Annotated in this window: 36 protein-coding genes and 1 pseudogene; 17 read left to right on the plus strand and 20 right to left on the minus strand. The window is 60.2% G+C overall.

Annotated features, from left to right (window positions below):
* Positions 1–217, plus strand: a pseudogene (locus QN377_RS15795) (LysR family transcriptional regulator); the annotation flags it as partial.
* 113 nt (positions 218–330) lie between these two features.
* On the opposite strand, the gene QN377_RS15800 reads toward QN377_RS15795, so the two are convergent.
* The 3 genes from QN377_RS15800 to QN377_RS15810 form a co-directional block, all read right to left on the minus strand.
* Positions 331–2322, minus strand: a complete 1992-nt coding sequence (locus tag QN377_RS15800) for a pyrroloquinoline quinone-dependent dehydrogenase (RefSeq protein ID WP_095019474.1) — start codon at positions 2320–2322, stop codon at positions 331–333.
* Entirely contained in the window at positions 2319–2693 is a 375-nt protein-coding gene (locus QN377_RS15805; RefSeq protein WP_094999883.1) for a hypothetical protein, read from the minus strand. The genes QN377_RS15800 and QN377_RS15805 overlap by 4 nt, the downstream gene beginning before the upstream one ends.
* A gap of 198 nt (positions 2694–2891) precedes the next feature.
* The gene (locus QN377_RS15810; RefSeq protein ID WP_095019475.1) at positions 2892–4151 is read right to left on the minus strand and encodes a cation:proton antiporter; all 1260 of its coding nucleotides are present in this window, start codon (positions 4149–4151) and stop codon (positions 2892–2894) included.
* 199 nt (positions 4152–4350) lie between these two features.
* Here QN377_RS15810 and QN377_RS15815 point away from each other — a divergent pair, with 199 nt between their 5' ends.
* Together QN377_RS15815 and QN377_RS15820 are read left to right on the plus strand one after the other, a co-directional pair.
* Positions 4351–5184, plus strand: coding sequence for a DMT family transporter (locus QN377_RS15815; RefSeq protein WP_095019476.1), 834 nt, complete (start codon positions 4351–4353; stop codon positions 5182–5184).
* A gap of 13 nt (positions 5185–5197) precedes the next feature.
* Positions 5198–5584 carry an MAPEG family protein gene (locus QN377_RS15820; protein ID WP_095019477.1) on the plus strand — a complete coding sequence of 129 codons (387 nt, stop codon included), beginning with the start codon at positions 5198–5200 and terminating at the stop codon, positions 5582–5584.
* Positions 5585–5696: 112 nt separating this feature from the next.
* On the opposite strand, the gene QN377_RS15825 is transcribed toward QN377_RS15820, so the two are convergent.
* Positions 5697–6851: a murein transglycosylase A gene (locus QN377_RS15825; RefSeq protein WP_095019478.1), complete on the minus strand. Its 1155-nt coding sequence runs from the start codon at positions 6849–6851 to the stop codon at positions 5697–5699.
* 128 nt (positions 6852–6979) lie between these two features.
* Between QN377_RS15825 and QN377_RS15830 the strand changes: the two genes are divergently transcribed.
* The gene (locus tag QN377_RS15830; RefSeq protein ID WP_094999887.1) at positions 6980–7429 is read left to right on the plus strand and encodes a c-type cytochrome; all 450 of its coding nucleotides are present in this window, start codon (positions 6980–6982) and stop codon (positions 7427–7429) included.
* Positions 7430–7549: 120 nt separating this feature from the next.
* On the opposite strand, the gene QN377_RS15835 is transcribed toward QN377_RS15830, so the two are convergent.
* From QN377_RS15835 to QN377_RS15845, 3 genes are all read right to left on the minus strand, one after another.
* Complete coding sequence (locus QN377_RS15835; RefSeq protein ID WP_094999888.1) at positions 7550–7945, minus strand: DUF1090 domain-containing protein; 396 nt, start codon at positions 7943–7945, stop codon at positions 7550–7552.
* A gap of 187 nt (positions 7946–8132) precedes the next feature.
* The gene (gene metK, locus QN377_RS15840; RefSeq protein ID WP_095019479.1) at positions 8133–9323 is read right to left on the minus strand and encodes a methionine adenosyltransferase; all 1191 of its coding nucleotides are present in this window, start codon (positions 9321–9323) and stop codon (positions 8133–8135) included.
* A gap of 19 nt (positions 9324–9342) precedes the next feature.
* Positions 9343–10338, minus strand: coding sequence for an ArsR/SmtB family transcription factor (locus QN377_RS15845; RefSeq protein WP_094999890.1), 996 nt, complete (start codon positions 10336–10338; stop codon positions 9343–9345).
* A 260-nt stretch (positions 10339–10598) separates the two neighbouring features.
* On the opposite strand from QN377_RS15845, the gene tkt reads away from it, so the two are divergent.
* The 5 genes from tkt to fba all read left to right on the plus strand — a co-directional run bounded on the left by tkt (position 10599) and on the right by fba (position 16458).
* Positions 10599–12596: a transketolase gene (tkt, locus tag QN377_RS15850; protein WP_094999891.1), complete on the plus strand. Its 1998-nt coding sequence runs from the start codon at positions 10599–10601 to the stop codon at positions 12594–12596.
* 126 nt (positions 12597–12722) lie between these two features.
* Entirely contained in the window at positions 12723–13778 is a 1056-nt protein-coding gene (epd, locus tag QN377_RS15855) for an erythrose-4-phosphate dehydrogenase (protein WP_095019480.1), read from the plus strand.
* A gap of 26 nt (positions 13779–13804) precedes the next feature.
* Positions 13805–14968, plus strand: a complete 1164-nt coding sequence (locus tag QN377_RS15860) for a phosphoglycerate kinase (RefSeq protein WP_094999893.1) — start codon at positions 13805–13807, stop codon at positions 14966–14968.
* 32 nt (positions 14969–15000) lie between these two features.
* Positions 15001–15219, plus strand: coding sequence for a hypothetical protein (locus QN377_RS15865; protein ID WP_094999894.1), 219 nt, complete (start codon positions 15001–15003; stop codon positions 15217–15219).
* A 174-nt stretch (positions 15220–15393) separates the two neighbouring features.
* Positions 15394–16458, plus strand: a complete 1065-nt coding sequence (fba, locus tag QN377_RS15870; RefSeq protein WP_004419605.1) for a class II fructose-bisphosphate aldolase — start codon at positions 15394–15396, stop codon at positions 16456–16458.
* Positions 16459–16551: 93 nt separating this feature from the next.
* On the opposite strand, the gene QN377_RS15875 is transcribed toward fba, so the two are convergent.
* The 7 genes from QN377_RS15875 to QN377_RS15905 all read right to left on the minus strand — a co-directional run bounded on the left by QN377_RS15875 (position 16552) and on the right by QN377_RS15905 (position 24840).
* Complete coding sequence (locus QN377_RS15875; protein ID WP_094999895.1) at positions 16552–16725, minus strand: hypothetical protein; 174 nt, start codon at positions 16723–16725, stop codon at positions 16552–16554.
* On the minus strand, positions 16722–17834 hold the full coding sequence (locus QN377_RS15880; protein WP_095019481.1) for a PepSY-associated TM helix domain-containing protein: 1113 nt from the start codon (positions 17832–17834) through the stop codon (positions 16722–16724). Before QN377_RS15880 ends, QN377_RS15875 begins: the two co-directional genes overlap by 4 nt.
* A 140-nt stretch (positions 17835–17974) precedes the next feature.
* On the minus strand, positions 17975–20410 hold the full coding sequence (locus QN377_RS15885; RefSeq protein WP_095019482.1) for a TonB-dependent siderophore receptor: 2436 nt from the start codon (positions 20408–20410) through the stop codon (positions 17975–17977).
* A gap of 90 nt (positions 20411–20500) precedes the next feature.
* Positions 20501–21478, minus strand: a complete 978-nt coding sequence (locus QN377_RS15890) for a FecR domain-containing protein (protein ID WP_094999898.1) — start codon at positions 21476–21478, stop codon at positions 20501–20503.
* Positions 21475–21999, minus strand: a complete 525-nt coding sequence (locus QN377_RS15895; protein WP_165446525.1) for an RNA polymerase sigma factor — start codon at positions 21997–21999, stop codon at positions 21475–21477. The genes QN377_RS15890 and QN377_RS15895 overlap by 4 nt, the downstream gene beginning before the upstream one ends.
* A 199-nt stretch (positions 22000–22198) precedes the next feature.
* Complete coding sequence (locus QN377_RS15900; protein WP_094999899.1) at positions 22199–22909, minus strand: PolC-type DNA polymerase III; 711 nt, start codon at positions 22907–22909, stop codon at positions 22199–22201.
* Positions 22906–24840 carry a putative nucleotidyltransferase substrate binding domain-containing protein gene (locus tag QN377_RS15905; RefSeq protein ID WP_094999900.1) on the minus strand — a complete coding sequence of 645 codons (1935 nt, stop codon included), beginning with the start codon at positions 24838–24840 and terminating at the stop codon, positions 22906–22908. Before QN377_RS15905 ends, QN377_RS15900 begins: the two co-directional genes overlap by 4 nt.
* A 294-nt stretch (positions 24841–25134) precedes the next feature.
* On the opposite strand from QN377_RS15905, the gene QN377_RS15910 reads away from it, so the two are divergent.
* Positions 25135–25575, plus strand: coding sequence for a response regulator (locus tag QN377_RS15910; RefSeq protein ID WP_095019483.1), 441 nt, complete (start codon positions 25135–25137; stop codon positions 25573–25575).
* A gap of 64 nt (positions 25576–25639) precedes the next feature.
* Here the strand turns inward: QN377_RS15910 and QN377_RS15915 are convergent, their stop codons facing one another.
* Positions 25640–27817, minus strand: coding sequence for a malate synthase G (locus tag QN377_RS15915; protein ID WP_094999902.1), 2178 nt, complete (start codon positions 27815–27817; stop codon positions 25640–25642).
* Between the two features lie 427 nt (positions 27818–28244).
* Between QN377_RS15915 and QN377_RS15920 the strand changes: the two genes are divergently transcribed.
* On the plus strand, positions 28245–28763 hold the full coding sequence (locus tag QN377_RS15920) for a glycine cleavage system protein R (protein ID WP_016782481.1): 519 nt from the start codon (positions 28245–28247) through the stop codon (positions 28761–28763).
* Between the two features lie 10 nt (positions 28764–28773).
* Here the strand turns inward: QN377_RS15920 and rarD are convergent, their stop codons facing one another.
* The 5 genes from rarD to QN377_RS15945 all read right to left on the minus strand — a co-directional run bounded on the left by rarD (position 28774) and on the right by QN377_RS15945 (position 34637).
* Positions 28774–29661 (minus strand): EamA family transporter RarD, encoded by an 888-nt coding sequence (gene rarD, locus QN377_RS15925; protein WP_094999903.1) that lies wholly within the window; start codon positions 29659–29661, stop codon positions 28774–28776.
* A gap of 236 nt (positions 29662–29897) precedes the next feature.
* Positions 29898–30872: a serine/threonine protein kinase gene (locus tag QN377_RS15930; RefSeq protein ID WP_094999904.1), complete on the minus strand. Its 975-nt coding sequence runs from the start codon at positions 30870–30872 to the stop codon at positions 29898–29900.
* A gap of 178 nt (positions 30873–31050) precedes the next feature.
* A complete protein-coding gene (locus QN377_RS15935) occupies positions 31051–32952 on the minus strand; it encodes a PhoX family protein (protein WP_094999905.1) in 1902 nt (633 codons plus the stop codon).
* Between the two features lie 122 nt (positions 32953–33074).
* Positions 33075–33839, minus strand: a complete 765-nt coding sequence (locus tag QN377_RS15940) for a TOBE domain-containing protein (RefSeq protein ID WP_095019484.1) — start codon at positions 33837–33839, stop codon at positions 33075–33077.
* A 57-nt stretch (positions 33840–33896) separates the two neighbouring features.
* Complete coding sequence (locus tag QN377_RS15945; protein ID WP_095019485.1) at positions 33897–34637, minus strand: ComF family protein; 741 nt, start codon at positions 34635–34637, stop codon at positions 33897–33899.
* A gap of 87 nt (positions 34638–34724) precedes the next feature.
* Between QN377_RS15945 and bioB the strand changes: the two genes are divergently transcribed.
* The 6 genes from bioB to QN377_RS15975 all read left to right on the plus strand — a co-directional run bounded on the left by bioB (position 34725) and on the right by QN377_RS15975 (position 41364).
* Positions 34725–35780: a biotin synthase BioB gene (gene bioB / locus QN377_RS15950; RefSeq protein ID WP_094999908.1), complete on the plus strand. Its 1056-nt coding sequence runs from the start codon at positions 34725–34727 to the stop codon at positions 35778–35780.
* A gap of 134 nt (positions 35781–35914) precedes the next feature.
* The gene (gene bioF, locus QN377_RS15955; protein ID WP_095019486.1) at positions 35915–37087 is read left to right on the plus strand and encodes an 8-amino-7-oxononanoate synthase; all 1173 of its coding nucleotides are present in this window, start codon (positions 35915–35917) and stop codon (positions 37085–37087) included.
* On the plus strand, positions 37080–37811 hold the full coding sequence (locus tag QN377_RS15960) for an alpha/beta fold hydrolase (protein ID WP_094999910.1): 732 nt from the start codon (positions 37080–37082) through the stop codon (positions 37809–37811). The genes bioF and QN377_RS15960 overlap by 8 nt, the downstream gene beginning before the upstream one ends.
* Positions 37804–38616: a malonyl-ACP O-methyltransferase BioC gene (gene bioC, locus QN377_RS15965; RefSeq protein WP_095019487.1), complete on the plus strand. Its 813-nt coding sequence runs from the start codon at positions 37804–37806 to the stop codon at positions 38614–38616. Before QN377_RS15960 ends, bioC begins: the two co-directional genes overlap by 8 nt.
* Entirely contained in the window at positions 38613–39293 is a 681-nt protein-coding gene (gene bioD, locus QN377_RS15970) for a dethiobiotin synthase (protein WP_094999912.1), read from the plus strand. The genes bioC and bioD overlap by 4 nt, the downstream gene beginning before the upstream one ends.
* A 265-nt stretch (positions 39294–39558) precedes the next feature.
* Positions 39559–41364: a phenylacyl-CoA dehydrogenase gene (locus tag QN377_RS15975; RefSeq protein ID WP_094999913.1), complete on the plus strand. Its 1806-nt coding sequence runs from the start codon at positions 39559–39561 to the stop codon at positions 41362–41364.
* Positions 41365–41475 lie beyond the last annotated feature (111 nt).

The raw sequence follows: 41475 nt of genomic DNA on the forward strand, positions 1-41475 counted from the left end.
AGATGTGTATAAGAGACAGGGGTTGGCGGTGATCGATCCATTTACGGCGCTGGGGGCGTCGCGGGCGAGTACCGTGATCCGGCCTCTGAGCCCCGCACTACCGATTACGCTGTATGCGCTGACCCGGGCCGATGAGGCCCCGGTACATACGCTGGAAGGGTTGCTGCAACTGTTCGCAGAGCGTGCCAGCGAACAGTTGCAGCGGTTGGCGGGTTGATAACGCGATTTAACAGTGTGGGAGCGGGCTTGCTCGCGATAATGGCCGCGCGATTTGTCTGAGTGAACACCGCGCTACCATCGCGAGCAAGCCCGCTCCCACAGGGTGGGGGGTTACTTCGGCAAGGCGTACACCACCACCTGATCACCTACCTGATCTTTCAAGATCGAGTTGCCCCCCGCTACAAACGCCACATACTGACGGCCCTTGTATTCATAGATCGCGGGGTTGGCCACGGCAGGGGCCATAACGATATCCGACCACAATTCCTTGCCGTCATCCAGGGAGTAGGCGCGCACCTTGGCATCCATCGAGGCACCGATAAACACCACGCCACCGGCCGTTACTGCCGGGCCACCAATGGTCGGTGAGCCCATGCTTTCAGGCATGTACCAGCCCCACTGCTGCACGGCACCCATCGGCCGACGCCATTTCACGTCACCGGTGTTCATGTTGATTGCCACGATTTCACCGAAAGGCGGTGCCCAGCACGGCATGCCTGCCCAGTTTTGCGCGTTCAGCAAACTCATGCCGTAAGGCGCGCCGATCTGTGGGTAGAAGCCGTTTTCGTTGCCGGAGTCTTTAGGCTGCTTGTCGTAGGAAGCTCGATCCCACAGCTTGATCATCTGCACGATGTGCGAGGTGTTGACGATCGCCACCTGGCTCACCGGGTCAAACGCTACACCGCCCCATTGCACCCCACCGGCGCTGTCCGGGTAAGCCAGGACGCCGTTGCCTTTGGTCGAAGGCGGTGAGTACATGCCGTTGTATTCCAGGCCATCCCACATTTTGCTGCACTGGCCGAAACCGACGATATCGGCGATTTTCCAGATGGCTGGTTTTTTCGACTGATCCAGCAGCGGCGCAGGTTTGGTCGGGAACGGTTGGGTTGGCGAATACACCTCGCCGTCAGCGTCACCCTTGGGCACCGGGCGTTCTTCTATCGGCCATACGTCTTCGCCGGTACGGCGGTCGACGGTGAACAGGAAGCCCATCTTGGTCGCTTGCACCAGCGCGGCGACAGGCTTGCCATCGACGGTGATATCCATCAGCGTTGGCGCCGAGTTGATGTCGTAGTCCCACAAGTCATGGTGAACCCACTGACGAGACCAGACGACCTTGCCGGTATTGATATCCAGCGCAGTGGTGGAGGTTCCCAGAGGAATCGGTTTGGTCCGGTTGCCGCCCCAGTAGTTGGGTGACGGTGAGGACACGGGGATGTACAGCAAGCCCAGAGCCGGGTCATAAGACATCGCGGTCCAGATGTTGGCGGTACCGGTTTTGCCAGCTTCTTCATCCGGGATCGGCTTGAATTCCCATTCCAACTCACCGGTGCGAGCATTGAGGGCAAACAGCGAGCCCGGTGATTCAACTTCGTATTCCCAGTCTTTGCCGGCCCAGCCCACGATCAGCTTGTCGCCAATAACGGTGGGGGGTTGCAGCTGGGAAAGTGGCCACTTGGCGTTGACCTTGTTCCACTGGTTGACGTCCACCACGCCATTTTTACCGAAGCCTTCGCAGGGTTTGCCGGTATCGGCATCCACCGCGTACAGCTGTGCGGTCATATTGCCCAGGTACACGACCTTCTGGCAGGCCACGCCCGCTTGCGGGTTTTTTTCCTGCCAGTAGGCCACACCGCGTGATTTAAGCGCGGGCTGGGTTTCGGCCACCAGGGGCGATTTAGTGTCGTAGGTCCACTTCTCTTTGCCGGTCTCGGGCTCAAGGGCAATGATCCGGTAGAACGGCGTGCCGACGTAGAGTGTGTCATTGGCGAAAATGGGCGTGGCGGACCACACCGACGGCGGAATTTTGCCGGTGCCGGTGGACATGTCGCCGGTGAAGTACTGCCAGACTTTGGTCAGTTTACCGACGTTGTCCTTGTTGATCTGGGTGAGGGGCGAGTACTTCTGCGAGCTGAGCTGGCCGTGGAAGCTGTCCCATTCCTTGCCGCTGGGGATCGGGATTCTGGCGTCTTCGGCAGAGATGCTCGACGGTGCCAGCAACGGTGGCGGTACGGTGTAGGTGTCCTGGGCGTAAGCGTTGGATACCCCGGCGAGCAGGCACAGCGCCGGTGCTGTCAAAATGTGCTTCTTGATCCCGTTCATATCGCGCTCCTTGCTGGCTTGGGGCCAAAGGTTTCAATGACAACACCCACGGCGTAGACCAGCAGGGCAATCACTGTCCACCAACCATGCAGCAGGCTGGCGGCAAAAATGGTGCCGATCGCACCGGCCCAGCCCAGAAACAGGACGAAGTTGCGCAAGCCTCCTGCCCCGGTCTTGAGCAGCAGTACGCCCAGGACAAACAGCACCAGTTCGGCAAACATAGTGGTCATTGCCCCGCCGGAACCCGTCACACCGGACAATGGCATAAAGAACCGCCCTGCCGTAATGGCCAGGGCAGCCAGAGCCGCGATGATCATGATATGGGCACCCAGTTGGCGCCTGGGCGGTGCGTAGGCTGCAGAAGTACTCATCCCTTTCTCCTTAGCGATTCATGCCCGAGGGCATCACGGAAAGTGAGTGTAGCCAAGGCGGAGGAAATCGCCGGGAGGATGCAAGCGGCAGCAATCTTTGTGGGAGCGGGCTTGCTCGCTATACAGGCGGCTCGGTCTCTTTGACAGACCGAGTAGATGCCATCGCGGGCAAGCCCGCTCCCACAGGAAATGTGAGTGTCAGTGCGCCTGCTCAGCCTCTATCGGCGCATCCTTGGTCACATGCTTGACCAGTTTGCCGATGGTCAGGCCCTGGAACAGGATCGAGGACAGCACCACGATATAAGTGATACTCAGGATCAGGTCGCGCTCCGGGCCCAGCGGCAAGGCCAGGGCCAGCGCCACCGAAACACCACCGCGCAAGCCGCCCCAGGTGAGGATCCGGATAGTGCCGCGCGGCACGGTGCGCCAGCGGCGCAGCAAGACAATGGCCGGGGCCACAGTCAGCAGGCGCGACAGCAAAATGGCCACGGCCAAACCGCTGGCAGCCAGCAAATGCAGCCACGAGAACGGCAGCAGCAACAGTTCCATGCCGATCAGCGCAAACAGCAGCGCATTGAGCATGTCATCCAGCAGCTCCCAAAAACCGTCCATGTAGCGACGGGTCATCTCGTTCATGGCCTTGTTGCGGCCCAGGTTGCCGATGATCAAACCGGCGACCACCATCGCAATCGGCGCCGATACATGCAGCTCACTGGCCATGGCCGAGCCGCCAATCACCAGGGCCAGGGTCAGCATCACTTCGATCTGGTATTGCTCGATGCTCTTGATCATGCGGTACACCAGGTAACCGATCAGGCCGCCGAACACCACGCCGCCAATGGCTTCGTGGGCGAACAGCATGGCCGTGGCGCTCAGGCTAGGTGTTTCGCCCAGTTGCACGATGCCCAACAGCACGGTGAACACCACAACGGCGGTGCCGTCATTGAACAGCGACTCACCGACGATGGTGGTTTTCAGTGGCTTGGAGGCATTGGCCGTACGCAGCACGCCGAGCACGGCAATCGGATCGGTGGGGGAGATCAGTGCACCAAACAGCAGGCAGTACAGGAAGCTGATATGCCAGCCGAACAGGCCGAAAATCCAGTACGCGAGGCTGCCGATCACCGTAGTGGCGATCAATACGCCGACCGTGGCCAGCAAACCAATGGGCCAGCGATAGCTGCGCACGTCGTTGAAATTCACATGCAGGGCGCCGGCAAACAGCAGGAACGACAGCATCCAGTTCATCAGCAGGTCGCCGAAGTCGATCTGGCCGATCAGCTCTTGCACGCGCTCTTCCAGCCCGGGGTAACCGAGAAAGCTCAAGCCTTGCAACAGCAGGGAAAACATCAGGGCGGTGACCATCACGCCAATCGTCGGCGGCAGGCCGATAAAGCGGAAGTTCACATAAGTCAGTAGTGAGGTCAGGCAGATAAACGCAGCAACAAGCTCAAGCATCCGGGATCCTGTGGTGGCGAGAGTGAATGGAAATCCGATGGGTTCGGGTCATGTTTGGATGCAAAAACGGGCGTCAGGGGCACATCCCGGGGGTGTGGCAAGCGGACGCGAAGTGCGAGGTCATTGACCACAATGCTGCACTGAGGTTGCATGGTGGCGCTTGCGGCAGTCGCAGGTTGATAACAATAAGGAGTCTGCGGTGCTGGCAACGGTGTTGGTGTTGGTCGCGGCGGTATTGCACGCGATCTGGAACACCCTGATCAAGTTCAGCGGTGAGCGTTTGCTGGTGATCGCCTGCATGGACACGGTGGCGCTGGTGGTGGTGGCGGCGCTGGTGGGGTTTGCACAATGGCCACCGGCGGATATCTGGCCGTGGATCCTGGCGTCGGTATTTTTCGAGCTGGTGTATCGGGTGCTGCTGATCCGCGCCTATCGGGTGGGGGATCTGGGTCTGGTGTACCCGCTGATGCGCGGGCTTTCGCCGCTGGTGGTGCTGGCGCTGACCCTGACCTTTGCCGGAGAAGTGCTGACCGGGCAGCAGATTATCGGTATTTTGCTGATTCCTTGCGGCATGGCCTGCCTGCTGTGGCAGGGCGGTGGCGGTGATCGTCTGCCCTGGTCGATGCTGCCGGTCGTGGCGCTGATCGGCGTGTGTATCGGTTGCTATACCTTCCTGGATGGCCAGGCAATCCGGCGCTGGTCGCACCCGCTGGATTACCTGGTGTGGGTCACGCTGCTCAGCGCCTGGCCGTTTCCGTTGCTGGCGGTTACCCGCAAGCGTGCCGCGTTTGCGCTGTTCTGGCGTACACAATGGCGATTGGGCGTGGCGGTGGGGGTTTGCGTGCTGGCCAGCTATGCGCTGGTGCTGTGGGCCATGCAACTGGGCTCGATTGCCGAGGCGGCGGCGCTGCGTGAGGTCAGTGTGATTCTGGTGGTGCTGTTCGGTATGCGTTACCTCAAAGAACCTTTCGGCGGACCGAGGCTCTTAGCCTGTGGGCTGGTGCTGATCGGCATGCTCGTGATGAAACTCTAAAAAGGAAATTCCAATGACGGTTGCTTTCTGGTGTGTGCTGATTGCCTTCTGTTTGACCTATGTGTGTACCGCCTTTGCCAAGTTCAGTGACGGCAAGTTCGGGCCCAGGCAAAACCATGATCCGCGTACGTTTCTTGACGGCCTGCAAGGGTTTGCCAAGCGTGCCCACAGTGCCCAGCTCAACAGCTTTGAAGTGACCCCGGCTTTTGCCGCGGCGGTGATCATTGCCGATATCGTCGGCAACGCCCAGCCGGTGACCATTGACGTGCTGGCGGTGCTGTTTATTACCAGTCGCATGCTCTACATCATCTGCTACCTGGCTGACTGGGCGATGCTGCGTTCCATCGTGTGGTTTATCGGCATGGGGCTGGTGGTCAGCTTCTTTTTTGTGTCGATGTAACGCAATCACCACTCTGCCTGTGGGAGCGGGCTTGCTCGCGATGTCGGCGATGCGGTTTACCTGATGCGCCGCAGTGATGCCATCGCGAGCAGGCTCGCTCCCACAAGGGCAGTTACAACGGCAACGCCGCCCCTTTAGGCCACAGCAGCCAGATATTGCCCTTCTGTTTCATGTCACCTGCAATTTGCCCTGCCTCGGGGCCCGTACCGACAAAGAAGTCGGCCCGCACTTCGCCGGCAATGGCGCCGCCGGTGTCCTGGGCGGCAACCGGGCGCACGATGGGCTGGCCGTCGGCCTGGGTGGTCGATAACCACAACAGGCTGCCCAGCGGGATTACCTTGCGGTCCACTGCCACGCTGTAACCGGCCGTCAGCGGCACGTTCAGCGAGCCGCGCGGGCCTTCGTTGCTGTCGGCGTTCTGGGTGAAAAATACATAGCTCGGGTTGCTGGCAAGCATCTCGTGGACACGCTGCGGGTTGGCCATGGCCCAGGCGTGAATGGTGCCCATGGTCACGTCTTCTTTTTTCAGCTCGCCTTGCTCGACCAGCCAGCGGCCAATCGGTTTGTACGGGTGGCCGTTCTGGTCGGCATAGCCAATGCGCAGTTGACGGCCATTGTCGAGCTGGACCCGGCCAGAGCCCTGGATCTGCAGGAATTGCAGATCCATCGGATCGGTCAGCCACGCCAGTACCGGAGCATTCAGGCCGTTGCTGTTGATGGTTTCGGCTGTGTCATAAGGCTTCAGTACACGGCCTTCGAGGCGACCGCGCAGGCGTTTGCCTTTGAGCTCGGGGTAAATGCTGTCCAGGTTGACCACGATCAGATCAGACGGTACGCCGTAGATCGGCACATTGGCCGCCTGGGTGGGCTTGAGGCTGCCCGGGTAAACGGGTTCGTAGTAACCGGTGATCAGGCCGTCGCTGCTGCCTTCGGCCGAACGCAAGCTGTAGACGTCGAGGTGGGTTTGCAGGAAATTGCTGATTTCAGCCACGCTGGGGCTGGCAGGCAGGGCCGCAGCGTCGCTGCATACCGGACCCCAGTTGGCGTCGGCCTTGAGACGGGTGCAGGCGCTGCGCCATGAAGCGAAGCCGCTTTGCAGGTCATTGCCTGTCACTTCCGGCAGCGCACTCCAGTCGGCTTTGCTGTAGGTCGTGTGAGGTTCAGGTTTTGCGGCATTTTTGTCCGCATCCTTGTCGGTGCCGTTGCACCCGGCCAGGAGCATGACAACGGGCAGCGCCCAGGCCAGTGGTTTGAAAAATATGTTCATTGACGCTGTTCCTTAACGGCTGCCGAGGTCTGATGGCCTTCAAGGCAACCCGTATATTTAATAAGGGTATTGGTCTTTACGGGTGACACGAGGATACTGGCGGCCGATTTCCGTGACCTGAAGCCACCATGATTCTTAAACGATTGACTGTTGTAGTGCTGGCCTGCCTGACGCTGACGGCGTGTGGCGGGGTTGATCCCGATTCGCCGCTAGGCCAGCGTAAAGCGATTTTCAAGCAAATGCTAAAGACCAGTGAAGATCTGGGCGGAATGTTGCGGGGTCGAATTCCGTTCGATGGTCCGCGCTTTACCGCAGGCGCTATCAAGTTGGATGCGTTGGCTTACGAGCCGTGGAAGCATTTCCCTCAAGTAAAGGAGAGCGATCAAACCAGCGCTACTGATGACGTCTGGCAAAAGCAGGCACGTTTTCAGGAGTTGGCGCGGCAGTTGGAGGCTGCTACGGGTGAGCTGGTTATCGCCAGCCAGGTGCAACCCTACAAGGCCAGTAACCTGATGCCTGCGGTGCAGAAGGTCGAAGACACCTGCAGTGCGTGCCACAAGGCATTCAGGAATCACTGAGTAAAGTTGAGCCGGTACCCACCTGCTGTGGGAGCGGGCTTGCTCGCGATGCAGGCGACGCGATCTGTCAGGCAGACCGCAGCGATCCCATCGCGAGCAAGCCCGCTCCTACAGGGCGTATTACTTGTCCAGCTGATCCAGCGCTTCCTGCAACTCTTTGCGCGATTCGGCCAGCTTGTTTTTGCGCTTGTCGATTTTTTCCGGGTCGCCTTTCTTCATGGCCTTGTCCAGATCTGCCTGGCGCTTGCTGACTTCGTGCTTGGCTTCCAGCACCTTGTTTTCGCGTTCCTTGCGCAGGCCCGCGTCGGTGCAATGGGCTTCAACTTCGCTCAGGGCTTTTTCCAGGCCTGCTACCTGGTTGCTGTTGCCGTGGGCGCGCGCTTGCTCAAGTTGCAGGGTGATGGCCTGCTTCTTGGCAGCACAGCCGGTCAGTTCAGGCGCTGTGTCGGCGGCCATCAGCGGGGCAGCCAACAGGCCGCAGACAGTAAACAGGGCGAGCGGTGAAAGTAATTTCATAAATAGCTCCATGACCAAAGATGACAATTAAATAAGGTCGAAAGCACGCTGCACAAGCGTCGTTCGGCGGTTCGAAACCGTGGATGTTAGCAGCATCCGTACGCAAGCAATCCGTTGCGCGATGCCCGCCAGCAGCAAAAAGCCCCGAACAGTCGCCTGTCCGGGGCTTTTGGTGCAGCAGGCTTAATTACAAACCAGCGGCAGTACGCAGTTCTTCAGCGCGGTCGGTACGCTCCCACGTGAACGTGGTGAAGGTATCGTCGCCAACCGTTTTGGTCTGCGGGATACGGCCGAAGTGACCGTATGCTGCAGTTTCCTGGTACATCGGGTGCAGCAGATCAAGCATCTTGGTGATGGCGTATGGACGCAAGTCGAACACCTCACGGACCAGCTTGATGATCTTGTCGTCGGAAATTTTGCCAGTGCCGAAAGTATTCAACGAAATCGAAGTCGGTTGAGCGACGCCGATTGCGTAGGAAACCTGGATCTCGCAACGCTCAGCCAGGCCGGCAGCCACGATGTTCTTGGCCACGTAACGACCGGCGTAGGCCGCCGAACGGTCAACCTTGGATGGATCTTTACCCGAGAACGCGCCGCCGCCGTGACGGGCCATGCCGCCGTAGGTGTCAACGATGATCTTGCGACCGGTCAGGCCGCAGTCGCCAACCGGGCCACCGATGATGAACTGGCCAGTAGGGTTGATGTGGAACTGGGTGTCTTTGTGCAACAGATCAGCAGGCAGCACGTGCTTGACGATCAGCTCCATGACGCCTTCGCGCAGGTCTTTGTGCGACACTTCCGGGTTGTGCTGGGTCGACAGCACGATGGCGTCGATGGCCACAACCTTTCCGCCTTCGTAACGGCAAGTGACCTGGGACTTGGCGTCCGGGCGCAGCCACGGCAGCAGGCCGGATTTGCGGGCTTCTGCCTGGCGCTGTACCAACTGGTGAGAGAAGGTGATCGGTGCCGGCATCAGCACGTCGGTTTCGTTGCTGGCGTAGCCGAACATCAGGCCCTGGTCGCCGGCGCCCTGATCTTCAGGCTTGGCGCGGTCTACACCCTGGTTGATGTCAGGAGACTGCTTGCCGATGATGTTCATCACGCCGCAGGTAGCACCGTCGAAGCCGACGTCGGAGCTGGTGTAACCGATGTCGGTGATCACGTCACGAACGATCTGCTCCAGGTCAACCCAGGCCGAAGTGGTGACTTCGCCGGCGATGATTGCTACGCCGGTTTTCACCAGAGTCTCGCACGCCACACGGGCGAACTTGTCTTCAGCAATGATGGCGTCCAGCACCGCGTCAGAAATCTGGTCGGCGATTTTGTCCGGATGCCCTTCAGACACGGACTCGGAGGTGAAAAGGGAGTATTCGCTCATCTCGACGGTTTCCTAATATTTACCGATGGTGAGTGTCGCCAGCTGGCCGCTGAAAGTGGCGGACCTGAAGCTGGAAACCATTACGTAAGCCTACATAGAGGCTTTCCCCGGGAACGAGTCCCGCAGCGGTGGCCCAACGGGCCAGATCATCTTGTTCAAAACCCAGCCATAAATCACCGCAGGCCTCGCGGGCCCACGCCTGATTATGGCTGCACAACTCTGTTACCAGCAGGCTACCGCCCGGTTGCAGCAAGGTCGCCAGTTGCCTGAGTGCTTCGGCCGGTGCAGCGAAATGGTGCAAGACCATGTTCACGACCACGCAATCGACCTGGATCGGTGCTTCATGCAGCGCGTCGGCCAGGATCAGGCTGACGTTGTTCAGTGACTCGCGTTCACACAACTGGCGGGCCAGCTCCAGCATCACCGGGCTGTTGTCCAGCGCCGTGACCTGATGGAAACGACGGGCCAGGTCGGGCAAGAAGCTGCCATCGCCGGGGCCGACTTCCAGGGCTGTGGCCCCCGGGCCGAAGCTCAGTTTGTCGAGCAGGGTTAAAACACTGTCACGGTATTGCGGCAAGCCGGCGATCAAATCCTGTTGAGCGCGAAATTTCTCGGCTATGCGTGAGAAAAAGTCCTGACTGGCGGCTGCACGTTGGCCGTGTACGGCGCTGATGCGCGCCTGTACATCGGCGGGCAAGGCCAGGTTATCGACCTCTTCCAGCAGTGCTGCATGCAATTTGCCGCCCAGTTGTTCGGTATGGGGCAGGGCGCGGCGATAAAAAATCGCGTTGCCTTCGCGCCGGGTTGCAACCAGCCGTGCCTGGGACAGCACCTTGAGGTGGTGGCTCATGCCGGACTGCCCGGTGGCGAAGATCTGTGTCAGTTCCAGCACACCAAACGAATCATTGGCCAACGCGCGCAGCACATTGAGTCGCAGCGGATCGCCTCCAGCCTTGCACAGGGCGGAGAGCTCGTCGCAATCGTCATGGCGGATTGAAGGCACGCGTAAGTTCATGGGGCCGCAGTCTAGTTACCCGCTCAAGCCCCCGCAAGTTCAATATCAAAACTTTTTGATATTGGTCGATAAATGGCACGTTTGTCGGGTGGAATGTGCTTATTAACGAAATGAAATGTCCGATCCTTAACAGATTGCCTGCCTGAACAAAGGAAAAACGTTTCAGCTGACTATCTGTCATTGCCCCGAGGGGGTGGGTGAGGGAAAATGCTCGCCTTTTTTCCGTTTCGATTTAACTTCCAATACCCAGGAGAACAGCGATGCCCAGCCGTCGTGAGCGTGCCAACGCCATTCGTGCACTCAGCATGGATGCCGTGCAAAAAGCCAACAGCGGTCATCCAGGTGCCCCTATGGGTATGGCGGATATCGCCGAAGTACTGTGGCGCGATTATCTGAAGCACAACCCGAGCAATCCTTCGTTCGCTGACCGTGACCGCTTCGTGCTGTCCAACGGCCACGGTTCGATGCTGATCTACTCGTTGTTGCACCTGACCGGCTATGACCTGTCGATCGACGACCTGAAAAACTTCCGCCAGCTGCACAGCCGCACCCCGGGCCACCCGGAGCTGGGCTACACGCCGGGCGTTGAAACCACCACTGGCCCGTTGGGTCAGGGCCTGGCCAACGCTGTGGGCTTTGCCCTGGCCGAAAAAGTCATGGGCGCGCAGTTCAACCGTCCTGGCCATAACGTTGTCGATCACCACACCTACGTGTTCCTGGGTGATGGCTGCATGATGGAAGGCATTTCCCACGAAGTTGGCTCGCTGGCCGGCACCCTGGGCCTGAGCAAACTGATCGCTTTCTACGATGACAACGGCATCTCCATCGATGGCGAAGTTGAAGGCTGGTTTACCGACGATACGCCAAAGCGTTTCGAAGCCTACAACTGGCAAGTGATCCGTAACGTTGACGGTCACGACCCGGAAGAAATCAAGACCGCGATCGAAACCGCACGCAAAAGCGACCAGCCAACGCTGATCTGCTGCAAGACCACCATCGGTTTCGGTTCGCCGAACAAGCAGGGCAAAGAAGACTGCCACGGTGCTCCACTGGGCAACGATGAAATCGCCCTGACCCGCAAGGCCCTGAACTGGAACCACGGTCCATTTGAAATCCCGGCTGATATCTACGCCGAATGGGATGCCAAGGAAGTCGGTGCTGCGGTTGAGTCCGAGTGGGACAAGCGCTTCGCTGCCTACGCTGCCGAGTTCCCTGAGCTGGCCGCCGAGCTGTCCCGTCGCCTGAGCGGCAAGCTGCCAGCTGACTTCGATGCCAAGGCCAACGCCTACATCGCTGAAGTCGCGGCCAAAGGCGAAACCATCGCCAGCCGTAAAGCCAGCCAGAACGCGCTGAATGCCTTCGGCCCGTTGCTGCCTGAGCTGCTGGGCGGCTCCGCTGACCTGGCCGGCTCCAACCTGACCCTGTGGAAAGGTTGCAAAGGTGTTTCGGCTGAAGACGCCAGCGGCAACTACGTGTACTACGGTGTACGTGAGTTCGGCATGAGCGCCATCATGAACGGCGTTGCCCTGCACGGCGGCCTGGTGCCTTACGGTGCAACCTTCCTGATGTTCATGGAATACGCCCGCAACGCCATCCGCATGTCGGCCCTGATGAAACAGCGCGTGATCTATGTGTTCACCCACGACTCCATCGGTCTGGGCGAAGACGGCCCGACTCACCAGCCGATCGAACAGCTGACCAGCCTGCGTACTACGCCGAACCTGGACACCTGGCGCCCGGCCGATGCGGTGGAATCCGCAGCTGCCTGGAAATACGCCCTGGAGCGCAACGACGGCCCGTCCGCGTTGATCTTCTCGCGTCAGAACCTCAACCACCAGACCCGTGATGCCGGCCAGATTGCCGATATCAACCGTGGTGGCTACGTGCTCAAGGACTGCGCAGGCGAGCCTGAGCTGATCCTGATCTCGGCCGGTTCCGAAGTGGGCCTGGCTGTTCAGGCCTGGGAAAAACTGACCGAACAGGGCCGCAAGGTTCGTGTGGTGTCGATGCCATGCACCAGCGTGTACGAAGCTCAAGATGCGGGCTACAAGCAGTCGGTTCTGCCGCTGCAGGTGAGCGCCCGTATCGCCATCGAAGCCTCCCACGCTGACTACTGGTACAAGTACGTGGGCCTGGAAGGCCGCGTGATCGGCATGACCACCTACGGCGAGTCGGCGCCTGCGCCTGCCTTGTTCGAGGAGTTCGGCTTCACCCTGGAAAACATCCTGGGTCAGGCTGACGAGCTGCTGGAAGACTAAGTAACAAAGTGGCTGCCTTATTCGCGAGCAGGCTCGCTCCCACATGGGCTATGTAGATCCCTGTGGCAGCGAGCCTGCTCGCGAAATAGTAGTGGTGAAGGATTCACCTTGGTAATCGAGAACCCCATGCCTCAACCGCGTCCCTACAAAGTTGCACTCAACGGCTACGGCCGGATTGGTCGTTGTGTCTTGCGTGCGTTGTTCGAGCGAGGGGCTTCTGCCGGGTTTGAAATTGTTGCACTCAATGATTTGGCCGATATGGCCAGTCTCGAATATTTGACGCGCTTCGACTCCACCCATGGCCGGTTTCCCGGCGAGATACGGATCGAAGGCGACTGCCTGCATATCAATGGCGACTGCGTGAAAGTGTTCCGCAGTGCCACCCCCGAAGGGATCGACTGGGCCGCGCTGGGCATTGACCTGGTGCTGGAATGCTCCGGTGTCTACAACACCCGTGCCGACGGCCAGCGCTTTCTGGATGCCGGGGCTCCCGGCGTACTTTTTTCGCAACCGATGGCCAGCGACGCCGATGTCGACGCCACCATTGTCTACGGCGTCAACCAGCACAGCCTGACGGGCGAAGAGCGCCTGGTGTCCAACGCTTCCTGCACCACCAATTGCGGCGTACCGCTGTTGCGTCTGCTGGATCAGGCGCTTGGCCTGGAGTACGTGTCGATCACCACGATTCACTCGGCGATGAACGATCAGCCGGTCATCGATGCCTACCATCATGAAGACCTGCGACGTACTCGCTCGGCCTTTCAGTCGGTGATTCCGGTATCGACCGGCCTGGCCAAAGGCATTGAGCGCCTGTTGCCGGAACTTGCCGGCCGAATTCAGGCCAAAGCAGTACGGGTGCCGACCTTGAACGTGTCGTGCCTGGACATCACCCTGACCACGGCCCGGGATACCGATGCCGCAGAAGTGAACCGCCTGCTGCGCGAGGCTGCCACCAGCGGCCCGCTCAAAGGCTTGCTGGCCTACACCGAGCTGCCGCACGCCAGCTGTGATTTCAATCATGACCCTCATTCGGCCATTGTCGATGCCAGCCAAACCCGCGTTTCCGGCCCCCGGCTGGTGAACCTGCTGGCCTGGTTCGACAACGAATGGGGTTTTGCCAATCGAATGATCGATGTGGCAGAGCACTACTTGCACGTTACCCACCCAAAATCCGTTCTCTAACATTAGAAACTCAGGAATTGCGACCCATGACCGTGTTGAAGATGACCGACCTCGATCTGCAAGGTAAACGCGTACTGATCCGCGAAGACCTCAACGTCCCAGTCAAGGACGGTGTAGTCACCAGCGATGCGCGTATCCTCGCTTCGCTGCCGACCATCAAGCTGGCGTTGGAAAAAGGCGCGGCGGTTATGGTCTGCTCGCACCTGGGACGTCCGACTGAAGGCGAGTTCTCGGCTGAAAACAGCCTCAAGCCTGTAGCCGAGTACCTGAGCAAGGCCCTGGGCCGTGAAGTGCCGCTGGTCAGCGATTACCTCAATGGTGTCGACGTCAAAGCCGGCGACATCGTGCTGTTCGAGAACGTGCGCTTCAACAAGGGCGAAAAGAAAAACGCCGACGAACTGGCCAAGCAATACGCCGCCCTGTGCGACGTGTTTGTGATGGACGCTTTCGGCACCGCTCACCGCGCCGAAGGTTCGACCCACGGCGTGGCCAAGTTTGCCAAGGTTGCTGCGGCAGGCCCTCTGCTGGCTGCTGAACTGGAAGCACTGGGCAAGGCCCTGGGCGCCCCGGCCAAGCCAATGGCGGCCATTGTTGCTGGCTCCAAGGTGTCGACCAAGCTTGAAGTGCTCAACAGCCTGAGCCAGATCTGCGATCTGCTGATCGTGGGTGGCGGTATCGCCAACACTTTCCTGGCCGCTGCCGGTCACCCGGTGGGCAAGTCGCTGTACGAGCCCGACCTGCTGGAAACCGCTCGCGCCATCGCTGCCAAGGTCAACGTGCCCCTGCCTACCGACGTAGTCGTGGCCAAGGAGTTCGCTGAAAGTGCCGCTGCCACCGTCAAGCTGATTGCCGACGTGGCTGCTGACGACATGATCCTGGATATCGGCCCGCAAACTGCTGCGCATTTCGCCGAGCTGCTCAAGTCTTCGAAGACTATCCTGTGGAACGGTCCGGTTGGCGTGTTCGAGTTCGACCAGTTCGGCAACGGCACCAAGGTTCTGGCCCGGGCCATTGCCGACAGCGCAGCGTTCTCGATTGCGGGTGGCGGCGACACTCTGGCGGCGATCGACAAATACGGCATTGCTGATCAAATCTCCTACATCTCCACCGGCGGTGGTGCATTCCTGGAGTTCGTCGAAGGCAAGGTACTGCCTGCCGTTGAAATCCTGGAAAGCCGCGCCAAAGCCTGAAGGTGTTTCAGGCCCTGAAAGGAAGCATGGACATGGTCAAGTTGTTACCGCTGTTGATGATCGCGGGCTTTTTGGCCGGTTGCGCCGGCTCGAGCGAGTCGGTGCCCGAGGCTGCAACCCCTGAAGAGAGTGGTTGTTACCAGGCTGACTGGCAGGCGCAAAGCGTGCCGCTGGTCAATAAACGCTCAGGGCCCGAGGCGCTGGAAAAATACGAGTCGCCCAAGCCTTCACAAGAGCGCGGGTGCCCATGATTTGAAATGCGGCCCACCCAATGGGCCGCATAGCTATAGCTGAAGCTGTAACGTTTCAGCTAAATCGCATTGGCCATATCGGGGCAAACCCCCGATCTGCAATAACTTGAATAGCAGCCGCCGCTACGGCAGGCTTGCACGATTAACGACCCTTGTCCGGGAGAGACACACACAATGGCACTTATCAGCATGCGCCAGATGTTGGACCACGCCGCCGAATTCGGCTACGGCGTTCCAGCCTTCAACGTAAACAACCTTGAGCAGATGCGCGCCATTATGGAAGCCGCTGACAAGACCGACTCCCCGGTGATCGTTCAGGCCTCGGCCGGTGCGCGCAAGTACGCGGGTGCTCCTTTCCTGCGTCACCTGATCCTGGCTGCAATCGAAGAATTTCCGCATATCCCGGTGTGCATGCACCAGGACCACGGCACCAGCCCTGACGTGTGCCAGCGCTCGATCCAGCTGGGCTTCAGCTCGGTGATGATGGACGGCTCGCTGGGTGAAGACGGCAAGACCCCGACCGACTACGACTACAACGTTCGCGTGACTCAGCAAACCGTTGCCCTGGCGCACGCTTGCGGCGTATCGGTTGAAGGCGAGCTGGGCTGCCTGGGTTCGCTGGAAACCGGTATGGCTGGCGAAGAAGACGGCATCGGTGCAGAAGGCGTTCTGGATCACAGCCAGATGCTGACCGACCCGGAAGAAGCGGCTGACTTCGTCAAGCGCACCCAGGTAGATGCCCTGGCAATTGCCATCGGTACTTCCCACGGCGCTTACAAGTTCACCAAGCCACCGACTGGCGACGTACTGGCAATCGACCGTATCAAAGAGATCCACAAGCGCATTCCGAACACTCACCTGGTGATGCACGGTTCGTCCTCTGTTCCACAAGAGTGGCTGGCGATCATCAACGAGTTCGGCGGCGACATCAAAGAAACCTACGGTGTGCCGGTAGAAGAAATCGTTGAAGGCATCAAGCACGGCGTGCGCAAGGTCAACATCGACACCGACCTGCGTCTGGCATCGACTGGCGCGATGCGTCGCCTGATGGCAACCAACCCGAGCGAGTTTGACCCGCGCAAGTTCTTCGGCGCCACTGTAACGGCCATGCGTGACGTGTGTATTGCCCGTTACGAAGCCTTCGGTACTGCCGGTAATGCTTCGAAGATCAAGCCGATCTCCCTCGAAGCCATGTACCAGCGTTACCTCAAAGGTGAGCTGAACGCCAAGGTCAACTAAGACCGGCGCGTACTAAAAAGCCCGCAGCGATGCGGGCTTTTTTGTGGGTGTCAGTTGCAGCCCTCTCCCTCCGGGAGAGGGCTAGGGTGAGGGTCACTTGAGCAACCCGCGCACACTGATCCACACAGGAATACCCAAGCCAATCCAGCTCAATACATCCCACGCCTCGTCACCCAATAGCGCACTGAACAAGCCCATCACGCTGACCAGGCCAATCGCCAGCGGGATGGAAAACACTTTCCAGAAGTTCGACTGACGGGGCCTCATCGTGCGCTCTCCCTGGCCGCTCGGCGGCGCACCCACCACAGGTAGAGTCCGCTGCCGAGCACCACAATGGTCAGCACGTCGAGAGCCGCCCAGAGAATTTTCATCGGCATGCCGCCGTAATCGCCGAAGTGCAGCGGTTGCGACATGCCCATAGCGTCCATGTACCACGGGCGCCCGGCCACTGCGGTGACCTCCAGGGTACTGGCATCGATCAATACCGGGGTCAGCAGGTGAGAAGTCAGGTGCGTGCTGCCTTTCATAAAGACCGCGTAATGGTGCTCGCTGGAGAACCGTGTACCGGGGAAGGCGATAAAGTCCGGGCGCATGCCGGGCGCGGCTTTGGCTGCGATCTCCAGCAACTGGCTGGCCGGGGCAAGACGGGTCAGTGGCGGAGCATCGCGGTAGGGTTCGATCATGGCGCTGAGGCTGTCATTGCGCCATGCGGCAATGATCAGGTCAGCACAGGCACTGATAACGCCGGTCACCCCTACCACCAGGGCCCAGGTCAGGGTCACGGCGCCAATCAGGTTGTGCAGGTCGAGCCAGCGCAGGCGTTTGGATTTGTCGGTGCGCACGGTAGCGAATTCATGGCGGCGCATAAAAGGCAGGTACAGCACTGTGCCGGAGATGATGGCCAATACAAACAGCAGGCCCATAAACGCGAGTAGCAGCTTGCCGGGCAGCCCGGCGAACATGTCCACATGCAGGCGCAGCATGACCATCATGAGTCCGCCATTGGCTGACGGCACCTCTATGGCTTCGCCCGTGCGCGCATCGAGCATAAAGGTGTGGGAGGAATTGGGTTCGGTGCCGGCGGTGGGTGCCATGATGGTCAGGACGGCATTGGCTTCGTCTTCGTCCCAGCCGAAATACTGCATGACCTCGCCCGGGCGATGAGCTTCGGCGGCGCGCACCAGTTGTTGCAGGTCGAGGGTTGGGGTATCGGCAGGCAGGGTTTTGACCTGCGGCGCATCGCCTAGCAGATGGTCGATTTCATGATGAAAAATCAACGGCAGGCCGGTCAGTGCCAGCATCAGCAAGAACGCAGTGCAAATCAGGCTGGTCCAGGTGTGGATAAAGGACCAGCGGCGGATGGTTTTGCTTTTCATGAAAATCCTGAATGCGTAAACCCCCTGTGGGAGCGGGCTTGCTCGCGATGGCATCAACTCGTTTTTGCAGTTGCACCGAGTTGTCTGCATCGCGGGCAAGCCCGCTCCCACAGGGGGAAGGTGGTGCAGCCCTTAGCGGGTTACCACTTGTAGTTGACGCTGGCCATGACGTTACGCCGGTCGCCGTAGTAGCAATAGAAACCGTCGCAGGTCGACAGGTATTCCTTGTCGAATACGTTGTTGGCGTTCACAGAAACCGTGGCGCCCTTGAGCGTTTTGCTGACCTTGCCCAAGTCGTAATGCACCGCGGCGTCGTAGACGGTATAAGCGTCGGTGTGGCCATAAGAAGCGTCGGGCACATAAGCCATGCTGCCGATTGCGATGTTGTCGGTCTCACCAATGTAGCGGGCACCAAAGCCGACGCCGAAGCCATCCAGAACGCCTTTGTGCCAGGTGTAGTCAGCCCAGATCGAGGCTTGATGTTCAGGCGTCAGGGGCAGTGGACGGTTCTTGTCCAGCGGGTCGGAGACCTTGGTCATCTTGGTGTTGGCATAGGTGTAGGCAGCGGTCAGTTTAAGGTTCTCGTTGACGTTACCCACGGCCTCCAGCTCCACGCCGCGCACGTTGGCTTCACCCAGTGGCCGGCTTACACCCAGGGTGTCGCTAAGCACGATGTTTTTACGGGTCAGGTCATACACGGCAGCGGTGAACAGCATCTCGGTGCCGGGTGGCTGGTACTTGAGGCCCACTTCGTATTGCTTGCCAGTACCGGGCTTGAACGCCTTGCCGCCAAAACCACCCGGCTCGGCCTGGAACGATTCGGCATAGGACACATAAGGCGTGAAGCCGGAATCGAACACATAGCTCAGCGCGGCATTGCCGGTGAAGGCGCTGTCGTCACGTTTGTCGCGCGCATTGTTCTCGTTGTAGAACGTGGTGTCGGTGTGCAGCCAATCCTGGCGTCCGCCCAAGGTCAAACGCCAGTTATCCAGCGCCATCTGGTCTTGCAGGTAGAGGCCGGTGTCACGGGTTTTCTGGTTGTAGTCGTTGTAAGCGGTGTATTTGACGTTGCTGAAATCCTGCCCGTAGATCGGGTTGATGATGTTGCTGGCCGGGGCCGCGCCGTATTGCCACTTATAGTTGGTATTGACGCGCTGGTGATCGAGGCCGATCAGTACCGTGTGCTTGAGGGCGCCGGTATTGAAGTCTGCCTGGAAGTTGTTATCCACGGCGAACTGGCTGATGTCTTCGTTCACGATATTGGCGCCGCGCTGCACGGTACCGTCGTCGGCAACGGAGCCGTAGTAACCGCCTGCAGTGATGCCCTGAAATGACAGGTCGCTTTTGGTGTAGCGCAAGTTCTGACGGAACTGCCACACATCGTCAAAGCGGTGTTCGAAGGCGTAGCCGAGTGCGTAGTAGGTCTTGTCGTAGAACTCCCACTTCGGATCACCCAGGTTCTCGTGATACTTCACACTGCCCGCCGGTGAGTCAACCTTAGTGCCCTGGATCGGCAAGAACTGACTTGTGATACCGGTGTCGTCACGATTGAACTGGCTGAGGAACGTCAGTTTGGTGTCCGGGTCGATGTTCCAGGTCAGACTGGGCGCGAGGTTATAGCGCTTGTCTTCGTTGTGATCGATGGCGGTGTTGCTGTCGCGTACCAGGCCGCTGATACGGTACAAAAAGCGGCCTTCATCATCGATCGGGCCAGTGCTGTCGAAGCTGATCTGCTTGCGCTGGTAGCTGCCGACCTGGACCTGCACTTCATGGCTGGGGGTGTCCTGCGGGCGACGGCTGACCATGTCCAGCAAACCCCCGGCAGGTGTCTGGCCGTAGACCGATGACGCTGGGCCACGCAGCAGGGCTACGCGCTCCAGGTCCCAGGTTTCCAGCTTGGGCATGGTGTAGGAGCCCTTGGGCAGCGGTAGGCCGTCGAGAAACTGGGTGGGTTCGAAGCCGCGTACCTTCAGCCACTCCGAGCGGCTATCGCTGCCATAGCTGCTGGCCGTAACGCCGGGCATGTAACGTACTGCATCATCCAGGTTCTGCACCGCCCGGTTCTGCATTTGGCTACGGGTGGCCACGGAGATGGAGCGCGGGGCTTCAGCCAAAGAGGTATCGGTTTTGGTACCCGACGCCGTGCGCTGGGCGAGGTAGCCGTCCACGGGGCCCCAGGCGCTTTCGTAGCTGCCCTGGGCGGAGATGGTCGTTGCTCCTAGAGCCAATGCGCCCTGGGGAATCTCGATCAGAGTAAAGCTGCCAGCCGAGCCGGGCACCAGCTGCAAGCCGCTCCCCTGCAACGCCTCACGCAACGCAGTCGTGGCTTCAAATGTGCCGTTGACCGGCGCCGAGGTTTTGCCTGCCAGCAAGGACGAGTCGATGGCCAGGGTGATGCCAGCCTGGCTGGCGATCTGGTTCAGGGTGGCCGCCAATGGGCCGGCGGGCAGGTTGTAGCTGCGCGCAGAGGATGCCTGTTCGGCGGCGATCAGCGTGGTGCTGGCCAGCGGAGCGCCAAGGGCAATGGCAACAGCCAACAGGCTGGGGCGCAAAAACGTGTCGAGGGTGCGGGACATTCGGCGGGTTCCTGAATGGAAATGTTTCTCAATGCCTATCTGCCGCACGAGATTTGAAAAGTGATAGGGCTTATTGAAAATAATTTAGATTCAGTTCGCCGCAGGCCTGGCGCTGACAGTGACCCACCACGGGGTGCGCTGTTCGATTTGCACCGGCAAGGTCGGCAACAGGGCGTTGAGCGCCAGTTCGACGTTGTTCAGCGGGAAGCTGCCGGTGATGCGCAGGTCGGCCACTTCGGGGGCTACACCCAGGTGGCCACGGTGATAGCGGTTGAGTTCGCCAACCATGTCGCCCAGGCGCACGTTGTCCAGTACCAGCATGCCCCGTGTCCAGGCGTCGGCCCCGGGGCTCACTGCATACATCTGGCCCAGACGGTCGCGGTGCATCAGCACTTGCTGCCCTTCGCTGTAGATGGTCTGTTCGACGCTATCTTCTGGATGGGCCTGGACACGCGATTGCAGCACGCTCAGGCGCGTGCCGTCGTCTTCGCGTTTGACCATGAACCGGGTGCCAAGGGCCAGCAAGCTGCCATCGCGGGTTTGTACGATAAACGGGCGAGGGTCGCCGTGGCCGGTTTCGACCATGATCTCGCCTTCTTGCAGGATGATGCGCCGGGTGCTGTTGTCAAAACGTACATCAACTGCACTGTGGGTATTGAGGTTGAGCAACGTGCCGTCGGCCAGGCGCATCTGGCGCTGTTCACCGGTGGCAGTGCGCTGGTCGGCCATCCAGTAATCGATGGGCAAGTAGTTCTTGCCGGCAAACAGGGCCAGCCCGCACACCAGGGCGATACTCGCCAGGCCGCTGCCGATCTTGCGCGCCTGCTGCTGCACGCCATTGCGCGCATTGAGCAGGGCGTTGCGTGCCGGGATGCCGGTATTGCTGAAGCGCTGGTCGAGCATGCCCAGTTGTAACCAGGCCCGGGCGTGTTCTTCGCTGGCGCTGTACCACTTGGCGAACTCGGCCTGTTCCACGGCGCTGCCGTTGCCGCAATCCAGGCACAGTTGCCAGGCGATGGCGGCGTCCAGCACCTGGGCCGAGACAGGTTTGCCGTTGGCCTGGCTCATGTCGGCTCACCATACAGGGCGATGTAGCACTGGCGGATGCCCTGGGCCAGGTATTGACGTACACGGGGCACCGACACGCCCAGGCGTTCGGCGATTTCGCCGTGGGTCATGCCGTCGAGCCGACTGTGCAGGAAGGCCGCACGCGACTTGCTCGACAGTTTGGCCAACATGCGGTCGATGGCTCGCAGGTCTTCGAGGATCAACTGCTGGGCCTCGGGCGAGGGGTGCTCGGCTTCGGGGATCAGCATCAACTCGTTGAGCCAGGCCTGCTCCAGGGCGGCGCGGCGAAAATAGTCGAACAGCAGGCCTTTGGCGATGGCCGCCAGAAAGGCCCGGGGTTCGCGCGGGGCTTGCAGTTCGGTACGGCCAAGCAGGCGTACAAAAGTGTCCTGGCTGAGGTCCTCTGCCCGCTGCGGGCAGGCTACGTTGCGCCGTAACCACGCCAGCAGCCAGCCGCGATGGTCGCGATAAAGCGCTCCAACCAGCTCACTGTGGGGGGTTTGGACTGACGACAAGAGCATCACCGACTGCAAGTTTTAACTAACGATAATTATTCGCGATTGTGGCAGAGGGAGTGATCCTACGCAATTGACGCTCATCGGATGACATATAAGCGGGGGAGGGTCGTTATTGTGGGAGCGGGCTTGCTCGCGATGGGATCGCCGCGTTTCGCCTGATGAGCCGCGTCGCATGAATCGCGAGCAAGACCCCTCCCACAGATTAAAAGCCGTGAATCTGCTTGCGTCGCTGCCACTGGTTAAGCCGCTGTTGCAAGGCCAGGGGGCTGTCGATGCCCTGGACGCTGGCACGGCTGAACAGGATCAGTGCCAGCTCGGCCGTGGCCAGCGCGTCTGCACTGGCGTTGTGACGGTCTTCAACCTGCAGGTTGAAGTGGTTGATCCAGTGATCAAGCCCTGCCTGGCGCGGGTTGAACTGCGGGCAGAGCATCGGTGCCAGTGCGGCCACATCCATAAACGGATGCTGCAACCGATAGCCCAGGCTGTCCTTGAGGGCTCGGGTGAGCATGTGCTGGTCAAATGGTGCATGGAAGGCCAGTACCGGGCTATCGCCGACAAAGTCCATGAAATCCAGCAGCGCATCCACCGGGTCGCTGCCGGCGGCAATGGCGGCAGGTCCCAGTTCATGCAGCAGCATGCTGGGGCTCAGGGGGTGGTCGGGGCGCAGCAGGGTGCGCTCAAAGGCCTGGCTCAAGTCAATGGCGCCGTCTTCAATCACTACTGCGCCAATCGACAACACTTGATCGCGGTTGAGATTAAGACCGCTGGTTTCCAGGTCTACCACCACCCAACGCTGACTGCGCAATGGCACATTGCTCAAGGCGGTGGCGGACGGCAATTGCAGCAGGCGTTGCTGTTGCTCAAGGCTTAGCAGCGGTTTTTTGCGGGGTAACAGCCAGGACAACAGGCTCATAGCTGATACCGCAGGGCCAGGCTGCTTTGCAGGCGCTGGGCCTGGCGCAGGGCTTCACGCAGGATACGGCGATCCAGCTGGTTGAGGTTGTCCGGGTCGACGCGATTGGAGTACGGGCGATTTTCCCGGGTTTGCAACTGGTGCTGCTGCATGCGGGTTTGCTGGATAAAGTGGTAAGCCTCTTCGTAGGCACCGCCGTCCAGCGGTTCGATCACGTCGAGAGCAACCAGTTGGCGCAAGCGCTCAAGGGTATTGTTGGCTTCTACACCGTTGGCCAGTGCCAGCAAGCGAGCCCCGTCGACAAAGGGCGTAAGGCCCTGCACCTTGAGGTCGAGGGTGGCCTTGTCACTGCCTTTGCGCTCCAGCACAAACTCGCGAAAGCGCCCCACCGGCGGCCGGTGACGCAGGGCGTTGTCGGCCATCATGCGCTGGAACAGGCGGTTGTCGGCCACTTGCTCAAGGATGCCGCGACGTAGTTGCGCGCAGCCCTGTTCATCGCCCCAGACCACGCGCAGGTCGAAGTAGATGGTGGAGGCCAGCAGATTTTCCGGGGTCGCTTCACGAATAAACGCCGCAAAGCGCCGCGCCCATTCGGTACGGGACAAGCACAGGTCGGGGTTGCCGGCCATGATATTGCCCTTGCACAGGGTAAAGCCGCAGGCCGCCAGGTGCTGGTTGATCTGCTGGGCGATGGGCAGCAGGCGCTGGCGAATGTCGGCGGCCTCGGCAGCGTCCCTGGCCTCGAACAGGATGCCGTTGTCCTGGTCGGTGTGCAGGGTTTGTTCGCTCCGTCCTTCGCTGCCAAAACACAGCCAGGTAAACGGCACGCCGGGGTCACCCTTGTCAGCCAGCACCAGTTCAATCACCCGGCAGACGGTGTGATCGTTCAGTTGGGTGATGATATGGGTGATTTGCGTGGAAGATGCGCCGTGGGCCAGCATGCGCTCAACCAGCTGGCCGATTTCGCCGCGCAGGCTGATCAGGGTTTCCAGCCGTGGAGCATGGCGGATGGTACGTGCCAGATGCACCAGGTCGACCCGTTGCAGCGAAAACAGGTCACGCTCGGAAACAACCCCACACAGGCGTTGATCTTTAACCAGGCACACGTGGGCAATATGCCGCTGGGTCATGGCGATTGCAGCGTCGAAAGCGCTGTGATCGGGGCTCAGGTAGAACGGCCCGGGGGTCATGTGCAGGTCGATGGCCTGGTCGAAATCCTCAATGCCATTGGCAACGACCTGACGCAGGTCGCGCAGGGTGAAAATCCCCAGCGGGGCCTTGAACTCGTCGACCACCACAATGCTGCCCACCTGCTGTTCGTGCATCAGACGCACGGCTTCACGCAGTGCAACCTGAGGCGCGCAGGTCACGGGATGACGCATGGCCAGTTCACCCAGACGGGTGTTGAGCGAGTACTGGGTGCCGAGAGTTTCAGCGGCTTTTTGCTGCACCTGCTGATTGACCTTGTCCAGCAGGCTGCTGACGCCGCGCAAGGCAAAGTCGCGAAATTCGTCGGACAGGCCAAACAGTTTGATAAACGCGGTTTTGTTCAGTTGCAGGCAGAACGTATCTTCGGCGGCCCGGTGTTCGGTGCGGGTGGCGCGCTCGCCCAGCAGCGCGGCCAGGGGGAAGCATTCGCCGGCGGTGATCTCGAAGGTGGTCTGGGCTTCTTCGCGACCGGCGTGGGTGCGCTCGCCCACCACTCGGCCCTGCTTGACGATATAGAAGTGCTCCACCGGCCCGTCGGTGGGTCGGATGATGCTTTCGCCCGGGGCATAGAAGCGCAGTTGGCACTGCTCGACCAGGTACGCCAGGTGAGTGTTTTCCATTTGGTTGAAGGGCGGGAATCGCTGCAAGAATTGCATGGTGCCGTGAATGTTCTGCAACACCGCGGTTTTCCCTGCCTGGAGAAACGCATCCGATTTACTCATTACTGATACCGCGTCGTTGGTTGTGAGCCGTTGTTGTTATGACCGGACAGGGCATCGCCCCAAGGTGTATTTCTATCCCTCATGCTCGGTGGTCTGCGCGCGGGTGCCCATTGGACGTAAGTCTATGGGGCAGCGTTGTGCTGCTGTTTTAAAAACATCGCACATTGGTTTCAGATATTTCTTGTGCTGGCAGGCTTGGAAATACCGGAATGTGAGCGCACATTTACACCCAGTAATGGATAACCGACTACGCTATTAGGATATTTCGCCTGCAAGTCAGCTTCCGAGAAGCCTATGACCGAACACGATATTTTGACTGACGCCGAAAGAGAGGCCTTACAAGAGGTCATGCAGACACCTGCTTCGGTCTCGTCATGTGTGTTGATTGTCGAAGATGATGTTTTGGCTCGGGAGTTGTTGGCGGAGTTTCTTGAACTCAATGCCATTGAGTGCCTCCAGGCCAGCAATGAAGAAGAAGCGCTGGCGCTATTGGCATCGGGCCAGCCGATCAACCTGATGCTCACCGATTTGCGCATGCTGCCCCACGATGGCTTGCATCTGATCCGCAAAGTGCGTGAATCCGAGCGGGCGGCCTTGCCGGTTATCATCATGTCGGGGGATGCGAATGTACGGGATGCCATCGATGCCATGCATTTGAGCGTGGTGGACTTTTTGCTCAAGCCGATTGATACCGACAGGTTGCTCAAGCTGATCCGTCAGGAGTTGGGGATGTAAGGTTGGTCTCCCACCGTGTCAAAAAAAAGCCCCGAATGATCGGGGCTTTTTTTATTGCTGCGGGTTACAGGCCGTTTCTGGCCTTGAACTCGCGCCGACGACGGTGCAGTACCGGCTCGGTGTAGCCGTTAGGCTGTTTGGTGCCTTCGATGACCAGTTCGACCGCCGCCTGGAAGGCGATATTGCTGTCGAAGTCCGGCGCCAGCGGACGGTACAGCGCGTCGTTGGCGTTCTGGCGGTCAACCACCGGTGCCATGCGCTTGAGGCTTGCCATGACCTGCTCTTCGTTGACGATGCCGTGACGCAGCCAGTTGGCGATGTGCTGGCTGGAGATACGCAGCGTGGCACGGTCTTCCATCAGGCCGATGTCGTTGATGTCCGGCACCTTGGAGCACCCCACGCCCTGGTCGATCCAGCGCACAACGTAGCCCAGGATGCCCTGGGAGTTGTTGTCCAGTTCGTTCTGGATCTGTTCCGGGGTCCACTGCGGGTTCACCGCCAGCGGGATGGTCAGGATGTCGTCCACCGAAGCCGGAGCGCGCTTGGCCAGTTCGGCCTGACGGGCGAACACGTCAACCTTGTGGTAATGCAGCGCGTGCAGGGCGGCGGCGGTCGGTGACGGCACCCAGGCAGTGTTGGCACCGGCCAGCGGGTGAGCGATTTTCTGCTCCAGCATGGCGGCCATCAGATCGGGCATGGCCCACATGCCTTTACCGATTTGTGCACGACCTTGCAGGCCAGTGCTCAAGCCGACATCGACGTTGTTGTTTTCGTAGGCCGAAATCCACTTCTGAGCTTTCATGTCGGCCTTGCGTACGACCGGGCCGGCTTCCATCGACGTGTGAATCTCGTCGCCGGTACGGTCCAGGAAGCCGGTGTTGATAAACACCACTCGCTCGCTGGCGGCCTTGATGCAGGCCTTGAGGTTGATCGTGGTACGGCGCTCTTCGTCCATGATTCCGACCTTGAGCGTGTTGCGTGGCAGCTTGAGCACGTCTTCGATGCGGCCGAACAGCTCGTTGGTGAACGCGGCTTCTTCAGCCCCGTGCATCTTCGGCTTGACGATATACACCGAGCCGGTGCGGCTGTTGCTGCGCGTGGTCTGGCCATTGAGGCTGTGGATAGCCGCCAGGCTGGTGAGCAGGCCGTCGAGGATGCCTTCGGGCACTTCGTTGCCGTCTTTGTCGAGGATCGCATCGATGGTCATCAGGTGGCCGACGTTGCGCACGAACAACAGCGAGCGGCCGTGGAGGCTGACGGTGCCGCCGTTTGGCGCGGTGTACTCGCGATCCGGGTTCATGGTGCGGGTAAAGGTCTGGCCGCCCTTGGATACTTGCTCGCTGAGGTCACCCTTCATCAGGCCGAGCCAGTTGCGGTAGATCACCACCTTGTCATCGGCATCGACCGCAGCGACCGAGTCTTCGCAGTCCATGATGGTGGTCAGGGCGGCTTCCATCAGCACGTCTTTGACGCCTGCAGCATCGGTCTGGCCGACGGGGCTGGCCGCGTCGACCTGGATTTCGAAATGCAGGCCGTTGTGCTTGAGCAGCACGGCCGTCGGCGCTGCGGCCGTGCCGTGGTAACCGATCAACTGCGCGGTGTCGCGCAGGCCGGTGCTGGCGCCGCCCTTGAGGGTGACCTGCAAGGCGCCGTCAACAATGGCGTAGCCGCTGGAATCAACGTGGGAGCCGCTGGCCAGAGGTGCAGCTTCGTCGAGGAAGGCGCGGGCGAAGGCGATGACCTTGTCGCCGCGAACCTTGTTGTAGCCTTTGCCCTTTTCGGCGCCGTCGGCTTCGCTGATGGCGTCGGTGCCGTAAAGCGCGTCGTACAGCGAGCCCCAACGGGCGTTAGAGGCGTTGAGGGCAAAGCGCGCATTCATCACCGGCACCACCAATTGCGGGCCGGCCATGCGGGCGATTTCGTCATCGACGTTTTGCGTCGTTGCCTGGAAATCCGCAGCTTCTGGCTGCAGATACCCGATATCCTGGAGGAAGGCCTTATAAGCCACGGCGTCATGGGCCTTGCCGGCCTGCGCCTGGTGCCAGGCGTCGATGCGCGCCTGCAAATCATCGCGTTTGGCGAGCAGTGCTTTGTTCTTGGGTGCCAGGTCGTTGATGACCTTGTCGGCACCGGCCCAGAACTGATCGGCGGTGAGGCCGGTACCGGGGATAGCTTCGTTGTTGACGAAGTCGAACAGGACTTTGGCGACCTGCAGGCCACCGACGTGAACGTGTTCAGTCATTGCTTGCCTCACTCATTTTTATTTAAAGCCTGGAGCGCTTCTCAAAACACCGCCAGAGCGGGTTTGTACGGGGATTGCAGACGCTTTGGCAGACCATGTTGCAAGTTATGTAGTGGTCGCCGAGGCATACTACATGATCAATTGCAGATGTGAAAATCAGACTGATCACGTCGTTCTGCGACCATTTTTACGCGAACGGTCACTCAGAAGAACGGGATGTTCTCAAGAAACAGGCAGGTTGTTCCAGATAATTCTAAAAACAGTACACAATTTGTGATTTTTAAGGCATCTGTGGAGCAGGCTTGCTCGTGATTCGGGCGACGCGGTCTGTCAGGCAAACCGTGGCGAGACCATCGCGAGCAAGCCCGCTCCCACAGGGAAGGGTGTTGCCTATACTCAATCGACCCCCTAATAAGAGAGTCCCGCCATGAATCATCTTGTTATCACCGTCTTTGCCCAGGACAAGGCCGGGCAGGTCGAGCGTATTGCCCAGTGCATCGCCGAGCATGGAGGTAACTGGCTGGAGAGTCGCATGTCGCGTATGGCCGGGCAATTTGCCGGGATCCTGCGTGTCGGCGTGCCTGCCGAAGCCCACGATGAGCTGGTCGATGCGCTGCAGCGGTTGGGCAAGGAAGGGATTCGGGTATTGATCGCCGAAAGCGGGATCGAGCAGTCCTGCACCTGGAAGCCCATCGCCATGGAGCTGGTGGGCAACGACCGCCCCGGCATTGTGCGCGATATCACCCGGGTGCTGACCGAGCAGGGGGTGAGCCTGGAGCGGCTGGTGACCGATGTGCGGCCCGCGCCCATGAGCAACGAGCCGCTGTTTCATGCCGAGGCCATTCTGGCGGTGCCCCTGACCTTGTCGCTGGATGTGCTGCAAAAGCGTCTGGAAACCCTGGCCGATGAACTGCTGGTAGACCTCAAGTTCAGCACCGAAGAGTAACTGCGCCGGTTCAGCTGCGCTGGCGCAGGCTGAACCAGGCATCGAGGCTGTACACCACCAGCCCGGCCCAGATAAACGCAAAGGCGATCAAGGTGCTTTCGGACAGGTGTTCGCCATACACCCAGACCGCCAGGATCAGCACCAGCGTCGGCGCGATGTACTGCATAAAGCCCAGGGTCGTGTAGGGCAGATGTCGTGCGGCGGCGTTGAAACTGACCAGGGGTATCAGCGTGGCCGGGCCGGCAAATACCAGCAGCCAGGCCTCTGAGGTACTCCAGAAGTCAACGTGGGCGCTGTTGGCTTCCGGATGCAGCAACAGCCAGCCGATGGCAACCGGGACCAGGATCCAGGTTTCTACCACCAGCCCCGGCAGCGCCTTGACCGGTGCTTGCTTGCGAATCAGCCCGTAAAAGCCAAACGTCAGTGCCAGCACCAGCGATACCCACGGCAGGCTGCCCACTTGCCACACTTGTTGTGCCACGCCCGCAGCTGCCAGGCCTACGGCAATCCACTGCAAGCGGCGCAGGCGTTCGCCCAGCAGCAACATGCCGAGCAATACGTTTACCAGCGGGTTGATGTAATAGCCCAGGCTGGCTTCGACCATGCGGTCGTTATTTACGGCCCATACATAGGTCAGCCAGTTGGCGGCAATCAGCAGGCCGCTGATGGTCAGCACGCCCAGGCGTTTGGGGTTGTCGCGCAGTTCCTGCCACCAGCCGGGGTGCTTCCACACCAGCAGCAGCAACGAGCCGAACAAGGCCGACCAAAGCACCCGGTTGACGATGATTTCGGCCGCCGGAACGCTGGCCAGCAGTTTGAAGTAGAGCGGGAAAATGCCCCAGATGACATAGGCCGTGAGGCCTAAAATATACCCGCGGCGCGGGTTGGCGGCTTGCATGCAGAATCCTTGCTTAGGCAACTAACAGACACGGAAGAAGTCAGGATTGTAAGCAGGTTTTGCAGGCGTGTCGTGCAGGAGATTTGCAAGGCAGACAGTTGTTTTTGCACCAGCAGCGGTCCCGGATTTTCTGTGGGAGCGGGCTTGCTCGCGATGCGGGCGCTGCGGTCTGACAGTTAAACCGCATCGAGCCAATCGCGAGCAAGCCCGCTCCTGCAAGAGCCACATACATGGCGTCAGAACAGTTTCAGCGGCTCCTCATTGAGTGCTGAAAGCTGTTCACGCAATGCCAGGATCTGGTCGCCCCAGTAGCGTTCGGTACCAAACCACGGGAAGCTGTGGGGGAAGGCCGGGTCGTCCCAGCGTCGCGCCAGCCAGGCACTGTAGTGCATCAGGCGCAAAGCGCGCAGCGGCTCGATCAACGCTAGTTCGCGGGGGTTGAAGTCATGGAATTCGCTGTAGCCGTCCATTAACTCTGACAGCTGGCCCAGGCATTCCTGGCGATCACCGGCCAGCATCATCCACAAATCCTGCACCGCAGGGCCCATGCGGCAGTCATCGAGGTCGACGATATGGAACACTTCGTCGCGGCACATCATGTTGCCGGGGTGGCAATCGCCATGCATGCGGATGTTGGTGTGCGGGGTGGCGGCGTAGACGTCTTCAACGCGCTTGAGCAGGTCGCGGGCGACGGACTCGTAGGCCGGGAGCAAGCTGCGCGGTATGAAGTTGCCTTCGAGCAGGGTGGTCAGCGAGTCGTGACCGAAGTTTTTCACGCCCAGTGCTTCGCGGTGTTCGAACGGCTTGGTTGCGCCTACGGCATGCAGGCGGCCGAGCAGTTGCCCGAGACGATACAGCTGGTCGAGGTTTCCCGGCTCTGGCGCACGGCCACCACGGCGTGGGAACAAGGTAAAGCGAAAGCCCTGGTGCTCGAACAGGCTTTGGCCGTTGTGAATCATCGGGGCCACGACCGGGACTTCGCAGTCGGCCAGTTCGAAGGTGAAGCGGTGCTCTTCGAGGATCGCTTCGTTGGTCCAGCGCTGAGGGCGATAGAACTTGGCGATCAGCGGCTGCGAGTCTTCGATGCCGACCTGATACACGCGGTTTTCGTAGCTGTTGAGCGCCAACACGCGGGCATCGCTCAGGAAACCGATGCTCTCGACGGCGTCGAGGACCAGATCAGGGGTAAGTGTTGCAAACGGATGAGACATGCTGACTCCTGCGCGCAGCAGGCTGCCGCGTCCGGCCATGCATGTTAGCGCAGACCGGGGCCCGGAAGGCGACTTAATCCGCTGTGGGAGCGGGCTTGCTCACGATGCAGGCGCTGCGGTCTGTCAGTTAAATCGCACCAACCCGATCGCGAGCAAGCCCGCTCCCACACCGAAAGGGTCAGGCGCCGACGATACCGCCGTCTTCACGGCTGATGGCCATGACCGAAGAACGCGGTTTGCCGTTGGGCAGATGCTCGGGGAAGGTGGATCCGCCGTTTTCGCCGGGGTGCTGAATACCAACGAACAGGGTTTTGTGGTCGGGCGAGAAGCTGATGCCGGTGACTTCACAGCCAATCGGCCCGACCATGAAGCGGCGGATTTCACCGCTGGCCGGGTCGGCGCAGAGCATCTGGTTATTGCCCATGCCGGCAAAGTCGCCGCTGTTGCTGGCGTCGCCGTCGGTGAGGATCCACAAGCGCCCTGCGTCGTCGAAACCCAGGCCGTCGGGGCTGTTGAACATGTTTTGCGGGGTAATGTTGGCCGAGCCACCTTTGGCCGTTTTGCCGTGCACTGCCGGGTTGCCGGCCACCACGAACAGGTCCCAGTCAAAGGTGTCCGAGCCGTGATCACCCTTATGGGCGTTCCAGCGCAGGATTTGTCCGTAGACGTTTTTCTCACGCGGGTTGGGTCCGCCAGCCGGTTGTCCATCCTCGCCACGTTTGACGTTGTTGGTCAGGGTGCAATAAACCTGGCCGTCTTTGGGGCTGACCACTATCCATTCCGGGCGGTCCATGCGTGTGGCGCCGACTGTGCTGCCTGCCAGGCGGGCATGGATCAGGGTATCGGCCTGGCTGGCGAAACCATGGTCGGCATCAATGCCGTTTTTGCCGTGACTCAGTTCAAGCCACTGGCCCTGGCCCTTGGGGCGATCAGGGTTGCTGTCGCCATTGTCAAAGCGCGCCACATAAAGCGTGCCGTGGTCGAGCAGGTCGCGATTGGCCTTGGGGTTCTGGTGGTCGATCTTGTCGCGGCTGATAAATTTGTAGATGAACTCGCCGCGTTCATCGTCGCCCATATAGACCACGGCACGACCGTCGCCGGTTTCGGCCAGGGCGGCGTTTTCGTGTTTGAAACGGCCCAGGGCGGTGCGTTTGACCGGTGTTGAAAGCGGGTCGAACGGGTCGATTTCCACTACCCAGCCATGACGGTTGAGTTCGTTGGGGTTGAGTGCCAGGTCGAAGCGCGGGTCGTGTTGGTGCCAGTTGATATCCTTGCTGGCCGCCACGGCACCATAGCGCTTTTGCGCGGTGTCGAAGGTTTGCTTGGCATCAGAGCTGCCGAAACAATCAGTGAAGTTTTCTTCGCACGTCAGATAAGTGCCCCACGGGGTTTTGCCGTTGGCGCAGTTCTGGAACGTGCCCAGGGCACGGCTGCCGGTGGCATCGGCCCGGGTGCGCAGCAGTTCGTGGCCCGCCGCGGGACCGCTGAGGCGGATCGGCGTGTTGCCGTGGATGCGCCGGTTAAAGGGTGAGCCCTGAACAAACTGCCAGCTGTCGCCCTTGCGCTGGATTTCGATCACCGACACGCCTTCACTGGCCAGGGCCTTGCGCACTTCTTCAAGGGAAGTGGGCGAGCCACCGTGAGGGTAGAGGTAGCGGTAGTTGGTGTATTCGTTGTTGATCGCCATGAGGGCCCGGTTCGGGTCATCGGGGAAGGCGAACAGGCTCATGCCGTCATTGTTGTCGCCAAATTGCACTTCCTGCTCGCTGGCGGTGCCTTTACCGGAAGGGTCAAACGCCGGGCCTTTGGCCTGCAGCGGCTGACCCCAGCTGATGAGCACCGAGGAACGGTAGCCGGGCGGCAGGCTGATGGTGTCGGTGGTGGCTGCGTTGATGCTGTCGAACCCCAGCAGGTTGCTGTTGGCGGCGCTGACCCCGGCCGCCAGGGCGCTGCGACCAAGCAGGCCGCCGCCGAGGAACATCGCCGCACCACACAAGGCGCCCGCACTGATAAAGCCCCGACGGCTCAGGCCGATGATCTGCTCAAGGTCGGTGGATTGGTTTTCTTCTAATAGGCTCATGGCTGGCTCGTCTGGCAACGGTTTTGGCAGACACCATAAGCAGCGGGTATGACAGGGATGTTTCAGTTTTTGTTTGAAAAGCCCCTCTCCCTCCTGGAGAAGATTGGGATGAGGGCAGCGGTTTAGAGCGCTGTGCCCAGCAACACCAGCGTCGGCGCAAACTGCACCTGTGCCGTACTGCCCACGGCCAGTCCAAGTGTTTCAAGGTGTTGCGGTTCGGTCAGCGCACACAGCGTCTGGCCGCCAGGCAGGCTGATGCGCACTTCACTGGGGCCGTCGGCGATGTGCAGGATCTGTTGGATCTGCCCGTGCAGGTGATTGTGTTCGGGGCTGGGCACTTGTGCGACGTCGATCAACTGCAGCCAGCCCGCTTTGATCAGCGCCACCGCCGGGCTATTGATCACCAGTTCCAGGTGCTGGGTGCTGTCGTGGGTGATTTGCGCCTGCAAGGTCAGGCCTCCGGGCAACTCAAGGTCAATCAGATCGTTGTGACCATGCCTGTGGATGGCAATCACGGTACCGTGCAACTGGTTACGGGCGCTGGTACGCAACATCAGGCGGCCGAGCAGATCGAGATCCCGGGCGTCTTCGGCGGCGTCCAGCACCTGAGCCTGTAACGCCTGCAAGCGCTGATAAAGGCGCAGCACCCGCTCACCGGCCACGGACAACCGGGCGCCGCCTCCGCCCTTGCCGCCAATGCTGCGCTGCACCAAGGGGGTTTGCGCCAGGTTGTTCAGCTCATCGATGGCATCCCACGCAGCCTTGTAGCTGATGCCCGCACTTTTGGCGGCAGCCGTGATCGAGCCCTGCTCGGCGATGTGTTGCAACAGGGCAATACGTTGCGGGCGGTGGACAATATGCTGGGCAAGCAGGGCAGGCAGGTGCATGAAGGCAGGTTCGCAAGACGGGGAGTGCCCGAAAAGTGCCTGCTCCACGGGGAGACGTCAAGCAAGCCCATCAGGTTTTGGCGTGCGCGCCAGGCAATACACATCGACCCGCCGCGCCCCACCCTTGAGCAACAGGCGCGCCAGGCTTTCTGCCGTGGCGCCGGTGGTCAGCACGTCATCGATCAGGGCCAGATGCAAGCCATTCACCTGCACCCCTGGCGCGAGGCTGAATGCGTGGCGCAGGTTGCGTTTGCGGGTTTTGGCGTCCAGATCCTGTTGCGCAGCGGTGTTCCGCGAACGCAGCAGCCAGTGCTGCTGGCAGGGGATGCGCAACTGCTTGCCGAGCCAATCCCCCAGCATCCCGGCCTGGTTATAGCCACGCTCACGCAAGCGTTTGGTGGACAGGGGTACCGGCAGCAGGGCGTCAGGTCTAGGTTCACCCATGTTGAAGCTATCAAGCAGTGATTGCCCAAGAATTTCGGCCAAAAGGCGGCCGTAGGGCCATTTGCTGTGGTGCTTGAAGCGCACGATCAGGCTGTCGATCGGAAAGCCATACACCCAAGGTGCATGAACACGTTCGAAGGCGGGTGGCTGTCTGATGCAATGGCCGCAAACCAGCCCCGCCATGGGCAGCGGCAAAGCGCAGCGCTGGCAGCGGTCACCCAGCCAGGGCAGTTCCAGTTCGCAGGCGACGCACAGGGCCTGCTCTGTACGGGCGCGCTCGTCACACAACAAACATGACTGGTTGTTTATTAACCAATTGTAAACCAATCGAATCCATAGTGGTTGACAGTTCATGTCACATCCTTAAACATGCCGATATCCGTGCCGTGCCTGGGTTTTTTGCCTCGGGTTCTAGTCAAAGCATAAACAAGAGAAACGCCGATGAGCGCCAGCAGCCTTGCCAACTTGCGACATGATTGGTCATTAGCCGAAGTCCGGGCGATGTTCACCCAGCCTTTCAACGACCTGCTTTTCGAGGCGCAGACCGTTCACCGCAAGCATTTCAATGCCAACCGGGTTCAAGTTTCGACGCTGTTATCGATCAAGACCGGGGCCTGCCCGGAAGATTGCAAATATTGTCCGCAGTCGGGCCACTACAACACCGGCCTGGCCAAAGAGAAGCTGATGCAGGTGCAGAAGGTGCTTGAAGAAGCACAGCGGGCCAAGGACATCGGTGCCACCCGTTTTTGCATGGGCGCAGCCTGGAAGCACCCGTCGGCCAAAGACATGCCCTACGTGCTGGAAATGGTCAAAGGGGTGAAGGCCATGGGCCTGGAAACCTGCATGACCCTGGGCAAGCTTGATCAGGAGCAGACCGCTGCACTGGCCCATGCCGGTCTCGACTACTACAACCACAACCTCGACACCTCGCCCGAGTTCTACACCAGCATCATCACCACGCGGACCTACAGCGAACGCCTGCAAACCCTGAGTTACGTGCGCGACAGCGGGATGAAAATCTGCTCCGGCGGCATCCTGGGCATGGGCGAGTCGCTGGACGACCGCGCCAACCTGCTGATCCAGCTGGCCAATCTGCCTGAGCACCCGGAATCGGTGCCCATCAACATGCTGGTGAAAGTGGCCGGCACGCCGATGGAGAACGCCGAAGACATCGACCCCTTTGATTTCATCCGCATGCTGGCAGTAGCGCGAATCATGATGCCTCTGAGCCATGTACGCCTGTCCGCAGGTCGTGAGGCAATGAACGAGCAAATGCAGGCGCTGGCGTTCTTTGCCGGGGCCAACTCTATCTTTTACGGCGACAAACTGCTGACCACGGCCAACCCGCAGGCAGACAAGGACATGCGGCTGTTCAGCCGTTTGGGCATTCTGCCGGAGGAGGGTAAAGATCACGCCGACGAGGTGCATCAGGCGGCGATAGAGCACGCGCTTAGGGATCAGAAGTCCAGCGAGCAGTTCTATAACGCTGTGGTTTAACCACCGTGCAGGCCTGTAGTCGTTGCCGCAGGCTGCGATAAGGTCCGCAGGACCTTCGCTTTCAATACCGAAGCCGGGGCCGCTTCGCTGCCCATCGCAGCCTGCGCCAGCGGCTACAAGGGATTATAGTCAGCATGTCATTCGATCTACGCTCCCGGCTGGCCGCACGCCGCGCCGATAACCTGTATCGCCAGCGCCCGCTGCTAGAAAGCCCGCAAGGGCCGCAGGTGGTGGTCGATGGCAAGCCTCTGCTCGCCTTCTGCAATAACGACTACCTGGGCCTGGCCAGTCACCCGCAAGTGATTGAAGCCTGGCAAGCGGGAGCATCGCGCTGGGGCGTAGGCGGCGGTGCGTCGCATCTGGTCATCGGTCACAGCACCCCGCACCACGCACTGGAGGAGGCCCTGGCCGAGTTCACCGGTCGCCCGCGTGCGCTGCTGTTCAGTAACGGATACATGGCCAACATGGGTGCCGTCACCGCGTTGGTCGGGCAAGGCGATACGGTGCTGGAAGATCGCCTCAACCATGCCTCCCTGCTGGATGCCGGTTTGTTGAGCGGGGCGCGCTTCAACCGCTACCTGCATAACGATGCAAGTAGCCTTGCCAAGCGTCTGGAAAAAGCCAGCGGCAGTACGCTGGTGGTCACCGATGGCGTATTCAGCATGGACGGCGATCTGGCCGACCTCCCCGCTCTGGCCCGTGAAACCAGGGCCAAGGGTGCCTGGTTGATGGTAGACGATGCCCACGGTTTTGGTCCATTGGGCGCCAATGGCGGCGGGATTGCCGAACATTTTGGCCTGAGTGCTGACGATGTGCCGGTACTGGTCGGAACGCTGGGCAAGGCATTTGGCACCAGCGGTGCATTTGTCGCGGGCAGCGAAGAACTGATCGAAAGCCTGATCCAGTTCGCCCGACCTTACATCTACACCACCAGCCAGCCTCCGGCGCTGGCCTGTGCGACGCTCAAAAGCCTTGAGCTGCTGCGCACCGAGCATTGGCGCCGTGAGCATCTGAACAAGTTGATTGCTCAGTTTCGCCTTGGTGCCGAGCAAATTGGCCTGCAGTTGATGGACAGCTTTACGCCGATCCAACCGATCATGATCGGTGACAGTGGCCAAGCCATTCGCCTGTCGCAGAGGCTGCGCGAGCGCGGCTTGCTGGTGACTGCAATCCGCCCGCCCACTGTCCCCGCAGGCAGCGCCCGTTTGCGCGTGACACTGTCGGCCGCCCACACAGAAGCACAGGTACAGCTATTGTTAACGGCACTCGACGACTGTTGGCGTACGTTGGAGCCTGCTCATGCGTGATCGTTTGATTTTGCTGCCGGGCTGGGGCCTGGGGGTTTCACCTCTGGAGCCTCTGGCCGAGGCCTTGCGCGGGCTGGACGAGCACTTGCGGGTCGAAATCGAACCGCTACCGGTGCTGCTGTCCACCGCTCTTGACGACTGGCTCGATGAACTCGACGCGACCCTGCCCGACAACGTCTGGCTGGGTGGATGGTCGCTGGGCGGGATGCTTGCCAGCGAGCTGGCTGCGCGTCGCGGCGATCGCTGCTGCGGGCTGGTTACCTTGGCCAGCAACCCGAGCTTTGTCAGTCGCGCGGATTGGCCAGGCGCCATGCCTGTCTCCACGTTCGAGCCGTTCCTGAGCGGTTTTGGTGATGCGCCGAATACCACGCTCAAACGTTTTTGCCTGCTCTGCAGCCAGGGCTCGGATGAGCCGCGGGCGCTTGCCAGCCTGCTGCTGGCCGGCGCACCCAATGCTCAGCCCGATGCCTTGTCGGCCGGCCTTGAATTGCTCGGCAGGCTGGATACGCGGGCAGCCTTGCAGCGTTTCAACGGGCCGCAATTGCACCTGTTCGCGGGGCTTGATGCCCTGGTTCCGGAGCAGGCGGCAAGTGATGTGCTGGCGCTGTTACCCGATGTCGAAGTGGGTCTGATTGAACAGGCCTGTCATGCATTTTTACTGGAAGCCCCGCACGAACTGGCGGCGGCGATTCAGGCTTTTTTACACGAGTCGGGCGATGAATGATTTGAGTATTGCGATGCTTGCGGCCAGCTTGCCGAACAAGCGTCAAGTGGCTGTCTCGTTTTCCCGTGCGGCCGCCAGTTACGACAGCGTCGCCCAATTGCAGCGTGACGTTGGCCATGAGCTGATGGCCCGTTTACCGCAGGATTTGAGCCCGCAGCGCTGGCTGGATCTGGGCAGTGGCACAGGTTATTTCAGCCGCGTGCTGGGTCAGCGCTTTACCCATAGTCAGGGGGTGGCACTGGATATCGCCCAAGGCATGCTGGCGTATGCCCGGCCTTTGGGCGGGGCACAGCATTTTATCGCTGGCGATGCCGAAAGCCTGCCGCTGCAAGCAAACAGTTGTGATCTGATTTTCTCCAGCCTGGCGCTGCAATGGTGTGCTGATTTTCGCGCGGTGCTGAATGAGGCCCAGCGTGTGCTCAAACCCGGTGGGGTCCTGGCCTTCACCAGTTTGTGCGTGGGCACCTTGAATGAGCTGCGTGATAGCTGGCGGGCAGTCGACGGCCAGGCTCACGTCAATCGTTTTCGTGAGTTCACGGCCTATCAGCAGCTTTGCGCCGACAGCGGTCTGCAGGTGCTCGGCTTGCAGAATCAGCCGCATGTGCTGCACTACCCGCAAGTACGCCAGCTGACCCATGAGCTAAAAGCGCTCGGTGCACATAATCTCAACCCGGGACGTCCTGAGGGGCTGACCGGCAGGGCGCGGGTTCAGGGGCTGGTTGGCGCCTACGAGCAGTTTCGTCAGCCGCTGGGGTTACCGGCGACTTATCAGGTGGTCTACGGCATTCTGGAGAAAGCGCGATGAGCCCAGCGTACTTCATCACCGGTACGGACACAGATGTAGGCAAAACCACGGTGGCGGCAGGTTTTCTGTATGCCGCGCGCACGGCCGGGCTGAGTACGGCCGCGGGCAAGCCGGTTGCCTCGGGTTGTGAAGTCACTCCCCAGGGATTGCGCAATGCTGACGCACTGGCATTGATGGCCGAGAGCTCGATCAAGTTGAGTTATGACGAGGTCAACCCGGTGGCGTTCGAGCCGGCCATCGCCCCGCATATCGCGGCGCGTGAAGCCGGGGTGGTACTGACGGTGCGCTCGCTGCTGGAGCCGATGCAGCACATTCTGGGTCAAAAGGCCGACTTCACCCTGATTGAAGGCGCCGGCGGCTGGCGCGTGCCGTTGTCCGGTCAGGACAGTTTGTCGGAATTGGCACAGGCGCTGGACCTGCCGGTAATCCTGGTGGTGGGCGTGCGTCTGGGCTGTATCAGCCATGCACTGTTGACCGCCGAGGCGATTGCCCGTGATGGCCTGCAGCTGGCTGGCTGGGTCGCCAATATCATTGGCCCGAAAACCTCACGCCTGGAAGAAAACCTCGCCACCCTGGCGGAGCGATTGCCCGCGCCTTGCCTTGGGCGTGTGCCTAAACTCAAATCAGCGTCGGCGCAGTCCGTGGCTGAATACCTGCAACTGGATTTGCTGGACTGATACACCGCTTGAATCTGTGGGAGCGGGCTTGCTCGCGATGGCCTCGCCTCGGTCTGCCTGACTGTCCTAACCGGCTGTATCGCGAGCAAGCCCACCCCAAAAATATCCCCTCCCTTGATCAGACAAATCCGACCCAAGACGAACGGCGGCTTCGCGCTGCTTGACAATAAATAGGCGTAAACGTATGTTTCAAACACCTGTTTGACCGCCATAACAAATCCACGCGGTTGTTCATCCCCGGTTTCATCAGCAGAGGTTTATCGCTATGCCTGACTACAAGGCCCCCTTGCGTGATATTCGCTTCGTTCGTGACGAACTGCTCGGTTACGAAGCGCACTATCAGAGCCTGCCGGCTTGCCAGGACGCCACTCCAGATATGGTTGACGCCATTCTTGAAGAAGGCGCCAAGTTTTGTGAGCAGGTGCTGGCACCTCTGAACCGCGTGGGTGACATCGAAGGCTGCACCTGGAGCGAAACCGGGGTTAAAACCCCTACAGGCTTCAAAGAAGCCTACAAACAATTCGTTGAAGGCGGCTGGCCGAGCCTGGCTCACGACGTAGAGCACGGTGGTCAAGGCCTGCCGGAATCGCTGGGCCTGGCCGTGAGCGAAATGGTCGGTGCAGCCAACTGGTCGTGGGGCATGTACCCTGGCCTGTCCCATGGTGCGATGAACACCATCTCCGAGCACGGCACCCCCGAGCAGCAAGAGACCTACCTGACCAAGCTGGTGACCGGCGAATGGACCGGCACCATGTGCCTGACCGAATCGCACTGCGGTACTGACCTGGGCCTGCTGCGCACCAAGGCTGAACCTCAGGCTGACGGTTCCTACAAAATTTCCGGCACCAAGATCTTTATCTCGGCCGGTGAACACGATATGGCCGATAACATCGTGCACATCGTGCTGGCTCGCCTGCCGGATGCACCCGCTGGCACCAAAGGCATTTCGCTGTTTATCGTGCCCAAGTTCAACGCCAACGCCGATGGCAGCATCGGTGAGCGCAACGCCGTGTCCTGTGGCTCGCTTGAGCACAAAATGGGCATCCACGGTAACGCCACCTGCGTGATGAACTTCGACGGCGCCACCGGCTACCTGATCGGCCCGCCGAACAAAGGCCTGAACTGCATGTTCACCTTTATGAACACCGCACGTCTGGGCACCGCGCTGCAAGGCCTGTCCCACGCTGAAATCGCCTTCCAGGGCGGCCTGAAATACGCTCGTGACCGCCTGCAGATGCGTTCGTTGACCGGCCCGAAGGCGCCTGAAAAGGCGGCTGACCCGATCATCGTTCACCCGGACGTACGTCGCATGCTGTTGACCACCAAGGCATTCGCCGAAGGCAACCGTGCGATGGTGTACTTCACCGCCAAGCAAGTCGACATCGTCAAATACGGCGTTGATGAAGAAGAGAAGAAGAAAGCTGACGCACTGCTGGCCTTCATGACACCGATCGCCAAAGCCTTTATGACTGAAGTCGGTTTTGAGTCCGCCAACCACGGCGTGCAAATCTACGGCGGCCACGGCTTTATCGCCGAGTGGGGCATGGAGCAGAACGTTCGCGACAGCCGCATTTCGATGCTGTACGAAGGCACCACCGGCATCCAGGCACTCGACCTGCTGGGCCGTAAAGTGCTGATGACCCAGGGCGAGGCGCTCAAGGGCTTCACCAAGATCGTGCACAAGTTCTGCCAGAGCAACGAAGGCAACGACGTACTCAACGAGTTCGTCACGCCACTGGCTGCGCTGAACAAGGAATGGGGCGAGCTGACCATGAAGGTCGGTATGGCCGCGATGAAAGACCGTGAAGAAGTGGGTGCGGCCTCGGTCGACTACCTGATGTACTCCGGTTATGCCTGCCTGGCTTACTTCTGGGCTGACATGGCGCGCCTGGCAGCTGAAAAGCTGGCGGCCGGCACGTCCGAAGAAGCGTTCTATAAAGCCAAGCTGCAAACGGCCCGCTTCTACTTCCAGCGCATCCTGCCGCGTACCCGCGCGCACGTTGCCACCATGCTGTCGGGCGCTGCCAACCTGATGGACATGAAAGAAGAAGACTTCGACCTGGGCTACTAAGCCTCGGCGGGTCATCTTGCAAAGCCGCTTCTCCTTTTGGGGAGGCGGCTTTTTTAGTTTTGGTGCGCCTTAACTTTCTGTGGGAGCGAGCCCTGTCTCTTATACACATCT

This window comes from Pseudomonas sp. CCC4.1 (assembly GCF_035019225.1).
Lineage (GTDB): Bacteria > Pseudomonadota > Gammaproteobacteria > Pseudomonadales > Pseudomonadaceae > Aquipseudomonas > Aquipseudomonas bubulae.

Excerpts from the sequence above, each read along its gene's own strand:
- QN377_RS15800 (WP_095019474.1), bottom strand. The coding sequence starts at position 2,322 with ATGAACGGGATCAAGAAGCACATTTTGACAGCACCGGCGCTGTGCCTG.
- QN377_RS15805 (WP_094999883.1), bottom strand. The coding sequence starts at position 2,693 with ATGAGTACTTCTGCAGCCTACGCACCGCCCAGGCGCCAACTGGGTGCC.
- QN377_RS15810 (WP_095019475.1), bottom strand. The coding sequence starts at position 4,151 with ATGCTTGAGCTTGTTGCTGCGTTTATCTGCCTGACCTCACTACTGACT.
- QN377_RS15820 (WP_095019477.1), top strand. The coding sequence starts at position 5,198 with ATGACGGTTGCTTTCTGGTGTGTGCTGATTGCCTTCTGTTTGACCTAT.
- QN377_RS15825 (WP_095019478.1), bottom strand. The coding sequence starts at position 6,851 with ATGAACATATTTTTCAAACCACTGGCCTGGGCGCTGCCCGTTGTCATG.
- QN377_RS15830 (WP_094999887.1), top strand. The coding sequence starts at position 6,980 with ATGATTCTTAAACGATTGACTGTTGTAGTGCTGGCCTGCCTGACGCTG.
- QN377_RS15835 (WP_094999888.1), bottom strand. The coding sequence starts at position 7,945 with ATGAAATTACTTTCACCGCTCGCCCTGTTTACTGTCTGCGGCCTGTTG.
- metK (WP_095019479.1), bottom strand. The coding sequence starts at position 9,323 with ATGAGCGAATACTCCCTTTTCACCTCCGAGTCCGTGTCTGAAGGGCAT.
- QN377_RS15845 (WP_094999890.1), bottom strand. The coding sequence starts at position 10,338 with ATGAACTTACGCGTGCCTTCAATCCGCCATGACGATTGCGACGAGCTC.
- tkt (WP_094999891.1), top strand. The coding sequence starts at position 10,599 with ATGCCCAGCCGTCGTGAGCGTGCCAACGCCATTCGTGCACTCAGCATG.
- epd (WP_095019480.1), top strand. The coding sequence starts at position 12,723 with ATGCCTCAACCGCGTCCCTACAAAGTTGCACTCAACGGCTACGGCCGG.
- QN377_RS15860 (WP_094999893.1), top strand. The coding sequence starts at position 13,805 with ATGACCGTGTTGAAGATGACCGACCTCGATCTGCAAGGTAAACGCGTA.
- QN377_RS15865 (WP_094999894.1), top strand. The coding sequence starts at position 15,001 with ATGGTCAAGTTGTTACCGCTGTTGATGATCGCGGGCTTTTTGGCCGGT.
- fba (WP_004419605.1), top strand. The coding sequence starts at position 15,394 with ATGGCACTTATCAGCATGCGCCAGATGTTGGACCACGCCGCCGAATTC.
- QN377_RS15875 (WP_094999895.1), bottom strand. The coding sequence starts at position 16,725 with ATGAGGCCCCGTCAGTCGAACTTCTGGAAAGTGTTTTCCATCCCGCTG.
- QN377_RS15880 (WP_095019481.1), bottom strand. The coding sequence starts at position 17,834 with ATGAAAAGCAAAACCATCCGCCGCTGGTCCTTTATCCACACCTGGACC.
- QN377_RS15885 (WP_095019482.1), bottom strand. The coding sequence starts at position 20,410 with ATGTCCCGCACCCTCGACACGTTTTTGCGCCCCAGCCTGTTGGCTGTT.
- QN377_RS15890 (WP_094999898.1), bottom strand. The coding sequence starts at position 21,478 with ATGAGCCAGGCCAACGGCAAACCTGTCTCGGCCCAGGTGCTGGACGCC.
- QN377_RS15895 (WP_165446525.1), bottom strand. The coding sequence starts at position 21,999 with ATGCTCTTGTCGTCAGTCCAAACCCCCCACAGTGAGCTGGTTGGAGCG.
- QN377_RS15900 (WP_094999899.1), bottom strand. The coding sequence starts at position 22,909 with ATGAGCCTGTTGTCCTGGCTGTTACCCCGCAAAAAACCGCTGCTAAGC.
- QN377_RS15905 (WP_094999900.1), bottom strand. The coding sequence starts at position 24,840 with ATGAGTAAATCGGATGCGTTTCTCCAGGCAGGGAAAACCGCGGTGTTG.
- QN377_RS15910 (WP_095019483.1), top strand. The coding sequence starts at position 25,135 with ATGACCGAACACGATATTTTGACTGACGCCGAAAGAGAGGCCTTACAA.
- QN377_RS15915 (WP_094999902.1), bottom strand. The coding sequence starts at position 27,817 with ATGACTGAACACGTTCACGTCGGTGGCCTGCAGGTCGCCAAAGTCCTG.
- QN377_RS15920 (WP_016782481.1), top strand. The coding sequence starts at position 28,245 with ATGAATCATCTTGTTATCACCGTCTTTGCCCAGGACAAGGCCGGGCAG.
- rarD (WP_094999903.1), bottom strand. The coding sequence starts at position 29,661 with ATGCAAGCCGCCAACCCGCGCCGCGGGTATATTTTAGGCCTCACGGCC.
- QN377_RS15930 (WP_094999904.1), bottom strand. The coding sequence starts at position 30,872 with ATGTCTCATCCGTTTGCAACACTTACCCCTGATCTGGTCCTCGACGCC.
- QN377_RS15935 (WP_094999905.1), bottom strand. The coding sequence starts at position 32,952 with ATGAGCCTATTAGAAGAAAACCAATCCACCGACCTTGAGCAGATCATC.
- QN377_RS15940 (WP_095019484.1), bottom strand. The coding sequence starts at position 33,839 with ATGCACCTGCCTGCCCTGCTTGCCCAGCATATTGTCCACCGCCCGCAA.
- QN377_RS15945 (WP_095019485.1), bottom strand. The coding sequence starts at position 34,637 with ATGAACTGTCAACCACTATGGATTCGATTGGTTTACAATTGGTTAATA.
- bioB (WP_094999908.1), top strand. The coding sequence starts at position 34,725 with ATGAGCGCCAGCAGCCTTGCCAACTTGCGACATGATTGGTCATTAGCC.
- bioF (WP_095019486.1), top strand. The coding sequence starts at position 35,915 with ATGTCATTCGATCTACGCTCCCGGCTGGCCGCACGCCGCGCCGATAAC.
- QN377_RS15960 (WP_094999910.1), top strand. The coding sequence starts at position 37,080 with ATGCGTGATCGTTTGATTTTGCTGCCGGGCTGGGGCCTGGGGGTTTCA.
- bioC (WP_095019487.1), top strand. The coding sequence starts at position 37,804 with ATGAATGATTTGAGTATTGCGATGCTTGCGGCCAGCTTGCCGAACAAG.
- bioD (WP_094999912.1), top strand. The coding sequence starts at position 38,613 with ATGAGCCCAGCGTACTTCATCACCGGTACGGACACAGATGTAGGCAAA.
- QN377_RS15975 (WP_094999913.1), top strand. The coding sequence starts at position 39,559 with ATGCCTGACTACAAGGCCCCCTTGCGTGATATTCGCTTCGTTCGTGAC.